This window comes from Enterobacter sp. NFIX59, from assembly GCF_900113755.1.
Lineage (GTDB): Bacteria > Pseudomonadota > Gammaproteobacteria > Enterobacterales > Enterobacteriaceae > Enterobacter > Enterobacter pseudoroggenkampii.
On record NZ_FOQN01000002.1, the window covers coordinates 357,962 to 414,183 of the forward strand.

A 56,222-nucleotide genomic window follows, 5' to 3' on the forward strand; every position below is an offset into this window, starting at 1 on the left:
CCAGCTCGGCAAACGGTGCCTGAACGATACGGCGTTTATTATGACGTGCTTTGTGCCACGGGTCAGGGAAAAAGAGCTGAACCATGGTTAAAGAATTGTCAGGAATCATTTTGTGCAGCACTTCCACCGCGTCGTGACACATCACGCGCAGGTTCTCAACGCCCTCTTCATGGGCCGTTGCCAGGCATGCACCCACGCCCGGGGAGTGGACTTCAATACCGAGGAAGTTCTGCTCCGGGCGGGCTTTCGCCATGGTCACCAGCGAGGTGCCCATACCAAAACCGATCTCCAGCGTGACGGGTGCTTCGCGGCCGAACAGTTCAGTAAAGTCCAGAGGCTGCTCGCTGAACTCAACGCCCATCACCGGCCAGTAGTTGTCCAGCGCGTGTTGCTGACCTTTTGTCAGGCGGCCCTGACGACGGACAAAGCTGCGAATACGGCGCAGCGGGCGACCGTTTTCATCAAATTCCGGTGAAATGACGTCGTTTTTCATAAAAGAGTTGTCTGCTTGTGAGAATGTTCGGGAAACGGGCATTATCCAAAGTTAAGGCTTCTATGCAAGCATGGGAAAGATCCGGTTTACAGCAGATTGACGCTGTGCTGCAATCTGCGTCCCTGATTATGCGAATCGATGACCATGCAAGCCTCTCAATTTTCAGCCCAGGTGCTGGACTGGTACGACAAATACGGGCGTAAAACCCTGCCCTGGCAAATTGAAAAAACGCCTTACAAAGTATGGCTCTCCGAGGTGATGTTGCAACAAACGCAGGTCGCCACGGTGATCCCTTACTTCGAGCGTTTTATGGCGCGCTTCCCGACGGTGACCGATCTGGCCAACGCCCCGCTGGACGAGGTCCTGCACCTGTGGACCGGTCTTGGCTATTACGCCCGCGCGCGTAACCTTCACAAGGCCGCACAGCAGGTCGCGACGCGCCACAACGGGAAATTCCCGGAAACCTTCGACGAGGTGGCCGATCTCCCCGGCGTCGGACGCTCAACCGCAGGTGCGATTCTTTCCCTGTCGTTAGGCAAGCATTTCCCGATCCTCGACGGCAACGTAAAGCGCGTGCTGGCACGCTGCTATGCCGTCGACGGCTGGCCGGGGAAGAAGGACGTTGAAAAACGTCTTTGGGAAATTAGTGAAGCGGTCACCCCGGCCAACGGCGTCGAGCGTTTCAACCAGGCGATGATGGATCTCGGCGCCATGGTCTGCACGCGCTCAAAACCAAAATGCGAACTCTGCCCGGTGAATACTCTCTGCGTGGCGTATGCCAACCATTCCTGGGCGCAGTATCCGGGTAAGAAACCCAAACAGACGCTGCCGGAGCGCACAGGCTATATGCTGCTGATGCAGCACGGCGACGAGGTCTTCCTGGCCCAGCGTCCGCCGAGCGGCCTGTGGGGTGGTCTATACTGCTTCCCACAGTTTGAAGATGAAGACTTGCTGCGTGAATGGCTTAAAAAGCGCGGGATTGCTGCCGATAACCTGACGCAGTTGACCGCGTTTCGCCATACCTTCAGCCATTTCCACCTGGATATTGTACCCATGTGGCTTCCCGTGTCGTCATTTGCCTCGTGCATGGATGAAGGCACCGCTCTCTGGTATAACTTAGCGCAACCGCCATCAGTCGGACTGGCGGCTCCCGTGGAGCGCCTGTTACAGCAATTACGTGCCGGTGCAATGGTTTAGCATCGACAAGAAAAAGAGGAATGTGTATGGCCAGAACGATTTTTTGTACTTTCCTGCAGCGTGACGCTGAGGGCCAGGATTTCCAGCTTTATCCGGGCGACCTGGGTAAACGCATCTACAATGAAATCTCCAAAGAAGCCTGGGGACAGTGGCAGAAAAAGCAGACCATGCTGATCAACGAGAAGAAACTCAGCATGATGAACCCGGAACACCGCAAGCTGCTGGAGCAGGAGATGGTAAGCTTCCTGTTCGAAGGTAAAGACGTGCACATCGAAGGCTATACGCCACCGGAAAAATAACAGCGTGCGGGGGAAACCCCGCCGTTAAAGCAAACACAACACGCACTCCCGGAATGATGAAAAAACTTTTAGCGCTAGCCCTTGTTGCGCCGTTGCTTGTCTCGTGTTCGTCAAAAAAAGGCGAAGATTACAACGAAGCCTGGATCAAGGACACCAACGGTTTTGACATTTTGATGGGGCAGTTTGCCCACAACATCGAGAACATATGGGGATTTAACGAAGTTCTTATTGCCGGACCCAAGGACTACGTTAAGTACACCGACGCCTATTTGACCCGTAGCCACATCAACTTTGATGAGGGTACGATCACGATTGAGACCATTGCAGGCACTGACCCTGCAGCGCGCTTACGTCAGGCCATTATCAAAACCCTGCTGATGGGTGACGATCCGGGATCTATCGATCTCTACTCCGATGCCGACGATATTACGATCTCGAAAGAGCCGTTCCTGTACGGTCAGGTTGTCGATCAGACCGGCCAGCCGATCCGCTGGGAAGGTCGCGCCACGAAATTTGCCGACTACCTGCTGCAGACGCGCCTGAAAAGCCGCTCTAACGGTCTGAAGATCATCTACAGCGTCACCATAAACCTCGTCCCGAACCACCTCGACAAGCGTGCGCATAAGTACATTGGGATGGTGCGTCAGGCCTCACGTAAGTACGGCGTGGATGAGTCGCTGATCCTGGCGATTATGCAGACCGAATCCTCGTTTAACCCGTATGCGGTAAGCCGTTCCGACGCCCTGGGGCTGATGCAGGTGGTGCAGCACAGCGCCGGGAAAGACGTCTTCCGCGCGCAGGGGAAATCCGGCACGCCGAGCCGCAGCTATCTGTTCGACCCGCAGAGCAACATTGATACCGGTACCGCCTATCTGGCGATGCTGAACAATGTGTATCTGGGCGGAATTGATAACCCAACGTCGCGCCGCTATGCGGTGATCACCGCCTATAACGGCGGCGCGGGCAGCGTGCTGCGCGTCTTCTCGAATGACAAAGTGCAGGCCGCGAACATCATCAACAGCATGGCGCCGGGGGATGTTTACTCCACCCTCACCACCCGCCACCCTTCTGCGGAATCCCGCCGGTACCTGTATAAGGTGAATACGGCGCAGAAAAACTATCGTCGTCGGTGATCGGCACACCTTCTCCTGCAAGGAGAAGGTGTTCTCCTTCCCCCCACCCATACGAAAATGTTATTTGCATCACAATCCAAACTGCAAATTAATGTGGATTGCATTTTTTTGCGGGAGGTAACAAAACATATCGTTGCCAACTGATAGAATTGCATCAAATAACAACCCTGAATGTTCCTATAACAACATATCTCCCGCTCACTTGTGAGGAAAGTAACATGAACCTTAAGCTGCAGCTTAAAATATTGTCGTTTCTGCAGTTCTGCCTGTGGGGTAGCTGGCTGACTACACTCGGCTCCTATATGTTTGTGACGCTCAAGTTCGATGGTGCGTCAATCGGTGCCGTATACAGCTCGCTCGGTATTGCGGCGGTCTTCATGCCAACGCTGCTGGGGATCGTGGCGGATAAATGGCTAAGCGCCAAATGGCTGTACATGCTTTGCCATCTGGTGGGCGCGGGGACGCTGTTTATGGCAGCCCAGGTGACCACGCCGGGGGCAATGTTCATGGTGATCCTGCTTAACTCGCTGGCCTATATGCCAACGCTTGGGCTGATCAACACCATCTCCTACTACCGCCTGAAATCCGCGGATATGGATATCGTGACCGATTTCCCGCCAATCCGTATCTGGGGCACCATCGGCTTTATCATGGCGATGTGGGGCGTGAGCTTCGCGGGCTTCGAACTGAGCCATATGCAGCTCTATATCGGTGCAGCGCTCTCCGTGCTGCTGGCGATCTTCACCCTGACGCTGCCAACCATCCCGGTGTCTAACCAGCAGAAAAACCAGAGCTGGAGCACCATGCTCGGCCTGGACGCCTTCGCGCTGTTTAAAAACAAACGCATGGCGATCTTCTTCATCTTCTCCATGCTGCTGGGCGCGGAGCTGCAGATCACCAACATGTTCGGCAACACCTTCCTGCACAGCTTCGATAACAATCCGCTGTTCTCCGGCAGCTTTATCGTTGAACATGCGTCGGTGATGATGTCCATCTCTCAGATCTCTGAGACGCTGTTTATCCTGACCATCCCGTTCTTCCTGAGCCGCTATGGCATCAAGAACGTCATGCTGATCAGTATCGCGGCATGGATGTTGCGCTTCGGTCTGTTCGCCTACGGCGACCCAAGCCCGTTCGGCACCGTGCTGCTGGTGCTGTCGATGATCGTTTACGGCTGCGCCTTCGACTTCTTCAACATCTCCGGTTCGGTGTTTGTGGAAAAAGAGGTGAAGCCTGAAATCCGCGCCAGCGCGCAGGGTATGTTCCTGATGATGACCAACGGCTTCGGCTGTATTCTTGGCGGCGTGGTGAGCGGTAAAGTGGTGGAGATGTACACCACCAACGGTATCACCAACTGGCAGCCTGTATGGCTGATCTTCGCGGCGTACTCGCTGGTGCTGTTCTTCGCGTTCATCGCGCTGTTCAAGTACAAGCACGTACGTGAACCACACGGTGCGCAGCCGATCGCGCATTGATTGTTGTGCCCGGTGGCGCTAGCGCTTACCGGGCCTACAAAACCAGACCATAGGCCGGGTAAGGCGAAGCCGCCACCCGGCTATTTTATTGCAGACAGCACCCATCCCACCGACAGCAAATCCGCACTGCCGCCCGGACTCAGATTGCGTTCAATCAATGCGTTATCCATCCTAAGCAACGCCTCGCGGTCCCAGCCGTTAGCCAGCAGTTCCCGCGCGTAGCCCTGAACGTAGCGCAGCCCTTCCATGCCGCCGCGAGATACCAGATTACTGTCCTGATTGACGGCCATCAGGCGTAACAGCAGGCCGTGAAGTGAATGTCCGTTCCACTGCGCCAGCGCCTTACGCACCGTCGCAAAGCCGCTCTCCGCCTCACCGCGCGCACCGGTTAAGCCGTACTGCTGGAACTGTCGCTCGCCAGCCGTCGTCTGTCCGCTGCGTGCGGCCAGCTCCCGCGACACCAGCCCGCGGCAGATGTTACTCACCTCACAGCAGAGGCTCTCTGCGGAGATATTTTTCACACGACCGGCGGCGAAGCACAGTAAACCCAGGGCAAAAACCCCGCCTTTGTGGGTGTTCACCCCGTTCGTCGCGGCATACATCGCCTGCTCGCAGGCCAGCCCCATCGGGCGGAGAACGCGTAGCTGTTCGCCAGCGGGTTTATCCGCATGCGCGCTGCCCAGCTCGGCAAAGCGCGAAAACCACGGCGTAATCGCCGCGATGCTGCGGACAAACAGCGCGTGGTCCATATCGCGATGGGAACCGTTGTTGAGCGTGTCCACCAGTCCCGGCTTGGGCGTCAGCTCCAGCTCCTGCCACAGCGCCGCCTCGGCAAGCGCGGGCACGTCAGCCGGGCGCGGTTTAGTCGCGAGCAAACCAGTCATCGATCGTCTTCTCCACGCGGGAAACCACCTGCTCAACGGGGTGATTGCGCGAACGGGAACAGGCATGAGCGGGCGCGTCGCAGATCAGGCAGCGCCTGAGATTCGCCCCCAGCGACTGACGCCCGACGTGGCCATGCTGAGGGCAGATCACGTCCAGATCCCACAGCCTGCCGAGCGGGTGCGTCTGCTCCAGATCCGTACAGTGCGCTTTGATTTCCACCGCCGGATGGGCCACGCACCAGAGGGCTTCTGGCCCGGTCGGGAGCCACAGCACCTGACGGTCCAGCACCTGCCAGCGGTTCTCCCACAGCAGCTGGTCGCACATCTGCAGCGCCACGCCCATGGTATTGCGATAGCGCAGGCTGTCCTTGATTTCCCCGGGCGTGACCAGCGTGAGGGAAATCACCGGTTGTTGATAGTGCTCGAGCATGTCAGCCTGGCGCGCTGCGCGGCGCTCTTTCGCCGCCAGCAGTTCGTCAAGGCTGACACCCGCCCGCACGGGTGTCGCTAAAGTCATACTTCCTCCTTCACCTGTCGCACGGTGTCGATCACGCTGCCGTCGCGGTAGCGGATCACCCCGACGATTTTGTCGGTAAATTCAATCGGTTTCGGGACGCCGGTCAGGGAGATCGCCCGCTCATACAGCGCGTTGATATCCACAACCTTCAGCCCGGCCTCCAGCAGCCGCTCGCGGATTTCCGGGCGCGCCGGGTTGACCGCGATGCCGTGATCGGTAACCAGCACGTCGATGCTTTCGCCCGGCGTGAGGCGCGTGGTAACCCGCTTCACCACCGTCGGAATGCGGCTGCGCAGCAGAGGGGCAACGACGATGGTCAGGTTCGCCGCGGCGGCCACGTCGCAGTGCCCGCCGGACGCGCCGCGCATCACTCCGTCGGAGCCGGTGATGACGTTGACGTTGAACTCGACGTCGATTTCCAGCGCGCTGAGGATCACCACGTCGAGCTGGTCGCAGCTTGCCGCCTTGCTGCCTGGGTTAGCGTAAACGTTGGTGGAGATCTCCACGTGGTTCGGGTTACGCGCCAGCGAGGCCGCCGCCTGGCCGTCAAAGCACTGGGTATCGAGCAGCTTTTCGATGAGCCCCTTCTCGTGCAGATCCACTAGGCTGCCGGTGATGCCGCCGAGCGCAAAGCGCGCCTTCACGCCGCTGCGCTCCATCTTCTCTTCCATAAAGCGGGTGCAGGCCGTGGCCGCCGCGCCGGAGCCGGTCTGCATCGAGAAGCCCGGTTTGAAGTAGCCGGAGTGTTCAATGACGTCCGCCGCATAGCGGGCGATCATCAGCTCGCGCGGGTTGCTGGTGACACGGGCCGCGCCGACGCTGATTTTCGCCGGGTCGCCCACGCTTTCAACCTGCACGATGTAGTCCACCTGGTCCTGCACCAGGCTGGCGGGCATATTGGGGAACGGCACCAGCTCTTCAGTCAGCAGCACCACCTTGCGGGCAAAGTGCGCGTCCACCATCGCGTAGCCGAGCGAACCGCAGCACGATTTTCCGTGCGTCCCGTTGGCGTTGCCAAACTCATCGCTGCACGGCACGCCGAGAAACGCCACGTCGATATTCAGCTCGCCGTCCTGGAGCAGCTTCACGCGCCCGCCGTGGGAGTGAATTTGCACCGGTTCGTCCATCAGCCCGTGGGAAATGGCATCCGCCAGCCTGCCGCGCATCCCAGAGGTGTAAATCCGGGTGATGACGCCGCTTTCGATATGCTCGATCAGCGCGTCGTTGCAGGTCATCAGCGAGCTGGAGGCCAGCGTCAGGTTTTTAAAACCCATCCGCGCCAGCAGCGCCACGACGGTGTTGATCACCCGGTCGCCTTCGCGAAACGCATGGTGGAAGGAGATGGTCATCCCGTCCTGCAGGCCGCAGCGCTTAACCGCCTCTTCAATAGAGGCGCAGAGCTTACGGCTGTGCTTCGCGTCGCTGTCCGCCAGCCACGGCGTGGCGCTGTGGGCGGTATCGAAGGGTTTTAAGTCCCGCAGATGGGGGAAATTCACGTGAAGAAGTTCTGTCTGATTCATTGTCTTATCCTTACCGACGCACGCCGGAGGCTGCCGCGCGCTCCAGCACCACCTGCGCGTGGTTAATAATCGGTGCATCCACCATTTTGCCGTTGAGCGACACCACGCCCAGGCCGTTACGCTCTCCCTCTTCCGCCGCCTCAATCACCCTTCTGGCGTGATCCACCTCTTCCTGCGTCGGGGCGTAGGCGTTGTGCAGCAGATCAATCTGGCGCGGGTTGATCAGCGATTTGCCGTTGAAGCCCATCTTGCGGATCAGATCGACCTCACGCAGGAACCCGGCCTCGTCGTTAACGTCTGACCACACCACGTCGAAGGCGTCGATACCCGCCGCGCGGGCGGCGTGCAGCACGGCGCAGCGGGCGTAGAACAGCTCGGTGCCGTCGCCGCGCTCGGTCTGCATGTCCATCACGTAGTCAAAGGCGGCCAGCGCGATGCCGATGAGGCGCGGAGAGCTGCGGGCAATCGCCACGGCGTTGATGACGCCAATGGCCGACTCAATCGCCGCCATCACGCGGGTGGAGCCGACCTCGCGGCCGCACTCGCGCTCGATACGCTCAAGGTGGCCCTCCAGCTCGTAGATGTCGTCCGGCGTGTCGGTTTTCGGCAGGCGGATCACGTCCACGCCGGCCCGCACGGCGGCCTCCAGATCCAACAGGCCAAACGGCGTGCTGAGCGGGTTAATGCGCACCACGGTTTCGATATCCTGATACATCGGGTGCTGCAGCGCGTGAAACACCAGCATGCGCGCGGTATCCTTCTCGCGCAGGGCAACGGCGTCCTCAAGGTCAAACATGATGGAGTCGGGACGGTAGATAAAGGCGGTGGAGAGCATGGCGGCGTTGGCGCCCGGCAGGAACAGCATACTGCGGCGGAGTTTGCTCATTTCAGCGCCCCCCAGTTGATGGTCTGTTCGTCGGCGGCACGCATCAGCGCGCTTTGCAGGCGGGCGCGGATCACACAGTCCAGCGCCCCTTTGTCTTCAATAATGATTAATCCCTGGTGCACGTTCATGGCGCGCAACGTGTCGTTGACCACCTGGCGAATCTGCTCGCCAAACTGCTTAATCACTTCGCTGTGGATGACGATCTCCAGCTCGCCGTGAGCGGGAGCGATTTTCACCATCAGGTCGCTGGACTCCTGCGTTCCGGCCAGCGCCTCCCTTACAATTTTCATGATAAATTCCTGGTAGTTAAGCGACTTCCGCACTCGCACGGTAATGCGTTTCGAGATGCGCGAAGGTGGAGTCCGGGACAATCTCCCGGATCCGGGAAAACTGCTGTGTCTTCAGTAATCGGCGCACTTCGGACGCCGATATGGCGTTGCCGGTGGCCTTGATGCGCGGCATCTCCACCACCTCGATATGCGAGGCCAGCAGGTCGTGCAGCGTCTGGTTGTACTGGCGGGTGATATCGCAGAACGGCTCCGAGCCGATGAAGCGGTGCGTGATGCCGAGCGCCGGGGCGATAAAGTCCCGGAAGATCAGCACGTCGATCTCGCTCCACGCCTGCTGCACTTTGCCGGTCTCCTTCAGGAAGTAGGCCGGAAACGTGGCACGAGATATGATGTACTGTGAGCCTTCATGCACCACGACGCTGGGCAGATGCGCCACGCCCGCGCGCACCATCTCGAGGCGCGCGCTGAACGGGAAGAACGACGCGTCTTCGCGCACCACGAACAGGTGCAGGGCGTCGCACTGCGCCGCCGCCTGCTCCACCAGATGGCGGTGGCCGAGGGTGAACGGATTGGCGTTCATCACGATGGCGCCAATCTTCTCCCCGCACCTGCGGTTCGCGCGCAGAGAGCGGCAGTAGCGCTCGATCCCCTGCGGGGTGTTCTCCATCAGCACGGCGTTGTTCCCGCTCTGGGCAATCGGCCAGAAGCCGCTGCGGGCAAAGCGCTCCCGGTTGCACGGACGGGTGCAGAGGAAGAGGTGAAAATGGCCGCGCTCCAGCGCCGCATGTTCCACCTCTGCCAGCAGCCGCGCGCTGAGGTTCTCGCCGCGAAGCTGCTCGTTGACCGCCACGCACTTGATGACGTTGGCGGCAAGCCCTGCGCAACCCACCAGCTGCGGGCCTGACCAGGCTTCGACAAACAGCGTGATGTCGTTGTCCAGGCCAAGGCCGCTGTCTGCCAGCAGGTAACGGATCTGGCTTAAGCGTTCCGGATGCTTCGCCACGAGGGTGTGGCGAAAATCGATGGGTTGACTGTTCATGCCGCCTTACTCAGTGTGCCGCCGCAAGCCCGACGGCTGGCGCTTCCACGATCACGTTGCTCAGATGACCGATATGCTCGATCTCCACCTCAATGCGGTCGCCCTCTTTCATAAACAGCGGCGGGTTACGCTTTTTACCCACGCCGCCCGGGGATCCGGTGATGATCACATCGCCCGGGCTTAAGCGGGTAAAGGTGCTGATGTACTCAATCAGCTCCGCAACCTTGTGGATCATGCTGCTGGTGTTGTCTTCCTGCACCATGCGGCCGTTCAGCCAGGTGCGGATTGCAAGCCTGTGCGGATCCGGGATCTCATCGGCCGTTGCCATCCACGGGCCGAACGCGCCGGTCTGACGCCAGTTTTTACCGGCTGTAAACCAGGTGTGCTGCCAGTCGCGGGCGGAGCCGTCCATGTAGCAGCTGTAGCCCGCCACGTGGCGCAGGGCGTCATCACGGCTGATGTTCTCCCCGCCTTTACCGATGATCACCGCCAGCTCGCCTTCGTAGTCGAATTCGCTGGAGTGGCGCGGCTTCAGCACCGGCTCGTTGTGGCCGGTCTGTGAATCAGGGAAGCGGACAAACAGCGTTGGGGCCGGGTTGTGCTGGTCAAACTCTTTGCGCTTGTCGGCGTAGTTCATGCCCACGCAGAGGATTTTTTCCGGCTGCTCAATCACCGGTAAGAAGGTGATGGCGCTCATCGGCACGTCCACGGCATCGTTCAGGTAGCGGGTGGCCTGCGCCAGCCCGTTGCCCTGCAGCAGCGCCTTGAGGTCGCTGTAGCGGTCGCCCAGACGGCGGCCTAAATCAATCACGCCGTCGGCCTGGACGATGCCGTAGCTGCGTTTTCCCTGGTATAAAAAGCTTGCGAGTTTCATTGTTCTTTCCTGAAAACTTAAACGAGGAAGTTGCCCAGAATCAGCAGTGAGACAGAGACGTTAATCGCCCCGCCGATACGGGTAGCAATCTGGGCGAACGGCATCAGGCTCATGCGGTTGCCTGCGGTCAGGATCGCCACGTCGCCGGTACCGCCCTGGCCGCTCTGGCAGCAGGAGACGATGGCGACATCAATCGGGTGCATACCAATCTTTTTGCCGACGAAGAAGCCGGTGGCGACCAGTGCGGAAACGGTGCTGACAATCACCAGCAGGTTGCTGACGGTGAACGCCGCCACCAGTTCATGCCACGGGGTGATGGCCACGCCAACGGCGAAGAGGATCGGGTAGGTCACAGAAGTCTGGAAGAATTTGTACACCACCTGAGAACCTTCCAGCAGGCGTGGAGAGGCTCCGTTGCAGAGCTTCACCAGCACCGCCATAAACAGCATGCCGACCGGAGCAGGCAGACCAATCAGCTTGTGGCCGAGCATGCCCAGCATGTAGAGCAGCACCGCCAGCAGCGCGCCGGAGGCGATAGTGGTCACATCCGCTTTGCCGGAGAACGCAGGCTGAGAGACGGTGGTATCGGCATTGGCGCGGTTAGGCATCAGCTGGCCTTCACCGGTCAGGTGCGGGAAACGTTTACCGAGCTGGTTCAGGCAGCCGGAGATGATGATCGCCGTCAGACCACCGAGCATCACCATCGGCAACACGCGGCCGAGCGCCACGCCCTGGTCCATGTGCAGTAAGGTGGCATAGCCGATGGAAAGCGGGATCGCCCCTTCCCCGACGCCGCCCGCCATAATAGGCAGAATGATAAAGAAGAAGATCTGGAACGGCTCAAGACCCAGCGCCAGGCCGACGCCCATCCCCACCAGCATGCCGACGATTTCGCCGCACAGCATCGGGAAGAAGATGCGCAGGAAGCCCTGAATCAGCACCGTGCGGTTCATGCTCATGATGCTGCCGACAATAATGCAGCAGATATAGAGATAGAGAATGTTGGTGGATTTGTAGAACTTGGTGGTGGACTCGACCACCACGTCCGGCAGCAGGCCGTAATAGACCAGCGCGGAAGGAATAAAGGTGGCGCAAATCGCCGCCGCGCCGAGCTTGCCGACAATCGGCAGGCGTTTGCCAAACTCGCCGCAGGCAAAGCCGAAGAAGGCCAGCGTTGCCACCATCACCACGATATCGCTCGGCAGTTTTCCGCCCAGGCAATCAATCGCGATCAGTGCACCCGCCAGAACGAACAGCGGCAGAGGAATAATCCCAATTTTCCAGGTATCCATAATATGCCACCAACGCTCTTTGAGCGAAGGTCGCTGAATTTCAATCGGGTCGTGGGTAACAGAGAAAGAATCGTCAGTTGTGCTCATAATAAGCCCCTTGGTTATTTTGTGCGTTCAGCTTAGAGTCACAAAGGCTTACTTTATGTGAGGAATGGCATATTAAAAGCGAAGTTTTAATGGCAGCTATGGTTTTAATGGTTTCTTTTATTTAATGTGATTTATACCTTATTTATTAGCGTGGTTTTTATGGTTTCTTTTCCGAATCGAACAAACAAATAACATTTGTTCATGCAGCCAGAGGCACGGCAGACTTTAGGATAACGCTTTTACAGCGCCCGCTGTGCAAGGGATCACAAGTTTTCGGCAAAGCGGGCGTCCGCGTGAAAAAAGATGATATATTGGCGATCTTTGCTGCTACCTTGCGTGATAGTTATGAAAGTCTCTTTCCAGATCAAGTTGTTTATTTCGCTGGTTGCCTTTTTCTCAGTACTTTTTGCGTTACTGGGCGGATATTATTATGCCGACGTCGGGAAACAGCTATATCAGGAAATGAGTACGCGAGCCAAAATACAGGCTGAAGAAATTGCACTTATTCCGACATTGCGTAATGAAGTTGAACAAAAAAATATCAGCGCCATCCATGATTTTATGCAGAAGATTTCTGCGCACAGTGACGCCAGCTTTATTGTGATTGGTGATAATAAGGGTCAGCATCTTTTTCACTCCGTCTTTGCCGACAGAGTGGGCACAACCCTGGTTGGCGGAGACAACGAAGCCGTATTGCAGGGTAAAAGCACCACCACCATTCGCAAAGGCGGGTTGGGTATTTCGCTGCGCAGTAAGGCCCCCATCTTCAACGCTGCCGGACAGGTGGTCGGCATTGTTTCTGTCGGCTATCTCACCAGCTACCTGGACACCATTACCGTCAGTAAGGTGGTCAATATCCTGATTGCCGCCGTGCTGCTGCTGATCGCTCTCTTTATCTTCTCCTGGTTCTTTACCCGCAGCATCAAGAAGCAGATCTTCTCTCTTGAGCCGCGAGAAATCGGGTTGCTGGTGCGCCAGCAGAAGGCGCTAATGGAGTCTATTTATGAAGGGGTGATTGCCATTGACGATCGGCGACGGATTGAAGTGATCAACCAGGCGGCGCGCAAGCTGCTGGGTCTGAGCCAGCCGGCCCGGGAGCTGCGCGGGCAGCTGATAAGCCAGGTTATCGATCCGGTCCCGTTCTTCGACACGCAGACGATGCTGGCGAAAGATACCCATGACGAGATTTGCCGTTTTAACGATCTCACGGTAATTGCCAGCCGGGTGCACATCATGCTTGAGGGGTCGCTGCAGGGGTGGGTGATCACCTTCCGCGATCGCAATGAAATCGACTCGCTGAGCGCCCAGCTCAGCCAGGTAAAACGCTATGTCGATAACCTGCGTATTATGCGCCATGAGCAGTTAAACCGAATGACCACGCTCTCCGGCCTGCTGCATATGGGCCGCTATGAGGAAGCCATTGGCTACATTCAGGCGCAGTCGGAGCATGCCCAGGAGCTGCTGGACTTTATCTCTTCGCGCTTCAGCTCCCCGACCCTGTGTGGCCTGCTGCTGGGGAAAGCCGCCCGCGCGCGGGAGAAAGGCGTCGAACTGAGTTTCGACCCGGCATGTCGGCTGGACAGGCCGTTCCTGCCGTTAGGGGAACAAGAGCTGATTTCAATTATTGGCAACCTGCTGGATAACGCCATCGAAGCGACGCAGCGATCGCCGCTTCCCCATGCGCCGGTAGAAGTGCTGATAAAACTCAGCGACCAGGAGCTGATTATTGAAGTCGCCGACCAGGGCGTTGGCATTACACCGGAGATCCGTGACCGGATCTTTGAACGCGGCATCACCACCAAAACACGCGGCGATCATGGGATTGGCCTGTATCTGATCGAAAGCTATGTCACACAGGCTGGCGGCACGATAGAAGTTGCCGATAATACCCCGCGCGGCGCCATTTTCTCCTTGTTTATCCCGGCCACGGGAACCGCCCGGCAACTGGAAGACACCGACTATGCAACATGAACTTATCGACGTACTGATTGTTGAAGACGAGAACGAGCTGGCGCAACTGCACGCGGAGCTGATAAGCAAACATCCGCGACTGAGGCTGGTGGGCATTGCCTCGTCGCTGGCTGCGGCTCAGGCAGAACTTGCAAACAAACAGCCGCAGCTGGTGCTGCTGGATAACTATCTGCCGGACGGCAAAGGGATCTCGTTGATCAATAACCCCATGCTGGCCCGCGCCAACTGCTCGGTGATTTTTATTACCGCCGCCAGCGATATGGACACCTGCAGCCAGGCGATTCGCAACGGCGCGTTCGACTACATCCTCAAACCCGTCTCCTGGAAGCGGCTCAGCCAGTCGCTGGAGCGGTTTGTGCAGTTTGCCGAACAGCAGCGGGTCTGGAAGATTGTCGACCAGCAGAACGTGGATTCGCTGTATCAGCTACAGGCGAAAAACTACCGCCTGGACAACGGCAGCAAGGGCATTGAGGAAAATACGCTGGCGCGGGTGCAGTCGCTGTTTAACGACAAGGCAACGCACTGCTTTACCGTGGATGAGGTGGTGAGCGAAACGGGATTAAGCAAAACCACCACCCGGCGCTATCTGGAACACTGCGTGGAGGCGGGTTTTCTGACGGTGGAGATGCTGTACGGCAAGATTGGGCATCCGAGGAGGATGTACAAGCGTAGTGCGGTTTGATGAAAGGTTCCCTCTCCCTGTGGGAGAGGGTTAGGGTGAGGGCTGCAGCCCGCACTATCTCAACACATACCCATACAGCCGCTTGATCCCGTCGGCATCCTTCTCGCTGTAAACCCCCTGCAGCTCCGGCGAGAAGCCCGGCAGCAGGTTGATCCCCTCCTCCAGCGCCAGGAAGTAACGCTGTACCGCCCCGCCCCAGACTTCACCAGGCACCACGCACAGCACGCCCGGCGGATAGGGCAGCGCCCCTTCGGCAGCAATCCGTCCTTCGGCATCCCGTATGCGAACCAGCTCCACCTCTCCGCGAATATACGCCTGATTGGCATCCTGCGGGTTCATCACCACCTCCGGCAGGCTCTCCTTGCGGAACATCGCCTTCTGCAGATCCTTGACGTCAAAGCTGACGTAGAGATCGTGCATCTCCTGGCACAGCTGGCGAAGGGTGTAATCCCGGTAGCGCACCGGGTATTTCTGAAAGATCGTCGGCAGCACGTCCGCCAGCGGCGTGTCGTCTTCAATATGCTGTTCAAACTGGCCCAGCATCGCCACCAGCTGCGCCAGCTTCTCGCTGCTTTCGGCAGGCGTCAGCAGGAACAGGATCGAGTTGAGGTCGCATTTCTCCGGCACGATGCCGTTTTCGCGCAGGTAGTGCGCCAGAATCGTCGCCGGGATCCCGAAATCGGTGTACTCCCCGGTTTCGGCATCGATACCCGGCGTGGTCAGCAGCAGCTTGCACGGGTCGACAAAGTACTGCTCGTGAGCATAGCCCTCAAACCCGTGCCATTTGGCCCCCGGCTCAAAGCTGAAGAAGCGCAGCTCGCTGGCAATGGCGTGCGTCGGATGATCCTGCCACGGTCGCCCCGCCACCACCGGTGGGATAAACGGTTTGATCATATGACAGTTGGCAATGATTGCCTTACGCGCCTCAATCCCCAGCTCAACGCACTCGGCCCACAGCCTGCGCCCGCTTTCCCCTTCGTGGATCTTGGCATTCACATCCAGCGCGGCGAACAGCGGGTAAAACGGGCTGGTGGAGGCATGCAGCATAAAGGCGTTGTTCAGCCGCTTGTGCGGGCAGAAACGCGCCTGACCGCGGATGTGGTTATCCTTTTTATGGATCTGCGACGTTTGTGAGAACCCGGCCTGCTGTTTGTGCACCGACTGGGTCACGAAAATCCCAGGATCGTTCTCGTTCAGCTCCAGCAACAGCGGGGACGTTTCCGCCATCATCGGAATAAATTGCTCGTAGCCCACCCAGGCGGAGTCAAAGAGGATGTAGTCGCAGAGATGGCCGATCTTGTCGATCACCTGACGGGCGTTGTAGATCGTCCCATCGTAGGTGCCGAGCTGAATGATCGCCAGGCGGAACGGACGCGCCTCGTCGGCTTTCTCCGGCGCCGCCTCGCGGATCAGGTCCCGCAGATACACGTCGTCAAAGCAGTGCTCGTCAATCCCGCCAATAAAGCCAAACGGGTTACGTGCAGCCTCCAGATAAACCGGCGTGGCACCCGCCTGGATCAGCGCCCCGTGGTGGTTAGATTTATGGTTGTTGCGGTCGAACAGCACCAGGTCGCCGCGGGTGAGCAGCGCGTTGGTCACTACCTTGTTGGCCGCCGACGTTCCGTTCAGCACGAAGTAGGTTTTATCCGCGTTGAACACTTTCGCCGCGAACTTTTGCGCATGCTTAGCGGACCCTTCGTGGATCAGCAGATCGCCCAGCTTCACGTCGGCATTGCACATATCGGCGCGGAATACGTTCTCACCGAAGAAATCATAGAACTGCCGCCCTGCCGGGTGTTTTTTGAAAAAGGCGCCGTGCTGGTGTCCCGGGCAGGCGAAAGTGCTGTTGCCCATCTCCACATACTGGCTCAGGGTGTCGAAAAACGGCGGCAGCAGGTTCTCTTCGTAACGGCTAGCAGCAGTCTCCAGTTCCAGAAACTCCTGAGCTTTACCCGAGATGACCGCGGTGGCACCGTCAGGTACGTCCGTTGGCTCCTGAGAGAAAATAAACACCGGTAGCTGAAAGCCCGTACGTTTCAGCAGTGCAAGAATGCCGCTGCGACTTTCAGCTGTTGTGATGACGACGGCCGCCACATCGGTAAAATCAGTGCTGTCCAGCGTCACCTTTTCGCGGTGCGTAGACACGGTGGAGACCAGCTCGCGGCTGACGGCAATTTTCATGGTTTTCATAGGCGCAGTTACCCTCACCGAGCGGTGAGACAGGGAGGAGAAAATTCGCGCAATAATGTCACCTTTTATTTTGAGGTGCAAGAAGGAATCAGTATGCACGAAACCACCCAAAGCTAAGGCTCGCGCAGGCCTGACGTGCCATAATAATGCAATATCAATGATTAAATAACAGGAGTTAACTTTGGTTATCGGGCCATTTATCAACGCAGGAGCCGTATTGCTGGGCGGCGTACTCGGCGCCGTGCTGAGCCAGCGGTTGCCGGAGCGGATTCGCACCTCCATGCCCTCGATATTCGGCCTGGCATCGTTAGGGATCGGTATTCTGTTGGTGGTCAAATGCGCCAACCTGCCGGTGATGGTGCTGGCCACCCTGCTCGGCGCGCTGATTGGCGAGTTCTGCTATCTGGAAAAAGGCATTAACAGCGCGGTGAGTAAAGCCAAAAACCTGATTGCCCGACCCGGCGGCAAGGCGAAACACGGCACGCACGAGTCGTTTATTCAAAACTATGTCGCCATCATCATTCTGTTTTGCGCCAGCGGCACCGGGATTTTCGGTTCGATGCAGGAAGGGATGACGGGCGACCCGAGCATATTGATTGCGAAGGCGTTTCTTGATTTCTTCACCGCCACCATTTTCGCCACTACTCTTGGCGTCGCCGTGGCGGCGATTTGCGTCCCGATGCTGCTTATCCAGCTGGCACTGGCTACCTGCGCCACGTTAATTCTCCCGCTCACTACGCCGGCGATGATGGCAGACTTTACCGCCGTCGGCGGCCTGCTGCTGCTGGCTACCGGGCTGCGTATCTGTGGGATTAAGATGTTTGCCGTGGTGAACATGCTGCCCGCATTGCTGCTCGCCATGCCGCTCTCCGCGCTCTGGACGCACTTTTTCGCTTAAGGATGCGGCGAAATGGTGAGAGATTGCGCAGTCTGTAACGAAAACAACATTTTTCGTTGACGGCAGGGGGCAGATCGGGTTTAATGCGCCCCGTTGCCCGGATAGCTCAGTCGGTAGAGCAGGGGATTGAAAATCCCCGTGTCCTTGGTTCGATTCCGAGTCCGGGCACCACTATTTAAAGAACCCGCCCTCGTGGCGGGTTTTTGCTTTTGCGCTAGTCCAGCAGCTCATACAGCCAATCACTGACATAGTATTACGCTTCCAGCGTCAGACTTCCTTTTAATTTTTGATTAAAAAATAACAAGTCATTGTCTTAAAAAAACAAAGACAGGCCGTAAACATGATCTGTTTTGAACTTCTATACCAGCTACGCGTATACGCTTGCCCGAATGGTCTGCGAAAGCAGGATGGAGATCCACACGCAAAAAGGAAGGAATATTCGAATGGCTATACCGGCTTATCTATGGCTGAAGGACGATGGTGGCGCGTTGATTAAAGGCGGAGTTGATGTTCAACACAGAGAATGCAGCATTGAAGTGAAAGGTTTTCATCATAACCTTGTTATCCCAACAGATAACGCAACCGGTAAAATAACCGGTACGCGAATGCACTCACCTATGTTGATCATTAAGGAATTCGATTGTTCAAGCCCATACCTCTACAAAGCCGTTGCGACAGGTCAAAACCTGTCATCAGCTGAGATAAAGTAGTATCGGATAAATTACTCTGGCCTTGGAGAAGAGTATTTCAACATGTTGTCTGAAGACGTCAGGATAGTATCGATTTCCCTGCGATGACTACAGGCGATAACCCTAACGAAAACCCTATGGAAACCTTCGAACTCAAGTATGAGAAATCACCTGGAAGCATAACGATGGGAACATCATCTTTAGTGATGCATGGAACGAGCGTCAATCGGCGTAAACATCATAAGGGGCTTTCAGCCCCTTAGTCATATAGCCAGCGCCCCGCTTTTGCCGACTCAATAATCATTTCGAGATTTAGCGGCTTGTACTGCCGATCGCGGAATTTTTTTCTGAGCCGAAACTGAAACCAATACAGCTCCGGTTCAAAATAATGGTCCATCACAAAGTTGCTATATTCAATTCCATACCGGGTGAAAAGGTCAAGCAGCATGTCCTCAAGATCTTCTGGTACGAGATTGAAATGCTCCTGGAAGGTCCATTCTTTCCTTGCCGGAGTTTTACGGTCACTATAATTCTCAGTGATGTAATCTAGTAATTCTTGCTCATCAGGAAGCAACATCAGAAGTATGTCCAGGCAATACGATCTTTAGGTCGCGCGATGAGGTTGTACTTGCTTCTCGTTTCTCTGGCAACCGTAATAAAAATAATCACCGCCTGAGTATAGCCAACATACGGAACCGCCCGCCCTACTGCTGCCCCGACCTTGTTTGTTAGACGTGTCTTACCCATACCAATGGTGGTTTCGACCCTTATGCCATCGGGGAAACGTGCTCCCTTTAAAATACGCCGCGCCACTTTCGAGGCAATACTTGTCCGTGATCCGGATGCACCCAGGACCTTTCGCTTAGGCAGAAGGGGTTGCCCAGCCAAAATGGTTGCAGCAGTCTCAACCGTCACCCCTATATGATTTGCAAGACCTTCAGCAAATATGAGCAAAAATAGCTCCTGCGCTGTTACGTTAGCATTACCGTGATAGAAATATGTTCCACCAGACTCTTCAACCGTGTCCATTACAGCGTCCTTTCTCTCGTTTTGAGCCAGAGTAAATCCATATCTGAAACAAGGATGCTGTCACCGTCCATTTTTCTTAAAACTCAGAATAGCGCCCGCAAGACAGTTTTATGCTTTTGGTCTCTCCCCAACCCAGGGATCGTTCCTACCTGCGCCCAGCAGTTTGTTTTTGAAGATAAACAAACACGCCTCATTAAAATTCTCCGCCCCCAGCCGTTCCGAGAGCGCCGTCCGTTTACGATAGAGACTTTTCACCGACGTATTCAGCTCGCCTGCAACCTCCTCCATTAACATCCCTGCCCTCAACATGGACTGACCCCGCCAACCACTCAGCGAAATGAGTAAATTACTCAACAGGATAGGGGCTCTCCCCGTCATCCGGCTTTATCGAAAGTGCAAAGATTGCTTTCAGATATGTAGGACAGCTATTCACTGGAGCAGGAGTGGCACAACATATGTGAGCACCAGCAACAAATCAGGCCGAGGAGCGAAGCTGTAAAAAGCGACTTCTGCTTCAGACCCCGTAACTACATTGCTACTATATTGTCCATGCGTTGGCACGCATGGCTGTCAGAGGGAGCCGTTTATCAGTCTAAACAAATGCCGGTAAAGCAATTGAGAGGAATTACAATGGATGCAGCATTGCTTAACATGATGCAATCAGGTGGAAGAAATAAAGCCTGGGCGGAAACGATGGTGAATATGGAAGCCAGAAAACTGGTAAATACAGCCAACACTCTGTCGGCTTTTCATCTCAGCGATGGTCTGACTCGAATGAAGTTTATTCAGGAAATTCGGGACCTCATAGAACAACAGTTTACGTTAGCTCGTCGGGCTAAATCAGATGAAGAATGCATGGAATGCATTAAAAAACTTAGAGAAGAAAACTATAACCTTCTGGAACAAGCTCGTTTATTACGAACTAAGGCAGCGAAGCTTTACGCTAAAGTCGAGTTCATCCGAGAGAATAACAAAATTGTTGGGTATGTTATCTCGGCAGTTAGTGTTGTCCTGGCCGGTGCTGAAATAGCCGCAGGATTTACCCTTATTGGCACTATGACCCCTCTCGGGGTCCTTGCTGGTGCGGTTCTGGTTACTGACGGGGCAAACAGCATCAGTAAAGAAGTGGCTCGCTACGCAACGAACAACACTACCAGTGAAGGGCTGGTCGCGGATGCCGCGATGTCTACAGCTGAGTTTATGGGCTTTAGTCGTGAGAACGGGTTAGGTGTCTACAAATCTATTTCACTGGCCGCTAACGCTTATACCATTTTTGGCTTGTTGCGGCGACCAGGTACCTGGCGACTGTTTCGTTATATGCCCACAGACTATTACCGAAAGGTGAGCACACTGAGCCGCCCGCAGCTTACAATGAAAATTGCTGGTTATGGGGTCAAAGCTAAGATTATTTTTGATCTGTTGTCCGTCAGCGATCCGTCCCAGAATTAGTCAGCATTTTACGATAACGCCAGGATTTGTAGCCAAGTTTTGCTGGCGTTATATACCAGATAAAAGGGAGTACAATCAATAACGTGAGCGCAAGTGTCAGACTTGTATCCCTGGATGCAAGTAAAAGAGTTAAAGCCAGTATGATAAAGGCAATAATAGTTATCCACTTCATTGCCTTAAAACGATTGGCCAGATCATGAGTTACGCTATCAAACGAACCACCGTAATTCTCGATATTGTTTTTTAGCTTTTGAAGATCTCGTTTACTAAAACCTGATTTTAAAAGTGCTTCTTCGCTCGTCATTCTGCCATCCGTCCCATAACTCACTGAAACCTGTGACGAAGTTTAACTTAATTTGACGGATAAATCGCTCCTTGACGATATTTGTAAAATTTTTATTTAAATCAAATATTTGAAGATATGCTACACAGTAGCGGTGACCAGACTCTTCAATCGTGTCCATGACAACGTCCTTGTGTCGTTTTGAGCCAGAGTAAATCCAAACCCAAGGCCAGGAAGTTGTCCTCATCCAGCATTCTCAAAGCTCAGAATACCGCCCGCAATTTTGCTTTTGATCTCTCCCCAACCTAGGGATCGTTCCCACCTGCGTCCAGCAGTTTGTTTTTAAAGATAAACAAACACGCCTCATTAAAGTTCTCCGCCCCCAGGCGTTCCGAGAGCGCCGTTCGTTTGCGGTAGAGGCTTTTCACCGACGTATTCAGCTCATCGGCGATGGCTTCCATCGACATCCCTGCCCTCAGCAAGCGCAGCATGATCGCTTCGTGCGTGCTCAGCCGTAAATTCAGCAGCCACTTCGTGGTCAGGCGCCTGCCTTTCATATTGAGCACCAGATTAAACAGCGAGGCCATATCCGGCGCAGTGAGCGACGTGTTCATAAACAGCTTCATACTGAGCAGATTCTCCTCGCGGTGACGCATATCAAGCATAACGCAGCAGATTGTTTTTTTCGTTCTGGCCGGATGGCGTATCAGGTAATCATATAAACGGAGCGGACAACGACTATCAATCAATACAGAATATTCATCTGCACCGTTATCAAATATGTTTCTGTCAATCGAGTCGAGCAGGATAATATCCGGAAAAAATATCCGCATTCCTCTGACAAGGTAGCGATCCTGAGTCACTAACACTATTGAAGTTGCCACTAACCATCCCTTTTAGATTAAAGCAAGAACGATCCTTCAGAAAGAAGGCCGCCTTCGTTTTATAGCGCTGTTATATTAACGATAAATGTATTCTGGCTTTGGACATCCCTCAATACAGACATTGATGAGTAAGACTTCCTGTAGACTATCATTCAATGTCTGCCATTAATTATAAATAAAAAACAATCGCAGAAAAGTCACTTCTCTAAACATTAAGAATTTTTGTCATGAAACTTCCCAAACATGCACCAGAAAGTACTTTAATTGAGGCGGATAAACGTCATTAAAAATATATACAAAATTGTCACAATAAAAATAAAATCATTTTATTTCAGTCAGTTACGATTAACCCTCCAATTCAAAATAATCATTAAAACCTGCTCATTCCAGAATTATCTCAAAACTACTCAGCCGCTTTTCAGCATATTTATCCGGCAACATATCAGGTGTACATTACCTCCCATCCAGTCTACTGAGATGAGGATCCATAATTACCTTTAAGTAAGTACCCCGTAACATCACTGCATTCAGATTTAATGTTCTCATTTATGGCCTTTTACGCTGAGCTTAAAGGCGGCCGTGTTATGCAATGGATTCATGATAAACAAATGGCAAATAGATATGGAAAGATCACTTAGCTTCAGTACATTATTCTTTTATCGCACCCCAACATTATTGTTTCTGTTATTACTCTTTCCTGTTCTGGTTCAGGCTACGGAATCCGTTTATGAGCAACAGATTCAACAGGCGCGTAACGGTAATTACACGTCGTTTCTCGATTATCTTCAGCGTTATCAGCAGCAGCATGCCCTGACGCCTGAACACGTCGCGGACTGGTTACAGGTGGCGGCCTGGGCAGGTCATGATGACGAGGTTATTCAGGTCTGGCAGCGCTACAGCATTTATATGCCGCTGCCCGCCCGTGGCGTTGCGGCTGTCGCGCAATCCAGGCGAAATCAAAAGGCGTCGCAGCCCGCCCTGGCGCTCTGGGAAAAGGCGCGCAGCCTTGCGCCGGATAACGATGATTATCGTATCGGCTATATCAAAACCCTGGCCGATGCCCGCAAAGATACGCTTGCCCTGCAGGAAGCCCGGCGGCTGGTGGCGGAAAATCCCTCTCAGGCGCATCTTCAGACGCTGGCGTATGTCTGGTTACGCCAGGGAAAAAGCTGGGATCGGCTATTAGCAGACACGCGCGCGCTGAATATCTCACCTGAGAATAAAACGCTCCTCAGGGAGCTGATCGATGCGCTAACGGATAACCGGGTCAATACCCCCGCGCTCCTTCTTTCACAAAAGGTGGCGCTGTCCCCCGCGGAGCGTCGTCGCCTTGAGCTGAATGCCGCAGCCGAAAGCGTTCGCCTTGCCGATGTGCCTGGCCGAACAGAAAAGGAGCGCCTGCAGCTTGCGCAATCTGCGCTGAATCGTTACGGCGCGCTGCTTGCTCGCTGGCAACGCGAGCCGCAGGCGGCGGAAGACATCATCCTTGCGCGTATCGACCGGCTCGGCGCGCTGTACGCCCATGGTGATTACCCGCGGGTCATCAGCGAATATCAGGATCTGACGGCAGCCCAGCATCCGGTGCCGGGCTGGGCAATCGGCTGGGTGATCTCCGCGTATCTGCAGGAGAAAAACGCGGCTGCCGCCTTCGCGCTTCTGCAACGCTATCCGCAATACGCTTCCGACCCGCAGGACGAGGAGCACGCGCTTTTCTACGCCTGGCTGGATACGGGAGAGTATCCGTCCGCCCGCCGGTATGCAGAACGCCAGACCCGCAACGTCCCCTGGACCCGTTACGATTTCGGCTCCCCTACCCCTCAGCCTAACGATCTGTGGCTTACCGGGCAGTCGCTCCGTTTTAACTATTTGCTGGCGACGAATGCCCTGCCGGAAGCCGAAAAGCTGGCGCACCATCTGGCGACAACGGCACCGGGCAATCAGGGTTTACAGATTGACTACGCCACGCTGCTTCAGGCGCGGGGTCTGCCGCGCGCGGCCGAGCAAACGCTGAAAATGGCGGAGGCGCTGGAGCCCTCGAATCTGGAACTTGAGCAGCAGCAGGCTTACGTCGCCATGGATCTGCAGGAGTGGCGGCAGATGGATTTACTGGCCGATGACGTCATCACCCGCACGCCCGTCGATCGCAGCGCCAGGCGTCTGGACAGGCTACGCACCGTCCACCACATGTCCGAACTGCGCCTCAACGCGAGCAAGGGCTTGCACTCCGATAACCCCGTCAGCGGGACGCACGACCTCAACTGGGACGCCACGCTCTATGGCCCGCCCGTAGCGGATAACTGGCGGCTGTTTGCCGGCACCCGCTATGCGCAGAGTAATTTCGAAGAAGGCGAAGGCACCAGCCGTCACCTGTTGGGCGGCGTCGAATGGCGACCACGCGACCTCCAGCTCGAAGCCGAGCTCTCCAGCAACCGCTATCACGGGGCAAACAAGCCGGGCGCTCGCCTCTCAACCTCGTACGTTCTGACGGATAACTGGCAGGTCAGCGGCAGCCTTGAACGCCTGTCGCGCACCACGCCCCTGCGGGCGTTACGCAACGGGATCAGCGCCAACCGGGGGGAAGGCGGGGTGCGCTGGTATCAAAACGAGCGCCGTGAGTACCAGTTCAACGCCGCCCTCAGCCGCTTTTCGGACCATAACCGCCGACAGGAATACACCCTCACGGGTAAGGAGCGTCTCTGGCAGACCCCGTCCCTGACGCTGGATCTCGAACCAGGGATCGCCGCCAGTAAAAACAGCCTGCACGACACGCTCTATTACAACCCGGCACGGGACCTGTCTGTGACGGCCGCCCTGTCCGTCGACCATGAAATGTATCGCCATTACGACACCCTCTGGAGCCAGCAGTTCGTGGCGGGTGGAGGCGGCTACTGGCAGAAAAATCAGTCCGCTGGCGCCATCACCCTGCTGGGTTACGGACAACGCGTTCAGTGGAACAACGTCATGGACACCGGCGTGATGTTGAACTGGGACAAGCGCCCTTACGACGGCAAACGCGAGAGCAACCTCTCCGTCACGTTTGATGCGACTTTACGCTTTTAAGGATGATGATGATGAACACACGTTTTTCCGTGAGCCTGATACTCATCGGCTGGCTCTGCCTCAGCGCGAGCGTCTGCGCGCAGGCATTTTCGTTTATTGCGCCCAACGCGCGGCCACAGCTGGAGGCGAGCAAACCCTGGCCGCAGAACCAGTTTCTGGTACTGGCCTACCACGACGTCGAAGACGATGCCGCCGATCAGCGCTACCTCTCCGTGCGAACCAGCGCGCTAAACGAGCAGATAAGCTGGCTGCTACACAACGGGTATCACGTCATCAGCGTGCAGGACATTCTCGATGCCCATGACGGGAAAAAAACGCTGCCGCCCAAAGCCGTTCTGCTCAGCTTTGATGACGGCTATAGCAGTTTTTACACCCGCGTCTGGCCACTGCTTCAGGCGTGGAACGTTCCTGCGCTGTGGGCGCCGGTGGGCAGCTGGGTGGATACGCCGGAAAATCAAAAAGTTAACTTCGGCGGTCTGATGACGCCCCGCGATCGCTTCGCGACGTGGGACATGGTGCGCGAGCTCAGCCAGTCCCCGCTGATTGAGATTGGATCGCATACCTGGGCCTCGCATTACGGCATTCCGGCCAACCCGCAGGGCAGCCGCGAACCGGCGATCGCCAATCGTTTTTATGATAAAGCAACGGGCCGCTATGAAACCGACCAACAGTTCAACCAGCGGATCGGCGATGACGTTCGTAAAGTGACCGAAAAAATCGCGCAGGTGACGGGCAAGGCACCGCGCGCCTGGGTCTGGCCCTACGGCGCTGCTAACGGTACGTCGCTTGCGATCGCCAGACAGCAGGGTTATCAGCTGGCCTTTACCCTTGAAGACGGGCTGGGGAACGTGCAGGAGCTGGGGAACATCCCTCGTCTGCTGATCGCCGGTAATCCCTCCCTCAAGGCGTTTGCCAGTACGGTAAGCCAGGTTCAGGAGCGAGAGCCCGTGCGCGTCATGCACGTCGATCTCGACTACGTTTACGATCCCGATCCGGCCCAGCAGACCCAAAATATCAACAGGCTGATCCAGCGGGTCTACGACATGAAAATCAGCCATGTTTTCCTGCAGGCGTTTGCCGACCCGCAGGGCGACGGCAGGATCAAGGCACTCTATTTTCCCAACCGCCAGCTGCCGGTCCGGGCCGATCTCTTTAATTTTGTCTCCTGGCAGCTGCAAACCCGCGCGGGCGTGAAAGTCTTCGCGTGGATGCCGGTGCTCTCGTTCGATCTCGATCCTGCTCTGCCGCGCGTGCAGCGCCGGGATCGCCAGACAGGCCAACTGAGCGAGGCCACCGAGCCCTATATCCGGCTCTCCCCGTGGGACCCGCAGGTGCGCCAGCAGGTGACGGACATCTATGAAGATCTGTCCCGCTATGCCAGCTTCAATGGGATTTTGTTTCATGACGATGCGGTGCTGACGGACGTGGACGATGCCGGGCAGGACACGACTCGCCAGAAGAGCCAACTGCTTATCGGGTTTACCCACGCCCTGAGCCTGGCGGTGAAGCATATCCGTGGCCCGCAGATAAAAACCGCGCGCAATATGTTCGCCTTACCCATTCTGCAGCCCGAAAGCGAGGCGTGGTTCGCGCAGAATCTTGACGATTTTCTGGCGGAGTATGACTGGACGGTGCCGATGGCCATGCCGTTGATGGAGTCCGTCCCGGTAGACGAAAGCGATGCCTGGCTGACGCGTCTGGTTAAAGCGGTCGCCACGCGTCCCGGCGCGCTCGATAAAACCATTTTCGAGCTGCAGGCCAGAGACTGGGATAAGCAACCGCCGCGCGCCGTTTCCGACAGCCAGCTGGCACAGTGGATGCGCGTGCTCCAGCTGAACGGCGTCAAAAACTACGGCTACTACCCCGATGATTTCATCAACAACCAACCTGATATCTCACGTATCAGGCCTGTATTTTCTTCGTACTGGTACCCTGACAATGACTGATCGCATTATCGCCTTTTCTATTCTATGTCTGGTATTCGGGTTGCCGTTAGGCGTGGCCGCCCTCTTTACCGGCGAGCTGATTCTGGATTTTGTGTTCTTCTGGCCGCTGTTCATGTCCGTGCTCTGGATAACCGGCGGGCTCTATTTCTGGTTTCAGCTTGAACGCCACTGGTCGTGGGATAAAGACACGCCCGCCCCGACGCTCGCCGGTAAGCCGCTCATCTCCATTCTGATCCCCTGCTTTAACGAGGGACGAAATGCCCGGGAGACCATCAGCGCCGCGCTGGATCAGCGGTATGAAAATATAGAAGTTATCGCCATCAACGACGGCTCCTCTGACAACACGGCGGAGGTATTGCAGGCTCTGGCGCAGGAACATCCGCGCCTGCGGGTGATTAACCTCGCGGAGAACCAGGGGAAGGCGCTGGCGCTCAAAGCCGGGGCAGCGGCGGCCCGGGGCGATCTGCTGGTCTGCATTGACGGTGACGCCCTGCTCGATCGCGATACGGCAGCGTATCTGGTGGCACCGCTGATTCAGTATCCCCACGTCGGGGCGGTCACCGGCAATCCGCGTATTCGCACGCGCTCCACGCTGATTGGTCGCATCCAGGTGGGCGAGTTCTCATCGATTATTGGGCTCATCAAGCGGACGCAGCGGATCTATGGCCGGGTCTTTACCGTCTCGGGCGTTATCGCCGCCTTTCGCCGACAGGCGCTGGCGGACGTCGGGTACTGGAGCCCGGACATGATCACCGAAGACATCGACATCAGCTGGAAGCTCCAGCTGCGCCACTGGGATATTTTTTTCGAGCCGCGGGCGCTGTGCTGGATCCTGATGCCGGAGACGCTCAAGGGCCTGTGGAAACAGCGTCTGCGCTGGGCCCAGGGCGGCGCGGAGGTGTTTCTGGTCAACCTGCGCAGGATTGTGCGCTGGGAGCATCACCGCATGTGGCCCCTGTTTCTTGAGTATGCCCTGTCAACGCTGTGGGCCTTCGCGTACGCGATGACGGTGCTGTTATTTATCCTCAGCCATATCGCCCCTGTTCCTGCCAGGCTGACCGTGGAGAGCCTCTTTCCACCGGAGTTTACCGGGCTGCTGCTGGGGGTGATGTGCCTGTTGCAGTTCCTGGTCAGTTTGTACATCGAGAGGCGCTATGAACGGAAGGTAGCCAGCTCGCTTTTCTGGGTGATCTGGTTCCCGATGGTGTACTGGATGATTGGCCTGTTCACCACCCTCGTCGCATTTCCAAAAGTCATGCTTAAACGCCAGCGTGCCCGCGCGCGCTGGATCAGTCCGGACCGGGGAAAAGGAAGCATTCAATGAACGAAAATACCTTAATTTTGACCGAACATCGGCTATTGCCACGTGTTTTCGATGCCGCGTTAACGCTGGTGGCGTGGGGAGGCTTTCTGTTTTTCCTGTATGCCCGGCTCTGGATGCAGCTCACCGATGAGAGCGACCACCGCTGGGGCGTCATTATTGCGTCCTTTAATACGGTGTTGATCTATTTACTGTTCGCCGCGCTCAACGGCTGGCTGCTGATTTTGTGGTATCAGTACAACCGCCGCCGCGCCCACGTGAGGCGGCGTCAGCCGGGCTATTTTCACCAGGAGGAGCTGGCCCGCAGCTTTAATGTCTCACCGCAGATCATCTCCGAGATGAGCCAGTACAACCTGCTGACGGTCTATCATGACCAGATTGGCCGCATCATCGATCTGAAGATCAACGGACAGGAAGAGGAAGAACAGTAACGAAAAGCCCCCGCAGGATACCCAGCGGGGGCTTTTTTCTCGCGGGAGTCAACTACTTATCTTTCACCACAATCAGCGGCTCGATATCGCTCTCTTTCTTCACCACCAGCGAGTCATCGCCGCGCAGGCAGGTACCCCCGTAGTTCCCGCCCACGGTGAAGGTGCAGACCTGAATGTACTTGCCGTCGACCTTCGGCAGGCACCACAGCTGCTGGTAGATGTTTTTACGGTCGACAAACTTGCCGCTGGATTTATCCAGCAGTTCGTCCTGGGCGCTAATCAGGTCGATATTGCTGCCGCAGCGTCCGGCAATCGGCTTGACGGCATAGCCGGTCTGCTTCAGCAGATCGTTAACCTCAAAATCGGTGTCGAGCAGGTAACGGTGGTTCGGGAACAGCTGCCACAGTACCGGGAGAATCGCCTTGTTGCCGGGAATGACGGTCCACAGCGGTTCAAAGACCAGCACCTCCGGGCGCAGCAGGACGTCAATCAGGCGCACCTCGCCTTCAGGATGTCCGGTCCGGATCGGCACGGCGGCGTATTCGGTTTCGCTGACCTCGCGGATCTGCTCTATCGCCGTCTCCCACGCCCAGGTTTTCCACACGCAGTTGACGTGGCGACCTTCGTCGTCAATCAGCTGTCCGGCGGCATCCCAGCTCAGCGCCCCCAGCCCGTGCAGGATTTTGGTTTCAAACCCGGCCTGCATCAGCGAACGCTGGATAAAGAGCGCGTGATAGTCCTCTTCGACATCGTTGTCCTGCATGATGTGGACAAACGGCCGCGCGTGGCTGTGCTTCCAGGCGCCGGTCAGCTCTTCCAGCAGCCCTTCCGCCGGGTTATGCCCGTTGCCGCGATAGCCGTTTTTCACCCACTCTTCGAGAATCAGCCCGCCCTCGGTATGGCAGGAGGCGGAATCCGCGTTGTACTCGTAGACCTTGATCCCGCGCTCATCCATGCAGAAATCCATACGACCGGTGATCATATGGTGACGACGCCACTGCCAGGAGAGGCGCAGGCGCGGCCAGAGGATTTTCGGGATGTCGAAAAGCGCCAGCAGACTGTCGTCTTTCAGCACCTTGTCCGTCGCGTGCAGGTACATCAGGTGCAGTTCGTTGGTGGCCTTGATCAGCTCCTGCTCGGCGCTTTTGGTAATGGTGAAGTACTGGCAGGGATCTTTGTTGATCACATGGCCGTTGGCGCGGATATACGCCTGCTGCAATGCGTCATTTTCGTTAAGCCATTTTCCGTCGAACTGACGCCTGTTTTTCAGCCGCGCGCCGCTGATTTTCAGCAGTTCGCCGTCGATTTCCGGCTGGGGAATGCTGTGTTCCGTGTCGTCGGTCTGGATCATCCAGCCGAGGATCTCCGTGTCGTTGAAAGTGTCATGGATCGTATAACACCCGTTCTCCACGCTCAGACGCAGCTCGCGCGTCCATTGCTGCCCGAGCGGCAGCGGAGAGTGAATCACGTTCTGCTCGGCGATACGCACCTTATCGTCCAGAAGCTGGGTGATCACCGCCACGTGGCCGGTCTCGTGAAACTCGCCGCCCTTTTGCCAGATCAGCAGCGCCCCGGCGCGCGGCGCGCGTTTTGAGCCATTAGCAAAAGCCTGAAGGGGCAGGATGTTATCGTTCACCACCTGACGCAAAAAGCGCAGGGAGAAGATCTCCCACGCCATGCCGACGTCGGTAAACACGAAGCCATAGTTGAGAAACAGGAAACGGCGGGCAAACTCAACGCACTGCCACTTGTGGCCCATGTATTCGTTGCCAATATAGCTGCGAAAATCCGCGTCTTGCGGGTAGTTGCGCGGGTCCAGACTGCCGTAATTTGAAGAGTAAATCGCCACGCCACCGGGCGCATAGCCTAACAATGTCCCGAATGGCGCATCACTGCTTAACTTTCCTTTACGCATGTATCCAACCTAAAACAGGCAGGCGGCAATTTTTTTAAGGGTTGTCGTCGTCTGCACGTTGTAATTAACCTGACAGAGGGGCATTTATCATACACCTGCGTGGGGCATTAATTACACGTTAAACAACCAGCACGCCGCGAAATGCCCTGGCGCAATCTCCCGCATGGCAGGCTCCTGCGTCTGGCAAACCGGCATGGCGTGCGGGCAGCGGCTGCAGAACTTACAGCCCGGCAGCGCGGACGTGGGGCCTGGAATGTCGCCGCGCAGGGTGGCGTCTTCGAGATTGCGGATGCGCGGATCGGGCCGGGGAACCGCCGCCAGCAGCGCGCGGGTGTAGGGGTGCGCCGGACGCTGATACAGTTCATTCGCCGGGGCCACCTCCACCAGCTTACCGAGATACATCACCCCAATGCGGCTGGAGATATGGCGCACCATGGAGAGATCGTGGGCGATGAACAGATAGGTCAGCCCCAGCTCCTGCTGCAGATCCTGCAAAATATTCACCACCTGCGCCTGCACCGAGACGTCCAGCGCCGAAAGCGGTTCATCGCACAGCACAAATTCAGGACGCACGGACAACGCGCGGGCAATACTGATGCGCTGACGCTGCCCCCCGCTGAACTCATGCGGGAATCGTTCAAGGTGTTCGTGCTTCAGCCCCACTTTGTAGAGCAGCGTTTCCGTACGTTCCCGCTGTTCTTCGCGGCTGTAGCCGTGGATCTGCATCGGCTCGGCCACCAGCTGTCGTACCGTCATGCCGGGGTTGAGCGAGGAGTAAGGATCCTGAAAAATCGCCTGCATCCGCTTACGCAGCGGCTTGAGCTCTTTTTCGCGGGCGTGAGCGATCGCCTGCCCGGCAAAGTGGATCTCGCCAGAGGTAATATCGAAAAGGCGCAGGATGGCGCGCCCGAGGGTGGATTTCCCACAGCCGGACTCTCCCACCAGGCCAAACGTCTCGCCGGGCTGAATATCAAAGCTCACGCCATCAACCGCCTTCACGGCCACGCCTTTATGCAGCAGACCGCCGTTGAGCGGATAGTGTTTGCGCAGATCGCGAACGCTCACTAATGGCGCCTGTTGTTCACTCATGCCTGAATCTCCTTATCGGCCCATAGCCAGCAGGCGGCGCGATGGCCCTCTCCGGCGGTGTAAAATGCGGGCTGCCGTTCACACTGGGGCATGCGTTTCGGGCAGCGTTCGGCGAACGGACAGCCCGGCGGCGGGTTAAGCAGGCCAGGCGGCGCGCCTTCGATGGGCGATAAGCGTTGGTTAACCTCATCCGGGCGCGGCAGCGAGGCCAGCAGACCCTGAGTGTAAGGATGCGCAGGGCGATAAAAAATGTCCTCCACGCTCCCCTCCTCCATCACCAGCCCGCCGTACATCACCACCACGCGGCTGCAGACCTGCGCCACCACGCCGAGATCGTGGGTGATCAGCAGAATCGCGGTTTGGGTCTGCTGTTGCAGGCTTTTCAGCAGACGCAGGATCTGCGCCTGAATGGTCACGTCCAGCGCGGTGGTTGGCTCATCGGCAATAAGAAGCTTAGGGTTGCAGGAGAGCGCAATCGCGATCATCACCCGCTGGCGCATCCCGCCGCTAAACTCGTGGGGATACTGGTCGTATCGGCGTTCCGCTTCGGCAATCCCCACCTGTTCCAGCATGGCGATCGCCGCCGCTTTGGCCGCTTTTTTGGTCAGTCCTTTATTGCGCATCAGGATCTCCGCCATCTGTTTGCCGATGGTCAGCACCGGGTTCAGGGCGGTCATCGGATCCTGGAAAATCATCGCGATCTCGTTGCCGCGAATGGCGCGCATCTGCTCAGGGGTTTTCTGCGCCAGATCGTCATTCTGGAAGCGGATGCTGCCGCCGGTTATCCGTCCGTTGTTCCCCAGAAGCTGAATGATCGACTTACAGGTGACGCTTTTCCCGCAGCCCGACTCGCCGACGATGCCGACAAGTTCTCCCGGCTGCACCTGAAAGCTCACGCCGCGCACCGCGTGAACCTCGCCCTCGCGGGTGCGGAAGGTGGTTTGCAGGTTCTCAAGCGCTAACAGGTTACTCATCGCGATTCGCTCCTGGCTCAAAGGCGGTACGGAAGACATCGCCCAGCACGTTAAAGCTGAACACCGTCAGCAGGATCAAAATGCCGGGGAACATCGCCAGCCACGACGCTTCGCCAATATACGACTGGGCGTTGTTGAGCATGCTTCCCCACGATGCCGCCGGCGCCTGCACGCCCAGCCCTAAGAAGCTGAGCGTCGACTCCATCAGAATGGCCGAGGCGATATTGAGCGTGGCGGCCACGATAATGGTCGGCAGCACGCCGGGAATAATGTGGCGCACGATAATGCGCAGCGGGTTTTCCCCCGACGCGCGGGCATAAAGCACATACTCGCGCTCTTTCACCGATAAGGTTTCTGCGCGCACCAGCCGCGACATGTTCATCCACGTCAGCAGGCTGATGATCAGAATGATGTTATCCACGCCCGGCTTGAGGTAAGCATTCACCACCAGCAGCAGGAAGAAGGCCGGAATGGCCATCAGGATATCCACGGCGCGCATCATCAGGTTATCCAGCCAGCCGCCAAAATAGCCGCTCACCGTTCCTACCACCGTGCCGATAAGCGTGGAAAAGAGCATCGCCAGAAAACCGACCATCAGGGAGATCTGGCCGCCATACAGCGCGCGGGTGAAGTAGTCGCGGCCATACTCGTCGGTGCCGAACCAGTGCGCGGCATCCGGCGGTAGCGTGCGTGCGCCGAGCGCCATCCGATCCGGATCGTACGGACTTAGGCCCGCACAGAGCGCGGCGACAACGAAAATAAAAAGCACAAACAGGGAGAACTGCGCCGGACGGTTGCGGCGCAGCTGGTGACGAACCTGCTGCCAGCGTCTGCTCATCCGGGTTACCTCAGCGTACGAATGCGGGGATCGGCGAAGCGATAAAGCAGATCGGCGATCAGGTTACCGACGATCAGCATCATCGACGAGAGCATGATGATCGCCATGATCAGCGGGTAGTCCAGCGAGGCGATCGACTGGATCCCGAGCAGCCCCATCCCCGGCCACGAGAAGACGCTTTCCGTCACATAGGCCCCCACAATCAGCTCACCGAACGACAGGCCGAACAGGGTAATCACCGGCAGCAGCACATTTTTCAGCACGTGGCGGAACAGAATGCCGGAACGCGTGGCGCCGTAGGCCAGCTGGGTCTGCACGTAGTCGGCCGAGAGCTGCGAGATGGTGTTGGAGCGGATGTAGCGCACGTAGCTGGAAAGGTTGTAGAACGTGAGGGCAATACACGGCAGCACGCCGTGACGCAGCACGTCCAGCGCGTTATCTTCCATGCCGATGGTGCGCATACCCATGCTGGGGAACCAGTTAAGCTGCACGGCAAAGACCGTAATGAGCAAGATGCCGAACCAAAAAATCGGCACCGAGATGCCGATATAGGCGAACAAGTTAAGCACGTGATCCAGCCAGCGGTGCTTAAATGCCCCCGCCAGCAGGCCCAGCGGGATCGCCAGCACGATCGCCATCAGCAGCGACGCGCCCATCAGCCCCAGCGTGGCCGGAATGCGTTCGCCGATCATCTCCAGCACCGGGCGGTGATAAATCAGCGAATAGCCGAGATCGCCCTGCAGGACGTTTTTCAGCCACAGGACGTACTGCGTGACCAGCGGCTTATCCAGCCCCAGGCTCTGGCGAATACGTTCGATATCTTCCGGGGCCATGCGCGGTGTAATGTACGCCGCCACCGGATCGCCGGGCGCGAGCTTGACCAGCAAAAACGCCACCAGTGAAATAAAGAACAGCATCGGCAGCAGTTGCAGCAGCCGACGGGTGAGGAGTGTGTTCACGACATGCCCTTACAAAATCCCCGACCTGACGGCCGGGGCAATCACTTATTTCTGATAGATTTTTGACAGATCCTGGAACAGATAGACCGGTTTCGGCTCTGCCTCCTGGGTGCCGCCGAAGCGCTTGTCCACCGCGACGGTCGCATTGGTGTAGGCAATCGGGTAGTACGTCATGTCGTTCGCCACGGTCTGCTGAATGTGCTTGTAGATATCGGCACGTTTCGCGGCGTCGGTTTCCACGGCGCCTTTATCCCACAGAGCATCAAACTGCGGATTTTTGTAGTGCGCGTAGTTATAGGCTTCGTTGCTCATGAACAGCGATTTGTAACCGTCCGGCTCGGAGCCCATGATGTAGCCGCCCAGGTTCAGCTCCCACGCGGTGTTGTTCATATCGAGGCTGCGCTGGGACATGGCGTTGGAATCCAGCGGCATCAGCTCCACGTTCACCCCAATCGCCTTCAGCGCCTGCTGAATATAGAGCGCCATGCTCTCCTGGGTTTTGTTGGTGTTCACATACGCCAGGCGCAGCTTGAGGTTGTCCGGCGCGCCGGACGCTTTAAGCAGCTCTTTGGCTTTTTGCAGATCGAATTTGTACTGTTCAACGTCATCCGTCTTGTAAAGCGTATCGGGCGTCAGGAACGAGGTCGCCGGTTTAGCGTAGTCCAGCGAGGTAAACGCGGTCTGGGTGAACTCGTCTTTGTTGATGGCATACGCGATGGCCTGACGCAGCGCTTTGCTCTTCATCACCGGCACGTTCTGGTTGAACGTCATATAGGCCAGGCGGCCTTCCGGATAGACCACGAAGTCAAACTTACCGGTATTTTTCAGGCGGTTTACATCCTGCGGGTCAACCATCTTGAGGTTGATTTCTCCGTTTTGCAGCGCCAGGTTGGCGGCGTTGCTGTCTTTGGCGAAACGGTAGGTAACCGAATCAAGCTTCGCTTTGCCGTTCCAGTAATCGTCAAAACGGGTCAGGGCGTAGTATTGTCCGGCGCGGTACTCTTTGAATTTGAACGGCCCGGAGCCGACCGGCGCATCGTTTTTGCTGCTCTTTTCCAGGTCACCTTCACCTGCGAACACGTGCTGCGGAATCGGGTAGATCTGTACCAGCGTGCCGGTAAAGGCGGCGCTAACCTGCGGTAAGGTGAACTTAACGGTGCGGTCGTCAACCTTGCTTACCTGTACCGGCTTATCGCCGTAGGTGAACATGCTGCGGAAGAAGCTGTGCTGTTTGGCATCCAGCAGCTTATTGAACGTAAAGACCACGTCGTCCGCCGTCAGCGGCTGTCCGTCCTGCCATTTGAGGTTGGGTTTTAACGTCAGGGTATAGCTCAGGTTGTCGGCGGAGGGCGTCAGGCTTTCCGCCAGGCCCCACTCGATCTTACCGTTGTTGAAGCTATAGAGCGGGGCATAGAGCGCCTGCATGATCGTTAACGTGGTACGGTCGCTGGCATAGAGCGGATTCACGGCTAACGGATCGCCGGAGGTAATACCGATAATCAGCGAACCGCCCTCTTTTGGTGCGTCGCTTTTTGCCGCTGAGGGCGTATTGGTCTCTTTATTTTTCGCATCATCACAGCCCGCCAGGCCTAACGCGAGCGAAACCACCACTGCCGATAACAGAAGCTTGCGCATCTCACTAACTCCTTGCCTTATAAAGTGTTTATTACTGCATCTTTTATTTATGTTGAAGCATCATATGCAGCTTTATCCGTTTACGCATTAATTATGAAAATGCGATTTTCGATTAAGCTAATGCCGGATTTGATATATATAAGCGCCGGAAGGAATAGCGGCAGATCGATTACGCTCAGTTCGTTAAACGCTTCACAAATCTCCTGCTACACTGCCTCAACACATCACTCAAAAGGCAGGCCAACATGTCAGACAACACGTATCAGCCACCAAAAGTGTGGGAATGGAAAAAGAACAACGGCGGCGCGTTCGCCAACATCAACCGCCCCATTTCCGGCGCGACCCATGAGAAAGATCTTCCTGTCGGTTCGCACCCGCTGCAGCTCTACTCGCTGGGAACACCGAACGGCCAGAAAGTAACGATCATGCTCGAAGAGCTGCTGGCGCTGGGCGTGACGGGCGCGGAGTACGACGCGTGGTTGATCCGCATCGGCGAGGGCGATCAGTTCTCCAGCGGCTTCGTTGAGGTGAACCCGAACTCGAAAATACCGGCGCTTCGTGACCACTCCACGAACCCGCCAACGCGCGTATTTGAATCCGGCAATATTCTGCTCTATCTGGCGGAGAAGTTCGGCCACTTCCTGCCGAAAGATCCGGCGGGACGCACCGAGACGCTGAACTGGCTGTTCTGGCTGCAGGGCGCGGCGCCGTTCCTCGGCGGCGGTTTTGGCCACTTCTACAACTATGCTCCGGTGAAAATCGAGTACGCGATTGACCGCTTCACAATGGAAGCCAAACGCCTGTTCGACGTGCTGGATAAACAGCTGGCGCGCGGCCGCTACGTGGCGGGTGAGGAGTACACCATCGCGGATATCGCTATCTGGCCATGGTTCGGCTGCGTAGCGCTGGGCAGCGTGTATAACGCCGCTGAGTTCCTCGACGCAGAAAAGTACACCAACGTGCAGCGCTGGGCGAAAGACGTGGCGAACCGCCATGCCGTTAAGCGCGGACGTATCGTTAACCGCACCAGCGGCGAGCTGAACGAGCAGCTCCACGAACGCCACGCGGCGAGCGACTTCGAGACCAATACAGAAGACAAACGTCAGGCGTGACGACTAGCCGGGCGGTTCGCCGCCCGGCCACAGAGATCCTTGCTCAGGGCATGATTGGCCTAAAGGTTGAGCCGGCATTGCTGGCACTATCTGTGCGTTTTTCTCACCTCAGAGTGAGAAGCAACGTATCAACCGACAGCAGTCACAAAGGATCTGTTATGAAACTTATTAAAACAACGCTGGTTATCAGCGCCCTCATTTTTTCCACCTCGGGAATGGCCATCGACAAAACCGCCGCTGGCGCGGTAGCAGGCGCAGCCATTGGCGCGGCGACGGGTAAAGATCTGAAATCGACCGTTGGCGGTGCCGTTGTTGGCGCAGGCACCGGTGCCATGTTCAAAAACGGCGACAAAGGTAAAGCCGCGCGTAAAGGTGGTGCGGTAGGTGCTGCCGTGGGCGCAGGTGCCGCAGCGGTTACCGGCAAGAGCGTGCTGAAAGGTGCAGCCGTTGGCGCGGGAACGGGCGCGCTGATTGGTGAAGCGACGCACTGATAAACTTCGCCGGGCGTCGCAGCGCGTGCCCGGCCTCATGACTGTTCAGTAATAACTCCCTGCACCCAATCACGACTATTTGCCCTCAACTTATGGCCAGAAATGTCACCCGGAATACATCAATGGTGATCGTCATACTGATGCTCAATCACCATCCCTTCCGCCACGCTCGCCACATGGCGTGCACGCGGATGATAGACCGGTGCAGGGGCGGCATACGTTGTTTGTGCAGGTGCAGGTGCAGGTGCAGGCGCAACGCTTACCGCCTCAGGAACCGTGGCTGACTGCGGAACAATCACGACCTTATACCCGGCAGGGACATCGACCGTGACGCTCTGGGCCATCGCTGTATTGACCACGGCAAAACCTGCCAGGGCAGCAAATAAAATAATACGGTTTTTCATAAATTGAATTATTTCCGGTATCAAGAAGATAATTCATTATGTCGGCTGAATCTTAAGACAATATTAATTTTCATGTTCTGGAATGTGCAGAAAATGCCAAATATATTGTTACAAGCAAATACTTTAATATTTAAAAAATATTGACTTACGTTTTTTTAAAAGGCGGCAAGAAATACGCTTGCATGCCGCCTCACCTGTTATGTTAATACTTAATATCCCGCGCTTTTTGCCGTCCGGACTGTTTCATCTGGCGCTTGTCCTGGCGGCAGTCGTGATTACTCTGGTTATTGTTTGCCACGCAGGTCTGCTTCACCTGCCGTGACGTATCGCGGGTTTCCTGCCTGACATCACGCGCCACGCGCCGTTCCTGCGCCTGCTGGGTCGCACTGGCAAAAACCGAAAACAGCATCAGAAAAATGAAAGAGAGAACAGGGATGACAGATAACGATCTGTTCATAGCAACACCTCATAGAAGAGAGCCCAGAACGTCAGGGGGGTTAGCAAAAGAATAGCAGTTTCAGCGCGAGCTGGAGGGGAAGACGTTAATAATGTAAGGCCGCACAAGGCGGCCTTGCAGCGCTGCGTTATGCCGTCAGGCGGAACTTCTGCACCGAGCGCTGAAGATCTTCGGTCTGGCGCTCCAGCGCCGCCGCCGCCGCGGAAACCTCTTCAACCAGCGAGGCGTTTTGCTGGGTAACGCCGTCCATCTGGGTAATGGCAACCCCGACCTGCGAAATGCCCTTGCTTTGCTCCTCAGAGGCAGAGGCTATTTGCTTCATAATGGTCGTCACTTCCGTCACGTCACGCAAAATCGCATCCATAGTGGTGCCGGTGTCGCCCACCAGCTTCGCCCCCTGCTCGACGCGGGAAACGGAGTCGGTAATCAGCCCCTCAATCTCTTTGGCCGCGTTGGCGCTGCGGCTTGCCAGGTTGCGGACCTCACCTGCCACTACCGCGAAACCACGCCCCTGTTCGCCCGCGCGCGCCGCTTCAACCGCCGCATTGAGTGCCAGAATATTGGTCTGGAAGGCAATGCTGTTGATTACGTTGGTGATTTCAGCAATTTTCTTCGAGCTTTCCGAAATTCCGCTCATGGTGGTCACCACCTCTTCCACCAGCGAGCCGCCGCGGCTGGCAGTGGTAGAGGCCACATCGGCCAGCTGGCTTGCCTGACGCGCGCTTTCCGCGTTCAGCTTCACCGTGGCGGTCAGCTGTTCCATGCTGGCTGCCGTCTCTTCCAGCGCGGCCGCCTGCTCTTCGGTACGGGACGAGAGATCGTTGTTACCGCTGGAGATCTCCGTTGCGCCGCGCCAGATATTCTCACTGCCGGAGCGGATCGTGCTGACCGCTTCACGCAGGCTGTCCTGCATGGCGCTTAGCAGCGGCACCAGCTGGCCCACGCAGTTGCGGCCGAACGGCTCAATGGGCTGGCTGAGATCGCCCTGGGCAATCTGGCGGAACTGCTGGCGAATGCGGTCCAGCGGTTTGACCAGCATCGCCACCAGGTAACGGTCGGTGAAGAGCAGGATCAGCAGGCCGATTATCGTGGCAACGATAATCACCGTGCGGGTCATGCTGGTCAGGCCGTCCACCACCACGCGGGTGCTGTCGAGCGACTTCGCGGCGGCATTGTTGAACTCTTCAGCCGCCGCACCGAACGCGCGGCTCAGCGGTGGGGTGACGTTGTTGGCCTGCTGACGGTAGCCGTCCAGCGCGCCCAGCTTCGCCTGCTGCATTTGCGGCGTCACGCCCTGTTCAAGCAGCGCCTGCCAGGTGCCGATCACCCGGGAAGAGATCTGCTCATCCATCGGGCCAGGGGAAATGGCTTTCATTTCAGCCAGCTTCTTGCCCATGTTATCCAGCGCCTGCTGGGCAGAGGCCAGATCCGGCGTGCCGCCTGCAGCTTTGACTTCCATCGCTCGGCTCAGACGGGTCACAAAGCGGAAATACTGATCGTTGCCCTGACTGAGCACCGTCATCTGTTTGACCAACTGGCGGTCCACCTCGTTGCCATCAGTCACGCGAGACAGGGACCAGGTGCTGTACAGTCCAACACCCGCCCACATTAAACAAAAGATCCCGAGAATCGCCAGCATGACGAAGCGGATCGTGAAATTACGGAGCATATTCATAAGTCTTCCTTGCCGTGAGGGTGAGTTCGCCCAGAGGCGAGTACTACTCTCGTTATCGGCAGGAACGAGGGAAATTATAACGTTTTGTGATCATTTTTAATTAGCGTGGCTTCACTGGTCGCACAGCCGCCGTTAACCATTATCTTCGCGCTTAGTGATGTGATAAGTTCAGAATGAAAACGACGTTTCAAAAAATTATCGATAAGAAAAGGAGACATCATGTCCTGGTACCCTGACGCTACCCGCTATGAACATATGCAGTACCGCTACTGTGGAAAGAGCGGTCTGCGCCTTCCTGCGCTGTCGCTGGGACTGTGGCACAGCTTCGGCCACGTCCAGCCTCTTGATGCCCAGCGCGCGCTGCTGCGCAAAGCCTTCGACCTCGGCATCACCCATTTCGATCTCGCCAATAACTACGGACCTCCGGCGGGTAGCGCGGAAGAGAATTTCGGCCGCCTGCTGCGGGAGGACTTCGCCGCGTACCGCGACGAGCTGATTATCTCCACCAAGGCGGGTTACGACATGTGGCCAGGGCCGTACGGCTCGGGCGGTTCACGCAAATATCTGCTCGCCAGCCTCGATCAGAGCCTGAAGCGCCTGGGCGTCGAGTATGTGGATATTTTCTATTCCCACCGCGTGGATGAAAACACGCCGATGGAAGAGACGGCCGCCGCGCTGGCCCACGCCGTGCAGAGTGGGAAAGCGCTGTATGTGGGCATTTCCTCCTACTCAACCGGGCGCACACAAAAAATGGCCGAGCTGCTGCGCGAGTGGAAGATCCCTCTGCTGATCCACCAGCCGTCCTATAACCTGCTCAACCGCTGGGTCGATAAGACCGGTTTGCTGGATGCGCTGGAAGCAAACGGGACGGGGTGTATTGCCTTTACCCCGCTGGCACAGGGTTTGCTGACCGGAAAATACCTGAACGGTATTCCTGAAGATTCACGCATGCAGCGTGAAGGCAAGAAAGTCCGTGGTCTGAACGAAAAGATGCTGACCGAAGCCAACCTGAACAGCCTGCGTTTACTGAGTGAAATGGCGCAGGCGCGCGGTCAGACCATGGCGCAGATGGCGCTAAGCTGGCTGCTGAAAGATGCGCGCGTGACGTCCGTGCTGATTGGCGCAAGCCGCCCGGAACAGCTGGAAGAGAATGTTCAGGCGCTGGAAAACCTGCGCTTTACGGAGGACGAACTCAAACGGATTGACCAGCATGTTGCGGATGGGGAGTTGAATCTGTGGCAGGCGTCGTCTGAGAAATAGTGCGGGCTGATGCCCTTGCCCCTCACCCCGCCCTCTCCCCAAAGGGGAGAGGGAGAAAGGCCGCACCGAGCAGTCCCCTCTCCCCTTTGGGGAGAGGGTTAGGGTGAGGGGTAAAGTGTACTTTACTTCTTACTGATCTTATCCAGATACCCCATCACAAACGCAGAGAGCACAAACGTCAGGTGGATAATGACGTACCACATCAGTTTGTTATCCGGCACGTTCTTCGCGTCCATAAAGACGCGTAGCAGGTGGATAGAGGAGATCGCCACAATCGACGCGGCCACTTTATTCTTCAGCGATGACGCATCCATTTTGCCCAGCCAGTTGAGCTTCTCTTTACGCTCGTCGATATCAAGCTGGGAGACAAAATTCTCGTAGCCGGAGAACATCACCATCACCAGCAGCCCGCCCACCAGGGTCATATCCACCAGCGACAGCAGAACCAGAATCAAATCCGCTTCGACAATGGAAAAAATGTTCGGCAGAACATGCAGGATTTCCTGAAAGAACTTAATCGTCAGCGCGACAAGCGCCAGCGAAAGGCCAAAATAGACGGGGGCCAGTATCCAGCGAGAGGCGTACATGGCATTTTCAAAAAAGCGTTCCATAAAGTCCTGTTTGCAAAAGAAACCAGCGCCCAGTATATCTCAACGGCGCTGACTGTTTGCAATAACTCAACAGTACGCCACTCAGACGTTGTCCGGGTTAACCTCGGGACGGGCGTACTCCGGCCAGACAAGCGCCACCAGCTCAGGATAGGCTTCCAGACTGAACTCGCGAAAACACTGCCGCAAATTTAATACGTCCAGATCGGAATAAGAGACCTTCTCGCCGTTAAGGCAGCGTTTTTTGATATTGTCATAATATTTATACACGGCTGAATTCAGGTCGCTACAGCGACGCTGCGCCTCAAACAGTCCGGGCGTATCATTAATTTCCGACATTTTCATGCGCTTAATTGTCGCGTGTAAAAAGTCGATATATTCGTGGTTCACCCGCCAGTACCAGACCGGCGTAACGGAGTTCATCAATACAGAGAAATGGTCTTCACCTTCCTCTTTTGTCATCAGTTCAGGTTGCGGGGGTTCACTGGTGTCTTTCGACACTTTCGTTTTATTGAATTCCTGCATCAATAAAAGAACACCAGCGGTCAGTAATAGTAATGTGATGACCGTAAAAAAGATGCTGTTCATGGGTAGGCTCCATTTTTTTTGATTTTAAATTTGCCTCATGATATTGTCAACGAATCTCACGCCTTTACCAACCCCACCCTGTTGAAATTAAAGGAAATTGAAAATGCTGCCCGACTATCTCGTCCCGGCTAAGTACCACATCACGCCTGTGGAACAGCAACCGACGGAAGCAGAAAAAGAGGCCAGTTTCACTCAGGGGAAAAGAAAGCTCTCTGATTTCGAGCCCGATATATTAATTGGTGTTTCCCGAACTGGCAAATCCCGAAATATGTTGCTGGAAGAGCACGATCGCCATATAAAAGACCGCTTATTTCGCGCCATAAAAATTGAAGCCTTTGTCCACCTGCTGAATGACCTGCAGGCCGAGGGTGAAATAGATGCCCAGAAACTAAGTCAAATATTGGCCGAGAAAACCGAAGAAATTAACAAAGCGGGCAATGAAATTTGGCTTAACTTAATTACGCGCGAAAAAAACAACCCAATTTTTTATAGCCTTGGGGAGGATTAACGTGAAGGAAGTTAAAAACAACGACGTTTATTTGACTTTAGATGATAAGAAAAGTGATGAATTTATCTTAAAGCAAAATCTCGATGCGCTGCGAAACACAAAAAATGACGAGATGACGCGTATTACCCAGGACCTGGTATCGATCCCGGCAACGCTGGTGCGGCTGAAATGGCAGAATCGCCGCGAAATTTATCCGCTACAGGTCAAAGAAGAAATTTACGGTGCCGTGATGAACACCATCATGGAACAGCGGCCAGAGCTGAAAGAGAAGCTTCTGGGTCGCCTCGAGGCCAATTACCAGTATCTGCTTGCCAGAGAAATCGCCACCCTGCGCCTGACGCGCAAGCTGTCAGACGGTGAGTTCCGTACCTCAAACGTCACCTGCGTGGCGCTTGATGAAGACGCGCTGGCGTCTGGTGCCAGCGCCCCTTCCGAACCGCAACGCTAATTAAATCTGAATACGGCAATCGCCTCTTTTAACTGACCCGTCTGCTGGCGCTGCGCTTCAGCCACCTGCACTGTTTGCGCTACGTGACGCACGTTCTCCTGCACGCTGGCATCGATGCTGGCAATGCTGTCGTTCATCTGCGCAATGCTCGCCCGCTGCTGCTCGCTCATCTGCGACAGCTCCTCCAGCAGAGAGCGAAGCCCTTCGATACTCTCAATGATCGACTTCATTGTCATACCCGCCTGCTCAACCTGCTCGACGCCCTGCAGCGTGGTTGCCTGCGATGCGGTCAGAAGCTGGCGGATATCTTTTGCAGCCCCCTCGCTGCGCTGGGCCAACACGCGCACTTCCGAGGCAACCACCGCGAAGCCTTTGCCATGTTCGCCCGCTCTGGCAGCCTCGACCGAGGCGTTGAGCGACAGAATATTGGTCTGGAACGCAATCCCGTCGATCAACTCCAGAATGGCGTAAATGCGCTGCGACTCCTCGCGAATGTGCTCCATCGCCGCAATCGCCTGCCGTACGTTATGGCCCCCCTGCTCCGCCACGTTACTGGTGCTGAACGCCACCTCCCTGACCTGGCTTGCTTTTTCACTGGTCAGGGTGGCGACAGCCCTTAACTGTTCCATCGCACTGGCCGCCGTCGCCAGCGAACTTGCCTGGTGATCGGTACGTTCCGACAGCGCGCTGTTGCGCTGTCCTAACGCGCGGGATGCCTCCAGCAGTTGCCCAATATTGGCGCTAACCTGCTCAAGCGTGGCGCGCATGGTGCCCAGCGTCAGGCTGAACGTGCGGGCAAAGGAAGACTCTGCGGGGACCGCATCGACGGCCAGCGTGAGGTACCCCGGTTCACGGTTGATCACCCCCGCCAGCCTTGCCACCTCGCTCGCCGAGCGGGCGTCCTGCTCCATTCGTATCGCCAGCAGAACCAGAATTGCGGTCTGGACCACCACAAACAGCCCGTGGAAAACCACCATATGAAAGCCGGTGTGCATGAACACCACGACGCCGTAAAGGTCATTCTCCTGCAGATAGTTAAACACCAGATGATGTAACGCGATGACCGCCGCCCCCATCACCAGCGGGCGCCAGTCTCGCCAGGCAAGGAGCGCGGAGAGCAGGACAAAAACCGAAAAATGGTATTCAGTTTCGCCTTCGCCCAGATGAATCAGCAGCGCGGAAAATGCCATTAGCACAAACGCAGAGCTCAGGCGGAGCAACAGCGCGCCGGGAAACAACAGCGTCAGCAGCGTCGATAAACAGGCCAGAGAGGTGCCAATAATCGCCCCCTGCACGATATTCTCGTTGATATAGCCCACCCCCAGCGAGATGGCCCACAGCGACCAGATGAGCACCAGTATTAGCCTGTCGGCGCGTCGTCGAATGGCAGAAAGCGAAAACAGATCGTTTTGAGGCGCGTGCGGATACAGCCATGTCATCGTAGCCATAGGGAGTCTCTTGCTGTGCAGGTGAAAAGAGCCTTCGAAGAAGGTTTGTTTTTATTATCTTTTTTAAGCGTAGTGGGGATATTCCCCGACGCCATTTCAGCCAACGATATATTTTAATGGCTCAGCCGAATACTGATATTTACTTAACTATCAATGGATTATTAATTATTGCTTTATTGATAAGGAAATATGAAGAATGGGGATATACAGCAGAAAATAATAACGATGTTGCGTGGCAGAAAACAAAAAAGCTGGCTTTCGCCAGCTTTCGTTCTATTTTTTGGCCGCTTTTTCTTCGCCGACCAGCCCAATCTTCAGGTAACCCGCCTGATGCAGCGTGTCCATTACCTTCATCATGGTTTCATAATCAACGGTTTTATCCGCACGGAAGAAGACCGTGGTGTCTTTCTTACCGCCCGTAAGCTGATCCAGGGCCGGGATGACAGAGTCGGCCGTCACCGGGTCATTGCCGAGGAACATGGATTTATCCGCCTTCACCGACAGGTAGATAGGCTTCTCCGGGCGCGGCTGGGGCTGGCTGGATGAGGCAGGCAGATTTACCTTCACATCCACCGTCGCCAGCGGCGCAGCCACCATGAAGATAATCAGCAGAACCAGCATAACGTCGATAAACGGCGTCACGTTGATCTCATGCATTTCACCGTTATCGTCCAGATTTTCGTTTAGACGCATCGCCATACTATCAACCCACGCGCAGTTTGGACGCCGCGTGCACCGGCTTAACCGAGCTGGCATTCAGGTCGAGATCGCGACTTTGCAGCAGCAGAACCTGCGCGGCAACGTCACCCAGCGTGGCTTTGTAGCTGCCAATCATACGCGCGAAGATGTTATAGATAACCACCGCTGGAATCGCCGCGACCAGACCAATCGCCGTCGCCAGCAGCGCTTCTGCAATACCCGGGGCCACAACCGCCAGGTTGGTGGTTTGGGTCTGCGCGATACCGATAAAGCTGTTCATGATGCCCCAGACCGTACCGAAAAGGCCGATAAACGGTGAGATCGCCCCGATGGTCGCCAGATAACCATTGCCGCGCCCCATGTGTCGGCCAACGGCCGCCACGCGACGCTCCAGGCGGAAACCGGTACGTTCTTTGATGCCTTCGTTATCTTCACTGCCCGCGGAGAGTTCCAGCTCGTTCTGTGCTTCATTCACGAGCAGGGTGGTCAGGCTTTTCGCGTGGAAGGATGAGGTCATGTCTGAAGCCTGATCCAGAGAGCGGGCTTCAGCCAGCTGCTGCTGTTCCCGCTTGAGGCGACGCTTCTGCGAAAGCAGCTCGGCGCTCTTGCTGAAGAAGATAGCCCAGGTGACAACGGACGCCAGAATCAGGCCGATCATCACAATCTTAACCACGATGTCAGCATGCTGATACATGCCCCAAACGGAGAGATCCGCCTGCATCAAATTATTACCCACTCTGTATCTCCAGGACGCAAATCACAAAATCTGAACGTAATAATATCAAAACGTCGTCGAATTGATAGTAGTTCTCATTAGTATTTGCATAGTGCCGCAATTTTCGTTCACTTTCCTTGCGCTTACGCAGTAAAAATTTCTTATGCGGTTTTTTGCTAATATTTTCTGCTTATTCGATAAGCCTGCGGGTGCAGTTTTTTCCAATCGTGGTAGTCTGGACGTCCAGACGTATAAAAACAGGGTTAGCGAACATGACAAAGAAGCATCTTGATACCACGCTGGTACAGGCAGGACGCAGCAAAAAATATACTCAGGGATCGGTCAACAGCGTGATTCAACGCGCCTCCTCGCTGGTGTTTGATACCGTTGAGGAGAAAAAAATCGCCACGCGCAACCGCGCGAAAGGCGGCCTGTTTTATGGCCGTCGCGGCACGCTAACCCATTTTTCTCTGCAGGAGGCGATGTGCGAGCTGGAAGGCGGCGCAGGCTGCGCGCTGTTCCCGTGCGGAGCGGCTGCAGTCGCCAACACCATTCTGGCGTTCGTGGAACAGGGCGATCACATCCTGATGACCAACACCGCCTACGAACCCAGCCAGGACTTCTGTACCAAAATTCTCAGCAAGCTCGGCGTGACCACCGGCTGGTTCGACCCGCTGATTGGTGAAGGTATTGCCGAACTTATTCAGCCAAACACGCGCATTGTGTTCCTGGAATCGCCGGGGTCGCTCACCATGGAAATTCACGACGTGCCGGCTATCGTGAAGGCCGTGCGCAGCAAAGCGCCAGAGGCGATCGTTATGATCGACAACACCTGGGCGGCAGGCGTGCTGTTCAAAGCGCTGGACTTCGACATTGATATCTCGATTCAGGCGGCGACGAAGTACCTGATTGGCCACTCTGACGGCATGATCGGTACTGCGGTCTCCAACGCGCGCTGCTGGGATCAGCTGCGTGAAAACGCCTACCTGATGGGCCAGATGGTGGATGCCGACACGGCCTACATGACCAGCCGCGGACTCCGCACGCTGGGCGTTCGCCTGCGTCAGCACCATGAAAGCAGCCTGAAGGTGGCCGAATGGCTGGCGCAGCATCCGCAGGTTGAGCGCGTGAATCACCCCGCGCTACCCGGCAGTAAAGGCCATGAGTTCTGGCAACGTGACTTTACGGGCAGCAGCGGGTTGTTCTCGTTTGTGCTGAAAAAACGGCTGAATAATGACGAGCTGGCAAGCTATCTGGATAATTTTACCCTCTTCAGCATGGCCTACTCGTGGGGCGGTTTTGAATCCCTCATCCTGGCTAACCAGCCGGAACAGATTGCGGCCCTGCGCCCCGGTGGCGACGTGGACTTCATCGGTACCCTGATTCGACTGCATATCGGTTTAGAAAATGTTGACGATCTGATTGCGGATTTAGCAGCAGGGTTCGAGCGTATCGTGTAGAGTGCAGGCTGAAAATGTACTCCCTGGACGCTTTTGTGGACACCGCAAGCGGAAAAGTCTGCATGAGTTGCGCCCGGGATCAAACCCGACGGATGAATAAGGGAGTACAATAGCGCTATATCTGCTGTTCCACAGGAAAGTCCATGGCTGTTATTCAAGATATTATCGCGGCGCTCTGGCACCACGATTTTGCCGCGCTGGCGGATCCTCACGTCGTCGGTATCGTCTATTTCGTGATGTTCGCAACTCTGTTTCTGGAAAATGGATTACTGCCAGCCTCGTTTTTACCCGGTGACAGCCTGCTTTTACTTGCCGGGGCGTTAATCGGTAAAGGCGTCATGGACTTCACGCCAACGATGGTTATCCTTACCTCCGCAGCCAGCCTGGGCTGCTGGCTGAGCTATCTGCAGGGCCGCTGGCTGGGGAACACGCGCGTCGTCAAAAGCTGGCTGGCGCAGCTGCCGCATAAATATCATCAGCGTGCGACCTGCATGTTTGACCGGCACGGCCTGCTGGCGCTGCTGGCGGGGCGTTTCCTGGCGTTCGTTCGCACCCTTCTGCCGACGATGGCGGGAATTTCCGGCCTGTCGAACCGCCGCTTCCAGTTCTTCAACTGGCTGAGCGCCCTGCTGTGGGTTGGCGTGGTGACGACGCTCGGCTACGCGCTGAATATGATCCCCTTCGTGAAACACCACGAAGATCAGGTGATGACCTTCCTGATGGTGCTGCCGATGTTCCTGCTGGTGGCGGGTCTGGTGGGGACTATCGCGGTGGTGATTAAGAAGAAGTACTGCAGCGCATAATTCAACAAAGCCGGGTGGCGCTATCGCTTACCCGGCCTACGTTTTTCGTCAGACTCCCTGCATCGTTCTTATACGTGACGCATCCTCTCCCGGCGTAACGCCGAAATAGCGCTTAAACTCCCGACTGAACTGCGACGCACTTTCGTAGCCCACCCGCATCGCCGCCGCGCTGGCCTTCATGCCGTCGTGGATCATCAGCATCCGCGCCTTATGCAGCCGGTAGGTTTTGAGGTACTGCAGCGGCGAGGTGCTGGTCACCGATTTAAAATTATGGTGAAACGCCGAGACGCTCATGTTCGCTTCCGCCGCCAGCTGGTCGACGCTGAGGTTTTCCGTGTACTGGCTCTCGATACGCTTGAGCACGCGGCTTATCAGGCTGAAGTGGGTCTGTCGGCTCACCAGGGCCAGTAACGCCCCGCCTCCCGGCCCCAGCAGCACGTGGTAGAGAATTTCGCGGATAATCTGCTTGCCCAGAATGCGCGCGTCCAGCGGCCTCTCCATCACGTCCAGCAGACGCTCAATGGCGCAGAGGATCTCTTCCGACAGCGTCGCCGAGTTAATCCCGCTCGACGCCATAGAAGGCTGGAAGAGTTCATCTTCGCCTATCTCCATCAGCAGCTCCTGCAGCTGCAGAATATCGACGTTGACGCGAATACCGGCCAGCGGAACGGCCTCTGTCGCGAAGGTTTCACATTCGAAGGGTAAAGGTACCGTCAGAAGCAGATATTCATTGGTGTCGTAGCGGAACACGCGCTCGTTGATATAGCCAATTTTATGGCCCGAGAAGAGAAAAACGATGCCCGGCTGGTACATGACCGGCGTGCGCGTCCCTGGCTGCGTGCCATAAAGCAGGCGAATGTCAGGAAGCAGGCCACTGACGCCATTTTCGTTATCTATCAGTCTTTTAATCTGCGAAGTGAGCTGCTGGCAGATAGCCTCACGGTTCATCTTGCGTTACTCCGGGTGCGGTTTTCGACGTTGACAGTGTGCGTCGTTTTCCGCGCTTTCTCCAGCGCTCTGTAGAAATGGGCAAGACATCGGCAGGAATGTGCATTGAGGGCGTAGCCCCGGGCGGCCACAATGAGCAGCATCAGGTCGCCCTCTGCGCCACCACGGTTTTTCACCCACTAAAGGGAACGAGCAATGAACAACTTTAATCTTCACACCCCAACCCGCATTCTGTTTGGTAAAGACGCTATCGCCGATCTGCGCGCGCAGATCCCTGCTGACGCCCGCGTGCTGATCACCTACGGTGGCGGCAGCGTGAAAAAAACCGGCGTGCTGGATCAGGTTTACAGCGCGCTGGACGGTCTGGACGTTCGTGAGTTCGGCGGCATCGAGCCAAACCCGTCTTACGAAACGCTGATGAACGCGGTGAAAATCGCCCGCGAAGAAAACATCACCTTCCTGCTGGCGGTCGGCGGCGGCTCCGTGCTGGACGGTACCAAATTCATCGCGGCGGCAGCGCACTACGCTGACGGCATCGATCCATGGCACATTCTGGAAACCCGCGGCAGCGACATCAAAAGCGCTATCCCGATGGGCTCCGTGCTGACCCTGCCGGCCACCGGTTCTGAATCCAACAAGGGCGCGGTGATCTCCCGTAAAACCACCGGCGACAAACAAGCATTCATGAACGAACACGTTCAGCCTGTGTTCGCCATTCTGGACCCGGTTTATACCTACACCCTGCCTGCGCGTCAGGTGGCGAACGGCGTGGTCGACGCATTTGTTCATACCGTTGAGCAGTACGTCACGTATCCGGTAAATGCCAAAATTCAGGATCGCTTCGCGGAAGGCATTCTGCTGACGCTCGTCGAAGAAGGTCCGAAAGCGCTGAAAGAGCCGGAAAACTATGACGTTCGCGCCAACGTGATGTGGGCCGCCACACAGGCGCTGAACGGCCTGATCGGGGCTGGCGTGCCGCAGGACTGGGCAACCCACATGCTGGGCCACGAGCTGACGGCAATGCACGGTCTGGACCACGCTCAGACGCTGGCCGTTGTGCTGCCTGCCCTGTGGAACGAAAAACGCGACACCAAACGCGCCAAACTGCTGCAGTACGCTGAACGCGTGTGGAACATCACCGAGGGTTCTGACGATGCGCGTATTGATGCCGCCATCGAAGCGACCCGCAGCTTCTTTGAAGGTCTGGGCGTGCCAACGCGTCTGTCTGGCTACGGCCTGGACGGCAGCTCTATCCCTGCCCTGCTGGCGAAACTCGAAGAGCACGGTATGACCCATCTGGGCGAGCACGGCGACATCACGCTGGACGTCAGCCGTCGTATTTACGAGGCGGCACGCTAAGCGTTTTTGTCCCCCCGACTTTCGTTTTTTGACATTTCGTCCAGACTTAATGCACACCCCATCGCCGGAGGAACCCTCCGGCGATGCGCACCTGAAGGAGGAAAAATGGCAAACCAAACCGTAATCAAGCTGCAGGACGGCAACGTGATGCCCCAGCTGGGGCTAGGTGTATGGAAAGCCGGTAACGACGAGGTCGTCTCCGCCATTCATAAAGCCCTGGAAGTCGGCTACCGGTCGATTGACACTGCCGCCGCGTACAAAAACGAGGACGGCGTGGGTACCGCACTGGCCAGCGCCGGTGTCCCTCGCGATGAGTTGTTCATCACCACTAAACTCTGGAACGACGACCAAAAACGTCCCCGCGAGGCCCTGGAAGAGAGCCTGGAAAAACTCCAGCTCGACTTCGTCGATCTCTGGCTGATGCACTGGCCGGTTCCGGCTATCGATCATTACGTTGATGCCTGGAAAGGGATGATTGAACTGCAGAAAGAGGGGCTGGTGAAAAGCATCGGCGTCTGTAATTTCCAGGTTCATCACCTGCAGCGGCTGATTGACGAGACGGGCGTCGCGCCTGTCATTAACCAGATCGAGCTGCACCCGCTGCTGCAGCAGCGTCAGCTTCACGCCTGGAACGCCACGCATAAAATCCAGACCGAGTCCTGGAGCCCGCTGGCGCAGGGTGGCCAGGGCGTGTTCGATCAAAAAATTATCCGCGAACTGGCGGATAAATACGGCAAAAGCCCGGCGCAGATCGTCATTCGCTGGCATCTGGACAACGGCCTGGTGGTGATACCGAAATCAGTCACGCCGTCGCGCATCGCCGAGAACTTCGACGTCTGGGATTTCCGTCTGGACAAAGACGAGCTGGGTGAGATTGCGAAGCTGGATAAGGGTAAGCGGCTTGGGCCGGACCCGGATCAGTTTGGCGGGTAATACCTAAAACGAGCCCGGTCTTCCGCCGGGCTCGTTTTAATCTATAAACCGGACTGACATCTCGCTTCTCCGGGAAGGTCAGGCAATGTGCAAATAACGTTATACGCTTTCCCTTCAAGTTTATGTGGCCCACCGAGACCGCCGCCTGCTTCTGCATCATATTCCTTTCCGTTGACGCTTATCTGGAGCGGGGTGTGATAAATCCAGTCCATCGGACCTATTGGCAGAAAAAAGATCCACTCATGCTGGCTCTGAAAAGCAAAACGACCGTTGTCGTCAGAAAGCGTTTGCTCCCTCTCTAATGTTATTTTAGCGCCAGAGACTGGCTTACCTGCGCTGTCGATTAGACGTCCTTCCACTTCTGGCTGTGTCTGGCGGTGCATTACACAACCGCATAACGTCAGGCCAATCAGCATCGTTCCTGTTAACTTCCTTATTTTCATTTTGGGCCTCCTACCCTTATGCAGAAAAAAGCCGGGTGGCGGGACTTACCCGGCCTACGCGCTGACCTGTAGGCCCGGTAAGCGCAGCGCTACCGGGCATTGTTACAGGTTTAACCGATCTTACGTTTTACGTTCTTCTTCGTTCCCGCCCCACCGTTCGAACGCTGATGCACAATTGGCGTGTGCTTGGTCAGCGCCGGGCGCGTATTGCGGTTCTGGCGACGCGCTTCGCGCATCTCCTCCAGCGTCGGGGCCGGTACCAGGCAGTCGCGGCGCGAGCCGATCAGATGTTTTTTACCCATCTCTTCCAGCGCCTGGCGGATCAGCGGCCAGTTTTTCGGATCGTGGTAACGCAGCAGCGCCTTGTGCAGACGACGCTGTTTATCCCCTTTCGGCACCACCACCTCTTCACTCTTATAGCCAATCTTACTCAGCGGGTTCTTGCCGGTGTAATACATGGTCGTCGAGTTGGCGAGCGGTGATGGATAGAAGTTCTGCACCTGATCCAGACGGAAGCGACGCTGCTTCAGCCACAGGGCCAGGTTCACCATGTCCTCATCGCGCGTGCCCGGGTGGGCGGAGATGAAGTACGGGATCAGATACTGCTCTTTGCCCGCCTGCTTCGAGTAGGTGTCGAACAGCTCTTTAAAGCGGTCATAGCTGCCCATGCCCGGCTTCATCATCTTCGACAGCGGGCCTTCTTCGGTATGCTCCGGCGCAATCTTCAGATAGCCGCCGACGTGGTGCGTCGCCAGCTCTTTGATGTAGCGCGGATCTTCCACGGCGATGTCGTAACGTACCCCGGAAGCGATGAGGATCTTCTTGATGCCCTTCAGATCGCGCGCGCGGCGGTAGAGGTTGATCGTCGGCTCGTGGTTGGTGTCCATGTGCTCGCAAATGCTCGGATAGACGCAGGAGAGGCGACGACAGGTTTGCTCCGCGCGCGGCGACTTGCAGCGCAGCATGTACATGTTGGCGGTTGGGCCACCGAGGTCAGAAATCACGCCGGTAAAGCCCGGCACCGTGTCGCGAATCGCTTCGATCTCATTGATAATCGACTCTTCCGAACGGCTCTGAATAATACGCCCTTCGTGCTCGGTAATGGAGCAGAAGGAGCATCCGCCGAAGCAGCCGCGCATGATGTTGATCGAGAAGCGGATCATCTCATACGCCGGGATGCGGGCGTTGGCGTACGCCGGGTGCGGCACGCGCTTGTACGGAAGCGCAAAGACGCTGTCCATCTCTTCGGTGGAGAGCGGGATGGCCGGCGGGTTGATCCAGATAAAGCGCTCGCCGTGCTTCTGCATCAGCGCGCGGGCGCAGCCCGGGTTGGTTTCATGGTGCAGAATACGGGACGCGTGCGCGTAGAGCACCTTGTCGGCTTTCACCTTCTCGTAGGACGGCAGCAACACGTAGGTCTTTTCCCACGGTTTCGGGCGCGGCGGCTGCACGACGATAGCCTTCGCTTCCGCTTTTTTCGGCTCAACCGGCTTGTTATCGGCACACGGAAGATCTTCACCGTACGGGTGTGGGATCGGGTCGATTTTGCCCGGCATATCAATGATGCGGGAATCCACACCGCGCCAGCCCGGCAGCGCCTCTTTCACCATGATGGCGGTATTGCGCACGTCACGGATGCTGCTCACCGGCTCGCCCTGCGACAGACGGTGCGCCACTTCTACCAGCGGACGCTCGCCGTTACCGTAAATCAGCATGTCGGCTTTGGAGTCCACCAGCACCGAGCGGCGAACGGTATCTGACCAGTAGTCGTAGTGCGCGGTGCGGCGCAGGCTCGCCTCGATGCCGCCCAGGATCACCGGCACGTCTTTCCAGGCTTCTTTGCAGCGCTGGGTATAGACGAGGGTCGCGCGGTCCGGACGTTTACCCGCCACGTTATCCGGCGTGTAGGCGTCGTCATGACGCAGCTTACGGTCGGCGGTATAGCGGTTGATCATCGAGTCCATGTTGCCCGCGGTCACGCCGAAGAACAGGTTGGGTTTACCCAGACGCATAAAGTCGTCTTTGCTGTTCCAGTCAGGCTGGGAGATGATCCCCACGCGGAAGCCCTGCGCCTCAAGCATACGGCCACAGATGGCCATGCCGAAGCTCGGATGGTCAACATAGGCATCGCCCGTGACCAGAATAATGTCGCAGCTGTCCCAGCCCAGTTGGTCCATCTCTTCCCGGGACATCGGCAGGAACGGCGCCGGTCCAAAGCAGGCCGCCCAGTACTGGGGCCAGGAGAAGAGGTCACGATCCGGCTGGATCAGGGAAATTGCGCTCATAATGCTTCCGAAGAAAAAATAGACAAAAGGAGCGGGATTATACGCTGGATCAATGTGGGAAATGAAGGGGTATTATGCAGGCTGTTGCCCTCACCCCAGCCCTCTCCCACAGGGAGAGGGAGAAATGCAATTTACGGTGCCGGATTGATCAGCATCTGCCCCACGGAGCCCCTGTCCATCATCTCCAGCGTCTGGCTGTGGAACAGGAACGGGAAGTGCGGCCACGAAGGCTGACCGTAGTAGACAAGCAGTTCCACCTGGCCGTCCACCCAGACGGTATCTTTCCAGCCGCGATCTTCCGGGAACGGCATCGCGCCGTTAACGTTGCGGATCAGGAATGACACCCCTTCAATATGGAACGACTGCGGCATATCCGAGCGAACCGTCCAGCGCTCCCAGGTGCCCTGCTGCGCGGTGATGTCGATGCGGTTAACATCCCACAGCGCGCCGTTGATCCCCGGATCGTCGCCCAGGCTGATATCACGGCTGCGCGCCGGCGAGCCGCTCATGATCTCCTGCGGCAGCAGACGCATTGGCAGGCTGTCGGTCACCAGCGGCAGCAGACCGGTTGGACGCAGGGTCAGCACCAGGGTCGAGACAAGTATGCTCGACGGTTCAAAGAACCCGCGAATACGGTCAACAATGCTGGCCGCTTCACCGCAGGTGACAGACACTTCATCCCCATTGGTCATATCAATGAGCACTTCGCGACGTTCACCCGGCGAGAGCGCCAGCTGTTTGACGGAAACCGGCGCCGGTAAAAAGCCCTGATCGCCGGAAATTACGTGCAGTGGACGGCCATCACTCATTTTCAGCTGATAGCGGCGCGAGTTAGACGCGTTGAGCAGACGCAGGCGCACCCAGCCACGGGACACTTCGACAAACGGGCTCTGCGCGCCGTTTACCAGCAGCGTATCGCCAACGAAGCCGCCGCTGCCCGGTTCGCTGTATTCCGGGGTACCGAAATTATCCAGACGTTTGTCCTGTATGATAATCGGGAAGTCATCCACGCCGTAGTGGTTCGGGATCGGCAGGGATTTGCTGACCTCATCTTCCACCAGCCACATTCCGGCCAGGCCGTTATAGACCTGCTGCGCCGTGCGGTTAGGCGTGTTGGCGTGATACCACAGGGTTGCCGCGCTCTGGCGAATCGGCAGAACGGGCGCCCAGTCGGCGCTGGGGGACATCATTCGCGCCGCGCCGCCAATCAGCGGGCCAGGCACCTGCAGGCCGCTGATGGTCATGGCGACATTTTCAGGGGTGCGGTTACTGTAGATGAGCTTTACGTCATCGCCATTCCACACGCGAATGGTCGGCCCAAGGTAACGTCCGTTAATGCCCCAGACGGG

53 protein-coding genes, 1 tRNA gene and 2 pseudogenes (2 of these 56 running past the window's edge) are annotated in these 56,222 nt (G+C 56.5%); 23 read left to right on the forward strand and 33 right to left on the reverse strand.

The genetic code is table 11. The annotated features are described in order from the left end of the window. Positions 1-493 carry the 5' portion of a tRNA (guanosine(46)-N7)-methyltransferase TrmB gene (gene trmB, locus BM007_RS10470; protein WP_023333355.1) on the reverse strand. Its footprint begins 227 nt before the window's first position, so 493 of the gene's 720 nt are visible here — the first part of the coding sequence; its start codon is at positions 491-493; its stop codon lies off the left edge, out of view. A 144-nt stretch (positions 494-637) separates the two neighbouring features. On the opposite strand from trmB, the gene mutY reads away from it, so the two are divergent. From mutY to BM007_RS10490, 4 genes are all read left to right on the forward strand, one after another. Next, on the forward strand, positions 638-1,690 hold the full coding sequence (gene mutY, locus BM007_RS10475; RefSeq protein ID WP_175557797.1) for an A/G-specific adenine glycosylase: 1,053 nt from the start codon (positions 638-640) through the stop codon (positions 1,688-1,690). A gap of 26 nt (positions 1,691-1,716) precedes the next feature. Then, entirely contained in the window at positions 1,717-1,989 is a 273-nt protein-coding gene (locus BM007_RS10480; protein ID WP_023309138.1) for an oxidative damage protection protein, read from the forward strand. Positions 1,990-2,045: 56 nt separating this feature from the next. Beyond that, on the forward strand, positions 2,046-3,122 hold the full coding sequence (gene mltC, locus BM007_RS10485; RefSeq protein WP_024906549.1) for a membrane-bound lytic murein transglycosylase MltC: 1,077 nt from the start codon (positions 2,046-2,048) through the stop codon (positions 3,120-3,122). A gap of 218 nt (positions 3,123-3,340) precedes the next feature. Beyond that, entirely contained in the window at positions 3,341-4,597 is a 1,257-nt protein-coding gene (locus BM007_RS10490; protein ID WP_008499767.1) for a nucleoside permease, read from the forward strand. 80 nt (positions 4,598-4,677) lie between these two features. Here BM007_RS10490 and citG read toward each other — a convergent pair whose 3' ends face one another. The 8 genes from citG to BM007_RS10530 are packed head-to-tail and all read right to left on the reverse strand — an operon-like array spanning position 4,678 to position 11,986. Then, positions 4,678-5,481 carry a triphosphoribosyl-dephospho-CoA synthase CitG gene (gene citG, locus BM007_RS10495; RefSeq protein ID WP_090418622.1) on the reverse strand — a complete coding sequence of 268 codons (804 nt, stop codon included), beginning with the start codon at positions 5,479-5,481 and terminating at the stop codon, positions 4,678-4,680. After that, entirely contained in the window at positions 5,459-5,998 is a 540-nt protein-coding gene (citX, locus tag BM007_RS10500; protein ID WP_024906547.1) for a citrate lyase holo-[acyl-carrier protein] synthase, read from the reverse strand. Before citX ends, citG begins: the two co-directional genes overlap by 23 nt. Continuing rightward, positions 5,995-7,518, reverse strand: coding sequence for a citrate lyase subunit alpha (citF, locus tag BM007_RS10505; RefSeq protein WP_049122712.1), 1,524 nt, complete (start codon positions 7,516-7,518; stop codon positions 5,995-5,997). The genes citX and citF overlap by 4 nt, the downstream gene beginning before the upstream one ends. A 10-nt stretch (positions 7,519-7,528) precedes the next feature. After that, positions 7,529-8,404, reverse strand: coding sequence for a citrate (pro-3S)-lyase subunit beta (citE, locus tag BM007_RS10510; protein ID WP_029740740.1), 876 nt, complete (start codon positions 8,402-8,404; stop codon positions 7,529-7,531). Further along, positions 8,401-8,694, reverse strand: a complete 294-nt coding sequence (gene citD, locus BM007_RS10515; RefSeq protein WP_090418625.1) for a citrate lyase acyl carrier protein — start codon at positions 8,692-8,694, stop codon at positions 8,401-8,403. Before citD ends, citE begins: the two co-directional genes overlap by 4 nt. A 16-nt stretch (positions 8,695-8,710) precedes the next feature. Further along, positions 8,711-9,733, reverse strand: a complete 1,023-nt coding sequence (gene citC / locus BM007_RS10520; protein WP_090418627.1) for a [citrate (pro-3S)-lyase] ligase — start codon at positions 9,731-9,733, stop codon at positions 8,711-8,713. A 10-nt stretch (positions 9,734-9,743) separates the two neighbouring features. Then, complete coding sequence (locus BM007_RS10525; RefSeq protein WP_032650155.1) at positions 9,744-10,607, reverse strand: fumarylacetoacetate hydrolase family protein; 864 nt, start codon at positions 10,605-10,607, stop codon at positions 9,744-9,746. Between the two features lie 17 nt (positions 10,608-10,624). Then, positions 10,625-11,986 carry a 2-hydroxycarboxylate transporter family protein gene (locus tag BM007_RS10530; RefSeq protein WP_032650157.1) on the reverse strand — a complete coding sequence of 454 codons (1,362 nt, stop codon included), beginning with the start codon at positions 11,984-11,986 and terminating at the stop codon, positions 10,625-10,627. 345 nt (positions 11,987-12,331) lie between these two features. Between BM007_RS10530 and BM007_RS10535 the strand changes: the two genes are divergently transcribed. Then, entirely contained in the window at positions 12,332-13,957 is a 1,626-nt protein-coding gene (locus tag BM007_RS10535; protein WP_090418630.1) for an ATP-binding protein, read from the forward strand. Further along, complete coding sequence (locus BM007_RS10540; RefSeq protein WP_090418633.1) at positions 13,947-14,639, forward strand: response regulator; 693 nt, start codon at positions 13,947-13,949, stop codon at positions 14,637-14,639. Before BM007_RS10535 ends, BM007_RS10540 begins: the two co-directional genes overlap by 11 nt. A gap of 54 nt (positions 14,640-14,693) precedes the next feature. On the opposite strand, the gene BM007_RS10545 is transcribed toward BM007_RS10540, so the two are convergent. Further along, positions 14,694-16,829, reverse strand: a complete 2,136-nt coding sequence (locus BM007_RS10545) for an ornithine decarboxylase (RefSeq protein ID WP_090418636.1) — start codon at positions 16,827-16,829, stop codon at positions 14,694-14,696. 181 nt (positions 16,830-17,010) lie between these two features. Here BM007_RS10545 and BM007_RS10550 point away from each other — a divergent pair, with 181 nt between their 5' ends. The 3 genes and pseudogenes from BM007_RS10550 (at position 17,011) to BM007_RS10560 (ending at position 18,651) form a co-directional block, all read left to right on the forward strand. Continuing rightward, positions 17,011-17,727 (forward strand): DUF554 domain-containing protein, encoded by a 717-nt coding sequence (locus tag BM007_RS10550; protein WP_090418639.1) that lies wholly within the window; start codon positions 17,011-17,013, stop codon positions 17,725-17,727. A gap of 95 nt (positions 17,728-17,822) precedes the next feature. Beyond that, positions 17,823-17,898: transfer RNA gene (locus BM007_RS10555), tRNA-Phe, on the forward strand. A gap of 272 nt (positions 17,899-18,170) precedes the next feature. Continuing rightward, positions 18,171-18,651: pseudogene (locus tag BM007_RS10560) on the forward strand (Hcp family type VI secretion system effector). 24 nt (positions 18,652-18,675) lie between these two features. Here BM007_RS10560 and BM007_RS10565 read toward each other — a convergent pair. From BM007_RS10565 to BM007_RS10575, 3 genes and pseudogenes are all read right to left on the reverse strand, one after another. Next, positions 18,676-18,993: a DUF1493 family protein gene (locus BM007_RS10565; protein ID WP_024906537.1), complete on the reverse strand. Its 318-nt coding sequence runs from the start codon at positions 18,991-18,993 to the stop codon at positions 18,676-18,678. Further along, positions 18,993-19,445: an STM2901 family protein gene (locus tag BM007_RS10570; RefSeq protein ID WP_024906536.1), complete on the reverse strand. Its 453-nt coding sequence runs from the start codon at positions 19,443-19,445 to the stop codon at positions 18,993-18,995. Before BM007_RS10570 ends, BM007_RS10565 begins: the two co-directional genes overlap by 1 nt. Before the next feature lie 108 nt (positions 19,446-19,553). Beyond that, positions 19,554-19,754: pseudogene (locus BM007_RS10575) on the reverse strand (hypothetical protein); the annotation flags it as partial. A gap of 321 nt (positions 19,755-20,075) precedes the next feature. Here BM007_RS10575 and BM007_RS10580 point away from each other — a divergent pair. Continuing rightward, the gene (locus BM007_RS10580) at positions 20,076-20,894 is read left to right on the forward strand and encodes a DUF4225 domain-containing protein (protein WP_090418641.1); all 819 of its coding nucleotides are present in this window, start codon (positions 20,076-20,078) and stop codon (positions 20,892-20,894) included. Here the strand turns inward: BM007_RS10580 and BM007_RS10585 are convergent. Next, on the reverse strand, positions 20,872-21,198 hold the full coding sequence (locus tag BM007_RS10585) for a hypothetical protein (protein WP_071994442.1): 327 nt from the start codon (positions 21,196-21,198) through the stop codon (positions 20,872-20,874). The two genes, BM007_RS10580 and BM007_RS10585, sit on opposite strands and share 23 nt — an antisense overlap. Positions 21,199-21,482: 284 nt before the next feature. Continuing rightward, the gene (locus tag BM007_RS10590) at positions 21,483-22,010 is read right to left on the reverse strand and encodes a helix-turn-helix domain-containing protein (RefSeq protein WP_048990453.1); all 528 of its coding nucleotides are present in this window, start codon (positions 22,008-22,010) and stop codon (positions 21,483-21,485) included. Positions 22,011-22,682: 672 nt separating this feature from the next. On the opposite strand from BM007_RS10590, the gene pgaA reads away from it, so the two are divergent. The 4 genes from pgaA to pgaD are packed head-to-tail and all read left to right on the forward strand — an operon-like array spanning position 22,683 to position 28,819. Then, positions 22,683-25,121: a poly-beta-1,6 N-acetyl-D-glucosamine export porin PgaA gene (gene pgaA, locus BM007_RS10595; RefSeq protein WP_090418644.1), complete on the forward strand. Its 2,439-nt coding sequence runs from the start codon at positions 22,683-22,685 to the stop codon at positions 25,119-25,121. Between the two features lie 8 nt (positions 25,122-25,129). Continuing rightward, positions 25,130-27,067, forward strand: coding sequence for a poly-beta-1,6-N-acetyl-D-glucosamine N-deacetylase PgaB (gene pgaB / locus BM007_RS10600; protein ID WP_090418646.1), 1,938 nt, complete (start codon positions 25,130-25,132; stop codon positions 27,065-27,067). Further along, positions 27,060-28,391 (forward strand): poly-beta-1,6-N-acetyl-D-glucosamine synthase, encoded by a 1,332-nt coding sequence (pgaC, locus tag BM007_RS10605; protein ID WP_048990458.1) that lies wholly within the window; start codon positions 27,060-27,062, stop codon positions 28,389-28,391. The genes pgaB and pgaC overlap by 8 nt, the downstream gene beginning before the upstream one ends. Next, positions 28,388-28,819, forward strand: coding sequence for a poly-beta-1,6-N-acetyl-D-glucosamine biosynthesis protein PgaD (gene pgaD, locus BM007_RS10610; protein ID WP_090418649.1), 432 nt, complete (start codon positions 28,388-28,390; stop codon positions 28,817-28,819). The genes pgaC and pgaD overlap by 4 nt, the downstream gene beginning before the upstream one ends. A gap of 52 nt (positions 28,820-28,871) precedes the next feature. On the opposite strand, the gene gss is transcribed toward pgaD, so the two are convergent. The 6 genes from gss to BM007_RS10640 all read right to left on the reverse strand — a co-directional run bounded on the left by gss (position 28,872) and on the right by BM007_RS10640 (position 36,229). Next, a complete protein-coding gene (gene gss, locus BM007_RS10615; RefSeq protein ID WP_090418652.1) occupies positions 28,872-30,734 on the reverse strand; it encodes a bifunctional glutathionylspermidine amidase/synthase in 1,863 nt (620 codons plus the stop codon). A gap of 111 nt (positions 30,735-30,845) precedes the next feature. After that, positions 30,846-31,823: an ABC transporter ATP-binding protein gene (locus tag BM007_RS10620; RefSeq protein ID WP_090418654.1), complete on the reverse strand. Its 978-nt coding sequence runs from the start codon at positions 31,821-31,823 to the stop codon at positions 30,846-30,848. Then, on the reverse strand, positions 31,820-32,797 hold the full coding sequence (locus tag BM007_RS10625) for an ABC transporter ATP-binding protein (RefSeq protein WP_024906525.1): 978 nt from the start codon (positions 32,795-32,797) through the stop codon (positions 31,820-31,822). The genes BM007_RS10620 and BM007_RS10625 overlap by 4 nt, the downstream gene beginning before the upstream one ends. After that, entirely contained in the window at positions 32,790-33,635 is an 846-nt protein-coding gene (locus BM007_RS10630; protein ID WP_021242100.1) for an ABC transporter permease, read from the reverse strand. Before BM007_RS10630 ends, BM007_RS10625 begins: the two co-directional genes overlap by 8 nt. Positions 33,636-33,640: 5 nt before the next feature. Beyond that, complete coding sequence (locus BM007_RS10635; RefSeq protein WP_090418657.1) at positions 33,641-34,594, reverse strand: ABC transporter permease; 954 nt, start codon at positions 34,592-34,594, stop codon at positions 33,641-33,643. 45 nt (positions 34,595-34,639) lie between these two features. Further along, on the reverse strand, positions 34,640-36,229 hold the full coding sequence (locus BM007_RS10640) for an ABC transporter substrate-binding protein (protein WP_090418660.1): 1,590 nt from the start codon (positions 36,227-36,229) through the stop codon (positions 34,640-34,642). Positions 36,230-36,474: 245 nt separating this feature from the next. On the opposite strand from BM007_RS10640, the gene yghU reads away from it, so the two are divergent. Beyond that, entirely contained in the window at positions 36,475-37,341 is an 867-nt protein-coding gene (yghU, locus tag BM007_RS10645; RefSeq protein ID WP_008499796.1) for a glutathione-dependent disulfide-bond oxidoreductase, read from the forward strand. A 158-nt stretch (positions 37,342-37,499) separates the two neighbouring features. After that, positions 37,500-37,832: a glycine zipper domain-containing protein gene (locus BM007_RS10650; protein ID WP_008499797.1), complete on the forward strand. Its 333-nt coding sequence runs from the start codon at positions 37,500-37,502 to the stop codon at positions 37,830-37,832. Between the two features lie 119 nt (positions 37,833-37,951). Here the strand turns inward: BM007_RS10650 and BM007_RS10655 are convergent, their stop codons facing one another. The 3 genes from BM007_RS10655 to BM007_RS10665 form a co-directional block, all read right to left on the reverse strand. Continuing rightward, positions 37,952-38,236, reverse strand: a complete 285-nt coding sequence (locus tag BM007_RS10655) for a hypothetical protein (RefSeq protein WP_090418662.1) — start codon at positions 38,234-38,236, stop codon at positions 37,952-37,954. A gap of 202 nt (positions 38,237-38,438) precedes the next feature. After that, positions 38,439-38,693 carry a hypothetical protein gene (locus tag BM007_RS10660; protein WP_090418665.1) on the reverse strand — a complete coding sequence of 85 codons (255 nt, stop codon included), beginning with the start codon at positions 38,691-38,693 and terminating at the stop codon, positions 38,439-38,441. 127 nt (positions 38,694-38,820) lie between these two features. Then, entirely contained in the window at positions 38,821-40,368 is a 1,548-nt protein-coding gene (locus tag BM007_RS10665) for a methyl-accepting chemotaxis protein (protein WP_024906520.1), read from the reverse strand. Positions 40,369-40,587: 219 nt separating this feature from the next. On the opposite strand from BM007_RS10665, the gene BM007_RS10670 reads away from it, so the two are divergent. Then, on the forward strand, positions 40,588-41,628 hold the full coding sequence (locus tag BM007_RS10670) for an aldo/keto reductase (protein ID WP_090418668.1): 1,041 nt from the start codon (positions 40,588-40,590) through the stop codon (positions 41,626-41,628). 122 nt (positions 41,629-41,750) lie between these two features. On the opposite strand, the gene BM007_RS10675 is transcribed toward BM007_RS10670, so the two are convergent. Then, positions 41,751-42,239 carry a TIGR00645 family protein gene (locus tag BM007_RS10675; protein WP_090418671.1) on the reverse strand — a complete coding sequence of 163 codons (489 nt, stop codon included), beginning with the start codon at positions 42,237-42,239 and terminating at the stop codon, positions 41,751-41,753. Positions 42,240-42,320: 81 nt separating this feature from the next. Beyond that, the gene (locus tag BM007_RS10680; RefSeq protein WP_023309170.1) at positions 42,321-42,824 is read right to left on the reverse strand and encodes an ESA_00282 family adhesion-associated protein; all 504 of its coding nucleotides are present in this window, start codon (positions 42,822-42,824) and stop codon (positions 42,321-42,323) included. Between the two features lie 103 nt (positions 42,825-42,927). Between BM007_RS10680 and BM007_RS10685 the strand changes: the two genes are divergently transcribed. Next, positions 42,928-43,332 carry a hypothetical protein gene (locus BM007_RS10685; RefSeq protein WP_048990472.1) on the forward strand — a complete coding sequence of 135 codons (405 nt, stop codon included), beginning with the start codon at positions 42,928-42,930 and terminating at the stop codon, positions 43,330-43,332. Position 43,333: 1 nt separating this feature from the next. Further along, on the forward strand, positions 43,334-43,780 hold the full coding sequence (locus BM007_RS10690) for a hypothetical protein (protein WP_061714475.1): 447 nt from the start codon (positions 43,334-43,336) through the stop codon (positions 43,778-43,780). On the opposite strand, the gene BM007_RS10695 is transcribed toward BM007_RS10690, so the two are convergent. The 3 genes from BM007_RS10695 to exbB form a co-directional block, all read right to left on the reverse strand. Beyond that, positions 43,777-45,228, reverse strand: a complete 1,452-nt coding sequence (locus BM007_RS10695) for a methyl-accepting chemotaxis protein (RefSeq protein WP_061714474.1) — start codon at positions 45,226-45,228, stop codon at positions 43,777-43,779. The genes BM007_RS10690 and BM007_RS10695 overlap by 4 nt on opposite strands. Before the next feature lie 273 nt (positions 45,229-45,501). Beyond that, positions 45,502-45,927, reverse strand: coding sequence for a TonB system transport protein ExbD (gene exbD / locus BM007_RS10700; protein WP_024906515.1), 426 nt, complete (start codon positions 45,925-45,927; stop codon positions 45,502-45,504). A 4-nt stretch (positions 45,928-45,931) separates the two neighbouring features. Beyond that, complete coding sequence (gene exbB / locus BM007_RS10705) at positions 45,932-46,663, reverse strand: tol-pal system-associated acyl-CoA thioesterase (protein ID WP_024906514.1); 732 nt, start codon at positions 46,661-46,663, stop codon at positions 45,932-45,934. A gap of 251 nt (positions 46,664-46,914) precedes the next feature. Here exbB and metC point away from each other — a divergent pair, with 251 nt between their 5' ends. Together metC and yghB are read left to right on the forward strand one after the other, a co-directional pair. After that, complete coding sequence (gene metC / locus BM007_RS10715; RefSeq protein ID WP_090418674.1) at positions 46,915-48,102, forward strand: cystathionine beta-lyase; 1,188 nt, start codon at positions 46,915-46,917, stop codon at positions 48,100-48,102. 143 nt (positions 48,103-48,245) lie between these two features. Then, positions 48,246-48,905 carry a DedA family general envelope maintenance protein YghB gene (yghB, locus tag BM007_RS10720; protein WP_024906512.1) on the forward strand — a complete coding sequence of 220 codons (660 nt, stop codon included), beginning with the start codon at positions 48,246-48,248 and terminating at the stop codon, positions 48,903-48,905. Between the two features lie 48 nt (positions 48,906-48,953). Here the strand turns inward: yghB and BM007_RS10725 are convergent, their stop codons facing one another. Beyond that, the gene (locus tag BM007_RS10725; RefSeq protein ID WP_090418677.1) at positions 48,954-49,853 is read right to left on the reverse strand and encodes an AraC family transcriptional regulator; all 900 of its coding nucleotides are present in this window, start codon (positions 49,851-49,853) and stop codon (positions 48,954-48,956) included. A 195-nt stretch (positions 49,854-50,048) separates the two neighbouring features. On the opposite strand from BM007_RS10725, the gene yqhD reads away from it, so the two are divergent. After that, positions 50,049-51,212: an alcohol dehydrogenase gene (yqhD, locus tag BM007_RS10730; RefSeq protein WP_024906510.1), complete on the forward strand. Its 1,164-nt coding sequence runs from the start codon at positions 50,049-50,051 to the stop codon at positions 51,210-51,212. Positions 51,213-51,317: 105 nt separating this feature from the next. Then, a complete protein-coding gene (dkgA, locus tag BM007_RS10735) occupies positions 51,318-52,145 on the forward strand; it encodes a 2,5-didehydrogluconate reductase DkgA (protein ID WP_048990483.1) in 828 nt (275 codons plus the stop codon). Positions 52,146-52,186: 41 nt separating this feature from the next. On the opposite strand, the gene BM007_RS10740 is transcribed toward dkgA, so the two are convergent. From BM007_RS10740 to ftsP, 3 genes are all read right to left on the reverse strand, one after another. Next, a complete protein-coding gene (locus BM007_RS10740; RefSeq protein WP_048990484.1) occupies positions 52,187-52,588 on the reverse strand; it encodes a transthyretin-like family protein in 402 nt (133 codons plus the stop codon). 110 nt (positions 52,589-52,698) lie between these two features. After that, entirely contained in the window at positions 52,699-54,873 is a 2,175-nt protein-coding gene (locus BM007_RS10745; RefSeq protein WP_090418680.1) for a YgiQ family radical SAM protein, read from the reverse strand. A 131-nt stretch (positions 54,874-55,004) separates the two neighbouring features. Further along, on the reverse strand, positions 55,005-56,222 hold the 3' portion of the coding sequence (gene ftsP / locus BM007_RS10750; RefSeq protein ID WP_061714469.1) for a cell division protein FtsP. The gene runs 195 nt beyond the window's last position; 1,218 of the gene's 1,413 nt are visible here — the last part of the coding sequence; the start codon falls outside the window, past its right edge; it ends in the stop codon at positions 55,005-55,007.

What these genes read in the sequence shown, in the direction of transcription:
- mutY (WP_175557797.1), top strand. Translation starts at nt 638, where the DNA reads ATGCAAGCCTCTCAATTTTCAGCCCAGGTGCTGGACTGGTACGACAAA.
- BM007_RS10480 (WP_023309138.1), top strand. Translation starts at nt 1,717, where the DNA reads ATGGCCAGAACGATTTTTTGTACTTTCCTGCAGCGTGACGCTGAGGGC.
- mltC (WP_024906549.1), top strand. Translation starts at nt 2,046, where the DNA reads ATGAAAAAACTTTTAGCGCTAGCCCTTGTTGCGCCGTTGCTTGTCTCG.
- BM007_RS10490 (WP_008499767.1), top strand. Translation starts at nt 3,341, where the DNA reads ATGAACCTTAAGCTGCAGCTTAAAATATTGTCGTTTCTGCAGTTCTGC.
- citG (WP_090418622.1), bottom strand. Translation starts at nt 5,481, where the DNA reads ATGACTGGTTTGCTCGCGACTAAACCGCGCCCGGCTGACGTGCCCGCG.
- citX (WP_024906547.1), bottom strand. Translation starts at nt 5,998, where the DNA reads ATGACTTTAGCGACACCCGTGCGGGCGGGTGTCAGCCTTGACGAACTG.
- citF (WP_049122712.1), bottom strand. Translation starts at nt 7,518, where the DNA reads ATGAATCAGACAGAACTTCTTCACGTGAATTTCCCCCATCTGCGGGAC.
- citE (WP_029740740.1), bottom strand. Translation starts at nt 8,404, where the DNA reads ATGAGCAAACTCCGCCGCAGTATGCTGTTCCTGCCGGGCGCCAACGCC.
- citD (WP_090418625.1), bottom strand. Translation starts at nt 8,694, where the DNA reads ATGAAAATTGTAAGGGAGGCGCTGGCCGGAACGCAGGAGTCCAGCGAC.
- citC (WP_090418627.1), bottom strand. Translation starts at nt 9,733, where the DNA reads ATGAACAGTCAACCCATCGATTTTCGCCACACCCTCGTGGCGAAGCAT.
- BM007_RS10525 (WP_032650155.1), bottom strand. Translation starts at nt 10,607, where the DNA reads ATGAAACTCGCAAGCTTTTTATACCAGGGAAAACGCAGCTACGGCATC.
- BM007_RS10530 (WP_032650157.1), bottom strand. Translation starts at nt 11,986, where the DNA reads ATGAGCACAACTGACGATTCTTTCTCTGTTACCCACGACCCGATTGAA.
- BM007_RS10535 (WP_090418630.1), top strand. Translation starts at nt 12,332, where the DNA reads ATGAAAGTCTCTTTCCAGATCAAGTTGTTTATTTCGCTGGTTGCCTTT.
- BM007_RS10540 (WP_090418633.1), top strand. Translation starts at nt 13,947, where the DNA reads ATGCAACATGAACTTATCGACGTACTGATTGTTGAAGACGAGAACGAG.
- BM007_RS10545 (WP_090418636.1), bottom strand. Translation starts at nt 16,829, where the DNA reads ATGAAAACCATGAAAATTGCCGTCAGCCGCGAGCTGGTCTCCACCGTG.
- BM007_RS10565 (WP_024906537.1), bottom strand. Translation starts at nt 18,993, where the DNA reads ATGTTGCTTCCTGATGAGCAAGAATTACTAGATTACATCACTGAGAAT.
- BM007_RS10570 (WP_024906536.1), bottom strand. Translation starts at nt 19,445, where the DNA reads ATGGACACGGTTGAAGAGTCTGGTGGAACATATTTCTATCACGGTAAT.
- BM007_RS10580 (WP_090418641.1), top strand. Translation starts at nt 20,076, where the DNA reads ATGGATGCAGCATTGCTTAACATGATGCAATCAGGTGGAAGAAATAAA.
- BM007_RS10585 (WP_071994442.1), bottom strand. Translation starts at nt 21,198, where the DNA reads ATGACGAGCGAAGAAGCACTTTTAAAATCAGGTTTTAGTAAACGAGAT.
- BM007_RS10590 (WP_048990453.1), bottom strand. Translation starts at nt 22,010, where the DNA reads ATGCGGATATTTTTTCCGGATATTATCCTGCTCGACTCGATTGACAGA.
- pgaA (WP_090418644.1), top strand. Translation starts at nt 22,683, where the DNA reads ATGGAAAGATCACTTAGCTTCAGTACATTATTCTTTTATCGCACCCCA.
- pgaB (WP_090418646.1), top strand. Translation starts at nt 25,130, where the DNA reads ATGATGAACACACGTTTTTCCGTGAGCCTGATACTCATCGGCTGGCTC.
- pgaC (WP_048990458.1), top strand. Translation starts at nt 27,060, where the DNA reads ATGACTGATCGCATTATCGCCTTTTCTATTCTATGTCTGGTATTCGGG.
- pgaD (WP_090418649.1), top strand. Translation starts at nt 28,388, where the DNA reads ATGAACGAAAATACCTTAATTTTGACCGAACATCGGCTATTGCCACGT.
- gss (WP_090418652.1), bottom strand. Translation starts at nt 30,734, where the DNA reads ATGCGTAAAGGAAAGTTAAGCAGTGATGCGCCATTCGGGACATTGTTA.
- BM007_RS10620 (WP_090418654.1), bottom strand. Translation starts at nt 31,823, where the DNA reads ATGAGTGAACAACAGGCGCCATTAGTGAGCGTTCGCGATCTGCGCAAA.
- BM007_RS10625 (WP_024906525.1), bottom strand. Translation starts at nt 32,797, where the DNA reads ATGAGTAACCTGTTAGCGCTTGAGAACCTGCAAACCACCTTCCGCACC.
- BM007_RS10630 (WP_021242100.1), bottom strand. Translation starts at nt 33,635, where the DNA reads ATGAGCAGACGCTGGCAGCAGGTTCGTCACCAGCTGCGCCGCAACCGT.
- BM007_RS10640 (WP_090418660.1), bottom strand. Translation starts at nt 36,229, where the DNA reads ATGCGCAAGCTTCTGTTATCGGCAGTGGTGGTTTCGCTCGCGTTAGGC.
- yghU (WP_008499796.1), top strand. Translation starts at nt 36,475, where the DNA reads ATGTCAGACAACACGTATCAGCCACCAAAAGTGTGGGAATGGAAAAAG.
- BM007_RS10650 (WP_008499797.1), top strand. Translation starts at nt 37,500, where the DNA reads ATGAAACTTATTAAAACAACGCTGGTTATCAGCGCCCTCATTTTTTCC.
- BM007_RS10655 (WP_090418662.1), bottom strand. Translation starts at nt 38,236, where the DNA reads ATGAAAAACCGTATTATTTTATTTGCTGCCCTGGCAGGTTTTGCCGTG.
- BM007_RS10660 (WP_090418665.1), bottom strand. Translation starts at nt 38,693, where the DNA reads ATGAACAGATCGTTATCTGTCATCCCTGTTCTCTCTTTCATTTTTCTG.
- BM007_RS10665 (WP_024906520.1), bottom strand. Translation starts at nt 40,368, where the DNA reads ATGAATATGCTCCGTAATTTCACGATCCGCTTCGTCATGCTGGCGATT.
- BM007_RS10670 (WP_090418668.1), top strand. Translation starts at nt 40,588, where the DNA reads ATGTCCTGGTACCCTGACGCTACCCGCTATGAACATATGCAGTACCGC.
- BM007_RS10675 (WP_090418671.1), bottom strand. Translation starts at nt 42,239, where the DNA reads ATGGAACGCTTTTTTGAAAATGCCATGTACGCCTCTCGCTGGATACTG.
- BM007_RS10680 (WP_023309170.1), bottom strand. Translation starts at nt 42,824, where the DNA reads ATGAACAGCATCTTTTTTACGGTCATCACATTACTATTACTGACCGCT.
- BM007_RS10685 (WP_048990472.1), top strand. Translation starts at nt 42,928, where the DNA reads ATGCTGCCCGACTATCTCGTCCCGGCTAAGTACCACATCACGCCTGTG.
- BM007_RS10695 (WP_061714474.1), bottom strand. Translation starts at nt 45,228, where the DNA reads ATGGCTACGATGACATGGCTGTATCCGCACGCGCCTCAAAACGATCTG.
- exbD (WP_024906515.1), bottom strand. Translation starts at nt 45,927, where the DNA reads ATGGCGATGCGTCTAAACGAAAATCTGGACGATAACGGTGAAATGCAT.
- metC (WP_090418674.1), top strand. Translation starts at nt 46,915, where the DNA reads ATGACAAAGAAGCATCTTGATACCACGCTGGTACAGGCAGGACGCAGC.
- yghB (WP_024906512.1), top strand. Translation starts at nt 48,246, where the DNA reads ATGGCTGTTATTCAAGATATTATCGCGGCGCTCTGGCACCACGATTTT.
- BM007_RS10725 (WP_090418677.1), bottom strand. Translation starts at nt 49,853, where the DNA reads ATGAACCGTGAGGCTATCTGCCAGCAGCTCACTTCGCAGATTAAAAGA.
- yqhD (WP_024906510.1), top strand. Translation starts at nt 50,049, where the DNA reads ATGAACAACTTTAATCTTCACACCCCAACCCGCATTCTGTTTGGTAAA.
- dkgA (WP_048990483.1), top strand. Translation starts at nt 51,318, where the DNA reads ATGGCAAACCAAACCGTAATCAAGCTGCAGGACGGCAACGTGATGCCC.
- BM007_RS10740 (WP_048990484.1), bottom strand. Translation starts at nt 52,588, where the DNA reads ATGAAAATAAGGAAGTTAACAGGAACGATGCTGATTGGCCTGACGTTA.
- BM007_RS10745 (WP_090418680.1), bottom strand. Translation starts at nt 54,873, where the DNA reads ATGAGCGCAATTTCCCTGATCCAGCCGGATCGTGACCTCTTCTCCTGG.